Below are 44,475 nucleotides of genomic sequence, written 5' to 3' on the forward strand. Positions count from 1 at the left end.
ACGCCGAGCGCACACCCCAAGGTCAGTTCCACCGCCCGTTTGACCCGGTCACCGCCGGTGAGACCGAGGATGATCACACACGCCATCGGCGCGAAGAACGGCCGGGGGTGCTCCAGAACGGCAGAGGCGAACCAGAACGCCAGCCCCGCACCGATCGTTGACTGCAGGATGAACATGCCACGGGATCTCACACGGATGATCCGGTTGCGCAGCGAGGTGTCGATCTCATGGAGTCGGGCGATCGTGCCCAGCTTCTTCTTGGCCATGGCACCAACACTAGTGTCGGTGCCAGCCCCAGAGAGCACAAACACCCGGTGGCCTGGAGGGTATCCAGGACGCCGGGTGTCTGAGGTGTACGCGGGGTGTATGCCGGGTGGGACTACTTGGCGGTGGTCTTGCCCACGGAGTTGAGGTCCTGGCAGGACTCGATGACGCGCTCGGACATGGACTGCTCTGCCTTCTTCAGGTAGGAGCGTGGGTCGTAGGCCTTCTTGTTTCCGACCTCACCGTCGATCTTGAGCACACCGTCGTAGTTCTCGAACATGTGGGATGCGATCGGACGGGTGAAGGCGTACTGGGTGTCGGTGTCCACGTTCATCTTGATGACACCGTAACGCAGGGCCTCCTCGATCTTCTCCTTCTCGGAGCCGGAGCCACCGTGGAAGACGAAGTCGAACGGCAGGGCGTCATCGGACAGGCCGAGCTTCTTGCGGGCGACCTGCTGGCCCTCGAGGAGGATCTCCGGACGCAGCTTCACGTTGCCCGGCTTGTACACGCCGTGGACGTTGCCGAAGGTGGCGGCCAGCAGGTAACGGCCGTGCTCACCGGTGCCGATGGCGTCGATGGTCTTCTCGAAGTCCTCAGGGGTGGTGTAGAGGTTTGCGCCGGCCTTGGCCTCAACGCCGTCCTCCTCGCCACCGACGACACCGATCTCGATCTCGAGGATGATGTGGGCTGCCTTGGACTTGGCCAGCAGCTCCTGCGCGATGGAGAGGTTCTCATCGATCGGGACTGCGGAACCATCCCACATGTGGGACTGGAAGAGGGGCAGCTCGCCGCGGTCGACGCGCTCCTGGGAGATGGCCAGCAGTGGTCGGACGTACTCGTCGAGGACCTCCTTCTGGCAGTGGTCGGTGTGCAGGGCCACGTTAATGCCGTAGCTCTTGGCAGCCTCGTGGGCGAAGGCGGCCAGTGCGACAGCACCCTTGACCTTGTTCTTCACAGCCAGGCCGGAACCGAACTCAGCACCACCGGTGGAGAACTGGATGATGCCGTCGGACTCCGCCTCAGCGAAGCCCTTCAGCGCAGCGTTAATGGTTTCCGAGGACGTGCAGTTGATCGCAGGGAAGGCGAAGCCGCCCTCCTTGGCGCGATCGAGCATCTCGTTGTAGACCTCGGGAGTTGCGATTGGCATAGAAAGTCTCCTCCATAAGCTGACTGTCTGTTTCAGACATGGTCATTTCAGAATCGATGTGGCCCGGGATCCCCAGGCACCTGTGTGCACACCGCTGGACCACGGCGAGAATGTCCGGTTGTATCCGTCCGGACATCGCATGTGGTCTCAGCGACTGCCTGCCCCCAATTATGCCTGTCTCACGGGGTTTTTGCGCTGTGATCAGGGACTCCACCTGCAATGTCACCAAAATCCCAGCTCATATTAGATGTTCGCAGTGCAAACGGGGGGTGGTCCGGCCGTCAAGCGGCCCTCAGACAGCCCTGCCCGTGAATTCGGTGCGCTCACCGGCCATGAACTCCGCCACCTTCGCGGCGGCCTCCATAAGCATCCAACCGGACAATTGCACCGAGAGATCACGCTCATCCACCCGGACCACGCTGACGATCTCGTTGATCCCGGAGGACCCGATGCCGTAGTTCTGCGGCAACCGGGCATCGCTGGTCCAGTCGGTGGCGAACACCGGCAGGCCGTCAACCTCCAGGCGGTGGTTCCACACGCTCTCCGCGGATTCCAACACGAGACGGGCGGCCTTCTTCCGGGTCCGCCGGTTGGCATCCGAGTCATCGGGCAGCCGGACCGCCACCTGCGCCAGATAGCGCACCAGGATCCCCTTGAACAACCCACCGTCACCGTCACCGGTGTCCCAGTCGATGACACCGTGGGGGGTGGCCATGTGCCGGGAGATCGCATCCACCAGCGCACGGATGTGGATGATGTAGCGCATATATTCCTCGGCCTTTTCGGCCTCCCGCCAGGTCTCCACCTCCGTGGAGGACACCTCATGGCGTTCCCGCAGCTTCAGGGCGATCTCAAGACAGGCACCCAGGGCCACCCCCTGGCAGTAGGGGTGGATATTGCGGACCAGTTCGGGACCGTGCATGCGCATGCGCAGGCCGTCCATGACCAGGCCATCGACATCGATGAGGTTGTCGAAGATCCAGTCGGTGATCTGCATCGCCTGCTCCAGGCGGTCGGTGCGGGCCATCATGATCGCGGCCGGCCCGTTGGAGGGCACGTTGTAGAAGGTCTCCCCCGTCCGCCACGGCAGCACCCCGGTGAGGGAATCGATACCCGCGACGAGGTTGTCCTCCAGTGGTGTGAGCGCCTTGGGCGCACGGATCTTGCGCACCTTGCCCGCGCGACCCATCGCCAGTGCCAACCAGGCCTTGTCGTCGTAGTACTTGTTGGTGGTCAGCTTGCCCAGATTGCGCGTGGCGATACCCCGCATGGTGTAGCGGATGCGGTCCCGGCGCGCCTTGGTGGTGCGTCGCCGGGCGGCATCGATCAGGCAGTCAAGGTAATGGGCCTGCCACCAGTAGTGCCAGTGGACAAAGAGTTTTTCCTTGGTGTTGGCGGGCCAGGCCACATAGGCCAGGTTGGTTCTGGGCATGCCCCAGACGCGAGCGGCGTGGCGCTCGTTGATGGCTGACTCCGCGAGGTCGGCCCGGTGGACCCATTTGTCTAACACTTAATAGTTCTTACTCCGATGGTAATGCTGCTGGTGAAGCTCACACCATGAAGTATAACGAAATCCTAACGGAGTGGGATGGAAAAATTTAACACCGGCTCTACCAGGAGTTTTCCAGATCAGCATGTTGGCGGATCCAGGTGTGCATGGCGATACCGGCGGCCACCCCGGCATTAATCGACCGGGTGGATCCGAACTGCGCTATGGAACAGGTCATCAGAGCTCCCGCGCGGGCCTCATCCGTGACACCCGGCCCCTCCTGCCCGAACAGCAGCAGACACCGCTCGGGCAGCTGCGCGGTTTCCAGGGGCACGGATCCGGGGGTGTTGTCGATGGCCATCACCGTCAGATCATTGCGCAGCGCCCAGACCAGCAGCGAGTGCACATCGGGGTGATGTTCTAGGTGCTGGTAGCGGTCGGTGACCATGGCACCCCGGCGGTTCCACCGGCGTCGCCCCACAATGTGGACAGTGTCCACGGCAAAGGCGTTGGCCGTGCGCACGACCGTGCCGATGTTGGCATCGTTCTCAAAGTTCTCGATCGCCACATGCAGGGAGTGGCGCCGGGTGTCGATATCGGCGACGATGGCCTCGCGGGTCCAGTAACGATAGGCGTCAACCACATTGCGGCGATCACCGTTGGCCAGCAGATCCGGGTCGTAGTGCTCCTCGGTGGGCAGCGGCACCCCGGGGTACTCCTCCACCCAGGGGAGCTTGCCGACGCGCGACTCACCCCACTCGGTGGGCCCCGGCCCCTGCTCGGCGGTGTCCGGGTTATCCGAGGTCAAGGTCATCCAGTCCAAGCAGGTAACGGTAGGGCAGGCCCTCGGCGGCGATGACCTGGTCAGCACCGGTGGCACGGTCGACGACGGTGGCCACACCGACCACCTCGGCGCCGGCCTCACGCAGGGCGGCGACCGCGGTCAGCGGGGAATTGCCGGTGGTGGTGGTGTCCTCCACCACGAGGACCTTCTTGCCCACGATGTCCGGGCCCTCGATGCGACGCTGCATGCCGTGCTTCTTGGCTTCCTTGCGCACCACGAAGGCGTGGATGTCGCGGCCGTCGGCGTGCATGATGGCGGTGGCCACGGGATCGGCGCCGAGGGTCAGGCCGCCGACGGCCTCGTAGTCCCAGTCGGAGGTGGCGTCACGCAGCAACCGGCCGATGAGGCGGGAGGCCTTCGCGTGCAGCGTGGCGCGACGGACATCGATGTAGTAGTCGGCCTTCTGACCGGAGGAGAGAATGACCTCCCCGTGGACCACGGCGAGTTCCCTGATGAGTTCCGCGAGTTCGGCCTTGAGCCCGGCGTCGATTTGAGGTGCAGACATGAGGTGTCGGTCCCTTTCCCTGAAGGTGATGAGGCATGAGGAAGTTGTTGCCTTCAAGCATAGAACCCGGGGTGGACATCCTATGCGTCGCGGTCCTGATCCCGGTCGGTGTCCCCGAAGATGCTGGACCCGCCGCTGAGGTCCCGGAGCACGCGGGTGCCGTTGTACTGCTGCGGGTCCGGGGTGGGATGCCCGTTGGGGTGGCCATCGGCGATGGAGTCCACATTGTCGCCGCCGAGTGCGCGGGGCTCAACCACCCCACGGCTTTCCTGCACGCCCCTGACCGGCATCTGCAGTGGTTCCTCGGGCCGGATCACCAGGGGTTGGGCCAGGTCCACCTCATCTGCTGCCGGTTCCGGTGCGGGTGCATCCGGTGCCGGGGGTTTCGTCCGGGTCGGTTCGATCAGGGCCAGGTTCACAGCCTGATCCTCCGAGCGCGGTGGGAGGGTGAAGGAGGCGTCGGTGAGCAGGGCGAGGGGCCGGAGCATGTTCTCCCAGTCCTCCGCGGTGCTGCCCCTGACCGTTTCTGCCAGCACCCAGTCCGATTCGAACCACACGGCGCTGACCGCCTCGGGCATGGCCTCGAACGCCACCCGGACACGTTCATCCACGAAGCGCTGGGCGACGGTGGCCATGTTGGACAGCAGGGTGAACCCCGCGAAGGAATCCACCTCCACCAGGTCATCGGATTCATTGCGTTCCGGATCGGTGATCAGGGTGCTGCGCCGGGCGTCGATGACCACCTCGGAGGTGCGTCCGCGTCGCATTGCCATCACCGGCACACCCGCGAGGTCCACCAGGTGGGTTTCATATCCCTCGGCCATGCCGCTGGCCACGTCGCGGGCGACCGCACCGGTGGAGGCCGCGCCCCGGGACCACTCGTCGGTGAGGAAGGCATCCTCCCGGATGAAATCGAAACCGTGGCGTGAGGCCCACTGTTTGCGTTCCCGGCGCTGTCCCCCGGGTAGGGACTGCAGAAACGACTGCTTCTCGACGCCCGACCGTTCCTCCTCCCGCACCGGGACCGGTTCGGGTTCCGGCTCCGGTTCGGGCTCGGGCTCGGGTTCCGGATCGCTGATCTCCAGCTCGTCCTCGGTCACCTCGGGCACGGCCGCCAGACCGGCCTCGACCTCCACGTCGAGGTCACGGCTGTCATCGTCGTAGTGGACACCGGCCTTGTCCGGGACCGGTTCCGGTTCGGGAACCTCTGGTGTGGGGTCTTCCTCCGGGGACGGTTCCGACTCCTGGGGGGTGGGGGACGCTGGTGGGGTGGGGGCGTCGTCACGCGTCTTCTTCGACCGTGAATCCACGGTCCACAGAGCGATTCCGGCCGCCAGGATCACAGCGGCGATGAGCAGCACCAGAGTTTCCATCACAACTCACACCTTACTGGCAGCTCCCGGGTTCTACGCTGAACGCTCCACAGGGTTCTTCGGATTGGCGCTCCACTGGGACCACCCTCCGACATAATGCGCGGCACCGGGGAGACCTGCGTGCTCCATCGCCGCGAGCACCTGGGCGGAATGGTTGCCGGAACCGGAGTAGACGATGGCGCCCTCCCCGCCGGTCACTCCGACCGCTGCGAAAACCTCCCGCATCTGCTCCGGTGTTTTGAAGGTGAAGTCCTCGTTAAGCAGGCTGCGGGCCGGGACGTTGACCGCACCCGGGATGTGGCCGGCCTTGAGGTCCAGCAGCTCACGGCGGCCGGCGAAACGGTCGGGGTCACGGGCGTCGATAAGCAGGCCGGTGTGCGCCTTGACCTCGTCGATGGTGGCCGTGGGCATCTGCCCCGGGTTGGGGCGGATATTGCAGAAGTGCGGGAAATTTCCCGGGCCGCCGGCATGACCGAGGTTCTGGTCCTCCCACCGGCGGAAACCACCGTCGAGGATCCGCACATTGGGCACACCGGCCCAGCGCAGGATCCACCATGCCCTGGACGCGTACAGGCCACGCCCCTGGTCATAGACCACCACCTCACGGTCGGTGTTCAGGCCCCAGCGCCGGAATGCGCGGGCCAGCAGCGGCAGGGTGGGCAGCGGGTTGCGGCCATCGGTGGAACTGGGGATTCCCGACAGCTCCAGCGCTGGGTCACAGAACAGGGAGGTCGGGATGTGCTCGGAACGGAACAGGGTGAGTCCGGCACCTTCAATGGGTGCCCAGAAGGCGGCGAGAACGGTGGTTTTGTCACCGGAGCGGATCGATTCAGCTAATTCGGATGGGGAAATCGACACTGTCATGCCACCGAGCCTAGGCGTTGGCGGGGGTTGGTGCAGAGGCAGACGCGGTCGGGCCCGCGGGTAGCTCAGCTGCGCCATCCGCTGGTGAGAAACTCCGCCTCCTCATACATGCCGAGGCTGTGGAGATCGATCACCAGCTGGACCGGCGCGACGAAGTTGAGCGGCCCCTGGGTGTAATGGCCCGCCAGCTCAGTGGCCCCGGCGGGCACGAGGATGACATCCGCGGCGGCCGGCTCCGCCACCGGGGTACCGAAATCGAATGCGGTGTCCCCGCCCTCGTGCCACACCACGGTCGGTCCCTCCACCACCCGCCCCATGATGACGGTGGCGGTGGCGGCACCGGACAACGCCCAGCGGGTGTCCTGCACGGCGAAGAGATCAGGCAGCGCGGCAAGGTCACCGGGGTCGGTGGCGACGAACCTCGCACCGGGACGCCGGGTGATGCCCTGCACGATCCCGGCCTCGGCGACCAGGGTGAGCGGATCGGTGATATTCCAGCGTTCAAACCTGTCCAACCAGGCGACGATGCCGCTGTCCTCGGGATTCTCCGGCACGGAATCATCGATGAGGGTGCGCGCCGCGGCGGCCGCGAAGGGATCGGAGGCGGGCCCGGCGGTCACGGTGACATCCAACCCCAGTGCCAGGGCCACCTCCCGGAGAGTCGACAGGGTGGGTTCACTGGTACCGTCCTTGACCCGCTTCAGGGTGGAACGGGACACCCCGGATCGCCTGGATACCCGGGTCGGTTGCTCACCGGCGAGCGTGATCAGTTCGTCGATAGTCACGGATTTCCATGCTAGTCCGCGCCTTTTCCACCCCGGTCACGGGGCCTTCCCGGCTGCTTTACCCCGGCGTAGGATGACGCTATGCAACACTTCCACAAGGTTCTGGTCAACACCCTGATCTTCAATGTGGTGACCGGATTTCTCGCCTATTCCCTGTTGTTCTGGGTGTACCTGGAAACCCGGAATGTGGCGTTGGCCGGCATCCTCAACGCCGGTTATATGGGCGCGCTCGCCGTGACCTCGATCTTCTTCGGCAGCATTGTGGACCACAACCGCAAGAAGACCGTCATGATGGCCTCCTCGTGCCTGACCCTGGTCTTCTTCGCCCTCGCCGGTGTGGTGTGGGTGGTATGGATGGACACCGCCGCCATCAGCCTGGATTCACCCGCGCTGTGGGTGTTCAGCATCCTGATCCTCATCGGATCCATCGTGGAGCATCTGCGCAATATCGCCCTGTCCACCGTGGTCACCCTCCTGGTGTCGGAGGATCGGCGCGACAAGGCCAACGGCCTGGTCGGGGTGGTGCATGGCATGTCCTTCCTGGTCACCTCGATGATGGCGGGCATGGCGATCGGATTCTTCGGGATGGAGACCACCCTGTGGGTATGTCTGGTGCTGACGCTGCTGGCGGTGCTACATCTGATCACGGTGGAGATCCCAGAGCCGGAGATCGTGACGCAGCACGCTGATGCGACGGTTCCCATGGCACCCGCGCCGAGTGCCGACGGGGAGGTGTTCACCCCGACCCCGGTCCCGTCCGATCTACACACGGTGTCGCAGGGGCTGGACATCCGGGGTTCCCTGGCCATCATCAGGGGCGTGCCCGGACTGCTTGCGCTGATCCTGTTCACCTGCTTCAACAACCTGGTCGGTGGTGTCTACACCGCCCTCATGGACCCCTACGGCCTGGAGTTGTTCTCCCCACAGCTGTGGGGTGTGATGCTGGGTCTGACCGGCCTGGGGTTCATCATCGGTGGCATGGTCATCGCCCGGGTGGGCCTGGGATCCAATCCCGTACGCACCCTGTTACTGGTCAACGTCGGCATCGCCATCATCGGCATCGTCTTCACCATCCGGGAATGGGGATGGTTGTTCGTGGCCGGCATTTTTGTCTTCATGCTCATCACCCCGGCCGCCGAGGCCACCGAACAGACCATCCTCCAACGGGTGGTGCCGTTCCGGCAGCAGGGCCGCGTCTTCGGCCTGGCCATGGCCGTGGAGATGGGCGCCAATCCCCTGTCGGCGGTGATCGTCGCGGTGGTGGCCCAGGCCTACCTCATCCCCTGGATGGACGGCCCCGGCGCGGACAGCGCCCTCGGCGTGCTGCTCGGTGACGGGACCGCGCGTGGCATGGCCCTGATGTTTATGCTCTCCGGGGTGATCACCCTGATCGTGGTGCTGCTGGCCTTCGCTTCCCGACCGTACCGTCAGCTCAGTAGATATTACGCTCTGAGCAGCCAGGACATCGCGGGGCAGGCCACCACCGCTCAGTGATTGCGTAGGGCGTCGATGAGCTCATCCTTCTTCATTGTTGAGCGTCCGTGGATCTCCAGTTCGGCTGCGCGTGCGCGTAGTTCCTCCACCGTCCAGTCCTCATAGCTGCCCGCCTTGCCGCCCTTCTCCCCCACCTCCTCACGGGAGGTGTTCGCGGCGGCGTTGGCGATGCGGGCGGCCTTCTCCTTGCTCGCCCCTTCCTCACGCAGCTCCTCATAGAGCTCGCCGTCCTTCACGGATGGTCCGCCTGGGGTCTTGTCCGGGTTCTTATCCTGTGCCATGTCCCCCACGATACGAGCCATGCGGGGTGACCGCCACCACAATTGCCCCTCCCGGGAGGCGGGGCCCGGAAAGCGCATCCGCTAAAACAACCCGCGTGACCACCTCCGGTCCAGTATTCTCAACTCCTAGATAACGCGTACCTGTTGCTTGGAGTTTTCTACCTCGAGGACCGCCCATGAGACGCAGTGCCATCGCCGTCAGCACCGCCGCCCTGATGATCACCGGCGGGGTGCTGATGGCAGGCTGTGGGATCGATGCCGATGTGGCGGCCTCGACGGTTGCTGGCAAGTCACCGGCCCCGCAGGGCGCCACCACGTCGCCGACCGTGCCGATGGCCACACCAACCCCGGAGGAGGTCCCCGAGACCACCCTGGATCCCACGCCGGAACTCCCGGCGCCCAGCCCGGAGCTGGCGCAGGAACGGGTGCACGAATCAGGGGAGGAACCGGTGGAGGGGCCGGTCGATGAACTGGTGGAGCTTGCAGGCTATGTGCAACCGGGGAACCAGATCCTCAACCTCGACAACGGGTATGCCTGTTCCGCGGGGTGGTTCGCCGGTGTCGGGGATCGTCGGTTCGTCATCACCGCGGGGCACTGTGGTGCAGCGGGGGACCTGTTTGCGGCAGCGGATGGTGAGGGCAACTATCCCGTCATCGGGTCCATGGTGGAGTCCTATGTCAATGGTTCCGATGCCGGTATCTTCGGGGCGGATATCGGCCTGATCGAGCTGTATCCCACCACGATCGCCAACGCCGGCCTGCCCACCCACGGGGCAGTGGCCGGGTGGCAGGATATCGCCTGGTTGGAGGCCACCCGCCCGGAGATCTGCCGGGTGGGGTACCGCACAGGGTTATCCTGCGGTCCGTACTCCGGCCCGGGCCATGAGGGACAGTTCTACTACCAGGGCTCCACCAGCGCCGGTGACAGTGGTGGGCCCGTGTTCGCCCTCTACGGGGGCCAGCTGTGGGCGGTGGGTGTGACCTCCGCGCATGACTTCTCTCTCCCGGCTGCAGTGAGCATGTCCATCGGGAACTGGATGCCCGGGTGGGGGCTCACCCTCTACACCAACGGAAGCTGATCCCCCGGGGCAATGTGGACTACATCCTGATCCACCAAATCATCCAGGAGGACCCCCAGTCCGGGCACGGGTGAATCCGGGGCGATGTTCACCGCGAGCATCTCGGACAGGGGCTGATCCACCCGCAGCCCCAACGCCTCGAGGTGGGCGCGGACATGGTGGAGGGCCACCGGATCGACCAGCAGGCGGAGGGTGGAGTTGCCACCGGGGATGGCCACGGCCTGGAACTCCAGGATCTCGTCGACCGGGTCGGCTACGATGACGTCGCCAAGCGCGACCCCGGTGCACAGCGCCGGGATGGAGCAGACCAGCCAGTGGGGTCCGTCGAGCTTTTCGACGACCACCTCCTCCGACTCCACGCCACCGATCCCCAGGGGAATGCGGAGTTTCACCTGCTCGCCCACCGCACGTTCCTCCCTTGCTCTAGACCATCACGTCATCCGTACTGTACATTTCTTTAAAAATTCCGCTGATGGGCCTGATAGGAGCATGAGATGCACCGAAGAGCAACCACCCTCATTGTCGCCGGTGCCACCGCGATGATGGGGTTGACGACCCTGCCGACCGCGCAGGCGGCCACCACCACCATCGACAACGGCACGTGCACCTTCAACTACAGTGCGGCGGATCTGGAGAATATCCGGGCCGACCTGGTGACCACCCACCCCCATGCCATGGCCGTCTACAGCTGGGGGGAGGACGATATCGCCACCGTGGAGGAGATCCGGGCGGAGCTTCCCACACAGCTGGTACCTGCCCAGGCCTGGGCATATGCCTATCACGACTACCGGATGCGCTTCGGTGCGGAAACCGATGTGCTCCGGATCATCACCTCAGGACAGGGGTCGGACACACTCGCACCCACCCAGGAGGCGCTCTATCAGGAATTGCAGGATTCCCGCGATCCGGTCGGGGATTTCATCGACAGCATCCTTTACCCCGACCGGGGTTCCTACGGTCTCCTGTCGCCGGAGGAACAAGATGACCTGCGGGAGCAGGCTGAATCCACCCTGGAGCATGAGGCTCTGTTCGCCTCCTACTACAAGTACGAGGCGTTCCGGTGGGCACTGCACAAATCCTGTTTCCAGGAACGCCCCGGGGAGGTTGAGTACCTCCCCGGTGGGCTGACGTTCCGTGAGGTGTTTGACGCCAGCCCAGCCAAGCCGGACACCCCGCCGGTGGCAGGGGGATCCAGCGTCGGGTCATCCTAAGCGGCGCGCCCGCGGGAGTTACTGCTCCCTGGAGACATCCAGGTGCTGGCCTCCGTCGGCGACGTCGACAAGCACGCGGTCACCGTCGCGGATCTCACCGGCCAGCAGCTCCTTGGCCAGCTTGTCACCAATGGCCTGCTGGATGAGCCTGCGCAGCGGGCGGGCACCGTAGGCCGGATCATAACCGCGCTCGGCCAGCCACAGCTTCGCCGCATCCGAGACCCGCAGGGTGAGGCGACGACCCGACAGACGATCGGCCAACTGGTCGATCTGGATCTCGACGATGCTGGCCAGCTGCTCCTGTGACAGCGGGTCGAAGATCACGATGTCATCGAGCCTGTTGATGAACTCCGGCTTGAAGGCCATCTTCACCGCGTCCATCATCTGCTCCCGTGTGCCGCCGGCACCCAGGTTGGAGGTCAGGATCAGGATGGTGTTGCGGAAGTCCACCGTGCGACCCTGGCCGTCGGTGAGGCGACCGTCGTCAAGCACCTGCAGGAGGATGTCGAAGACGTCCGGGTGAGCCTTCTCCACCTCGTCGAACAGCACCGCCGTGTACGGGCGACGTCGCACCGCTTCGGTGAGCTGACCACCCTGGTCGTAGCCGACGTATCCCGGAGGGGCACCGACCAGACGTGCCACGGAGTGCTTCTCCGAGTACTCCGACATGTCGATGCGCACCATGGCACGTTCATCATCGAAGAGGAACTCGGAGACCGCCTTGGCCAGCTCCGTCTTACCCACACCGGTGGGTCCGAGGAAGAGGAAGGAACCGGTCGGACGGTTCGGATCCGCCACACCCGCACGGGAACGGCGCACCGCATCGGAGACCGCGGTGACCGCCTCGTGCTGGCCGACGACCCTCTTGCCCAGGACACGTTCCATGTGGAGCAGTTTCTCGGTCTCGCCCTGCATCATCTTGCCCGCAGGGATACCCGTCCACGCGGAGACGACCTCAGCGATGACATCCGGGGTGACCTCCTCGGTGAGCATGGAGTTGTCCGCACCGCCGATCTTGCCCTCTGCCTCGGCGATCTTCTTCTCCAACTCGGGGATGCGACCGTAACGCAGCTCAGCGACGCGGCCGTAATCACCCTCGCGCTCGGCGATGTCGGACTCGGAGCGCAGCGCCTCGAGTTCCTCCTTGGATTCGCGGACGTCATCGATGGCGGTCTTCTCATTCTGCCAGCGGGCTTTGAGCTCAGAGAGCTTCTCGCGCTCGTCGGCAAGCTCGGAACGCAGTCGCTCCAGACGCTCGCGGGAGGCGACGTCGGTCTCCTTGGTCAGGGCGACCTCCTCGATCTCGAGGCGTCGTACGATGCGCTCGAGCTCATCGATCTCCTGCGGTGAGGAGTCGATCTCCATGCGGAGGCGTGAGGCGGCCTCATCGACCAGATCGATGGCCTTGTCGGGGAGGAAACGACTGGTGATGTACCGGTTGGACAGCTCGGCGGCGGCCACCAGTGCGGAGTCCTGGATGCGGACACCGTGGTGGACCTCATAGCGTTCCTTGAGGCCACGCAGGATACCCACGGCATCCTCCACGCTCGGTTCACCGACGTAGACCTGCTGGAAACGACGTTCCAGGGCGGCGTCCTTCTCGATGTACTTGCGGTACTCGTTGAGGGTGGTGGCACCGACCAGGCGCAGCTCACCGCGGGCGAGCAGCGGCTTGATCATGTTGCCGGCATCCATGGCGGATTCACCGGAGGCACCCGCACCGACGATGGTGTGCAGCTCATCGATGAAGGTGACGATCTCACCGTTGGCGCCCTTGATCTCATCGAGGACAGCCTTGAGGCGCTCCTCGAATTCACCGCGGTACTTCGCACCGGCGACCATGGAGCCGAGATCCAGGCTGACCAGGGTCTTGCCCTTGAGGGATTCCGGAACGTCACCGGCGACGATGCGGCGGGCCAGGCCCTCCACGATCGCGGTCTTACCCACACCGGGTTCACCGATGAGGACCGGGTTGTTCTTGGTGCGGCGGCTGAGCACCTGGACTACACGACGGATCTCCTGGTCACGGCCGATCACCGGGTCGATCTTGCCCTCGCGGGCGAGTTTGGTCAGGTCGGTCGAGTACTTCTCCAGGGCCTGGAACTGCCCCTCCGGGTCCTGGGAGGTGACCTTCTGGGAACCACGGACGGACTGGAAGGCGGCCTTGATAGCATCATAGGTTGCTCCCCTGCCCGTGAGCAGGTCGGCGGCATCCGACTTGCCGCGTGCGATGCCCGCGAGGAGAACCTCGGTGGAGACATACTCATCACCGAGTTCACCGGCGAGTTCCTGGGATGCGGTCAGCGCATTGAGGGCATCACGGTTGAAGTTGGGGTTGGCCAGGTTGGAGCCGGAGGCCTTGGGGTAACCGTCGACCAGTTTCTGGGCCTCTGCCAGGACGGTCTTGGGATCAACGCCCGTGGCGGTCAGCACCGGGGCGGCAACGCCATCGGCCTGGTCCAGGATGGCCACCAGCAGGTGGGCCGGACGGATATCGGGGTTGCCGTTGGCGGAGGCCTGCTGCAGGGCTGCCTGCATGGCCTCGGAGGTTTTGGTAGTTGGATTGAATGAACTCATGTCGCAAAAATCCTTTCATCATTGCGCCAACCATGACCGGCTTCCCACCGGGACAGATCGTGTGAACCTTAAAAGGATCCACACAGGTCAGCGACCATTTTTTTGCTTACACCTATATCAACGCTTTCAAAGTTGAGTCTATTCCACTCAACTTAAGGAATGTGGTCATTATAAAGTTGAGCAGGCCAGGTTCAAGTTTAGCCACGAACCGGGATCCCGGCATCAGGGATCATCCCCAGTTTCCGCCCGCAGGGACCCCTAGCGGAGCACGCCCCATGGTGCTAGAATTGTTGATATGACAACAAACTATGAGGCGATCATCATCGGCGCCGGCCAGGCAGGTCTTGCCGCGGCCCATGAACTGGCCCGGCGCGGACTGGAACCAGGCCAGGATTTCCAGGTGCTCGACTCCAATGACGGCCCCGGCGGCGCGTGGCGACACCGCTGGGATTCCCTCACCCTGGGCAAGGCCCACGGCATCGCCGACCTACCGGGACTGCCCATGGACCACCCCGACCCCACCACACCCGCCTCCCAGCTGGTCACACAGTATTACGGTGCCTATGAGGAGACCTTCGATCTCCAGGTGGTCCGGCCGGTGAAGGTACGGTCGGTGTCCCCCACCGACCCGTCCGACCCCGCCTCCGCCCTGCTGGTGGAGGCGGAGGACGGTCGAACCTGGCAGACGCGGCATGTCCTCAATGCCACCGGCACGTGGACCAACCCCTATGTGCCCTATATCCCGGGTATCGATAAATTCACAGGCCGGCAGCTGCACACCGTCGGCTACACCCGCGCCTCCGATTTCGAGGGGCAGCGGGTGCTCGTGGTCGGCGGTGGCCTGAGCGCCGTGCAGTTCCTCCTGGAGATGGAAGGCATCGCCGACCTGACCTGGGCCACACGCCGGCCCCCGAACTTCACGGAGAAGAAATTCGACGACGGCTGGGGGCTTGCCGTGGAACGCGCGGTTAGGGAACGCACCCATTCCGGCAAGGCACCGGCCAGCGTCGTGCGCACAACGGGCATCCCCCAGTGGCCGGATTACATGGAAGGCGTGGAACGGGGTCTGATTGTCAGCCGGGGCATGTTCGACGAGATCACACCCACCGGCGTGGTGTTCGGCGAACCCACCACCAGCCTCGCCCACGGCCTGGGCCCCTCCGCCAACAACCGCCTCGCGGTCCCCGCCAGCTGGGACCCCTACCCCGCCGGTACCGAGCTGGAGGTGGACGTGATCTTCTGGAACACCGGTTTCCGCCCAGCACTGCGCCACCTCGCCCCCATAAAACTGCGCGGCGATCGCGGCATCCTCATGAACGACGAGGTCTCCCCCGCCGCCGACGACCGCGTCCTGCTGGTCGGCTATGGATCCACCGCCTCCACCGTGGGCGCCACCCGCGCCGGGCGGATCGCCGGTCGGGTGGCGGCCAGGAGGCTGGGCCTGATGGGGCGGCGTTGAGCGCGCCGCGCGCCCCCAACGATAATTGTTGACACATCAATTAAGTAGTGGAAAGGTACCTGTCATGAAGGCATTCGGATTCTTGAGTTTCGGCCATTATCAGATCGGCCAGGAGCGCAGCATGCTTCACCAGGCCCTGGAACTGGCCAAGGAGGCAGATGCGATCGGTGTCAACGGCGCCTACTTCCGCGTCCACCACTTCGCACCACAGGGCGCGGCCCCCATGCCCCTGCTCGGCGCGATCATCGGTGCCACGAAGAACATCGAGGTGGGCACCGGCGTCATCGACATGCGGTATGAAAACCCCCTACACCTGGCAGAGGAGGCCGCAGCACTGAACCTGCTCGCCGACGGCAGAGTGGCCCTCGGCGTGTCCCGGGGATCACCCGAACCCGCTGAGAAGGGCTGGGAGGCCTTCGGGTACGCCACCGGCGAGGATGACCCCAAGGGTGCGGGCATGGCCCGGGAGAAGTTCCAGAATTTCATGGCAGCCATCGACGGTTATGGCATGGCCGTGGCCGCCGAGGACCAGTACCCACGCCTGTACCGCCCCGGCACCCCGCTGCCGATCTTCCCGCATGACCCACAGCTGCGGAAATCCATCTGGTGGGGTGCGGGTTCCCACAACACCGCCATCCAGGCGGCGAAGGATGGGGTGAACCTGATGAGTTCCACCCTGGTCTCCGAGGCCACCGGCCAGAGCCTGGCCGATCTGCAGTTCGACCAGATCCAGAACTACCGCGCCGCCTGGAAGGAGGCCGGCCACGACTGGACCCCGCGCGTGTCCGTCTCCCGTTCGGTCTTCCCCATCCTCACCGACCGCGACCGTGAACTCTTCGGCCTGCAGGGGCAGGGCGGGGATCAGATCGGCATCATCGATGACACCCACACCACCTTCGGCCGCACCTACGCCGGCACCCCGGATGAGCTCATCGACCAGCTCAAACAGGACAAGGCCGTCATGGATGCCGACACCCTCATGCTCACCGTGCCGAACCAGATGGGCGTGGAACTCAATGCCTCCATCCTGCGCAACTTCGCCGAGCACGTCGCACCCGCCCTCGGGTGGGAGCCCAACACCCAGGGCCGGGTGACTGGTTACGAGTTCTAACCCCCAGTTGGCAGGCGTGCCGGTCCGCCGCCCCAGCAGCGAAAAAGGGCACAATGGACAACGTGACACCCCGACCGATGCGCCCTGTTACCTCCCTCATTGAGGACAACCCGGACGTTTTCCTCGCAACAGTGATGTCCAGGCTGTCCACACTCGATCCCCTGGCATACACCTGCATTCCGCATGTGGATGATCAGACCCACATCAGCATCACGGAACTGCTGGCCGCGATGTTGGACGGTGTCGGGGACGAGGGCGCGGTCGATCCCGGGACGGTGGAGTATTTCCGCGATCTCGCCCGGGACTACCGGCGTTTCGGTTTCACCCCGCAGACCTTCACCACCCTCGGTGAGTCCCTCCGCCTGGCACTGCGCGAGGTGGGTGAGGATCTGCCGTTCGAGACGGAACTATTCGCCGAACGCGCCATCACCGCCACCACATCCGAGATGGCCGCCGCCGCCCAGGAGTCCATCGATGCCGGTATCCCCGCCGCCACCGACGCGACGGTGGTGCAGGTGGAACGACGCAGTCGGCGCTTCATCGTCGTGCGCCTGGAGGCCGATGGCCCCTTGAGTTATTTCCCCGGCCAGTACCTGCCGGTCACCGCGGGGTATCTGCAGAATTCCTGGCGTTTCCTCTGCCCGTCGATCCCGGCGAATGAATGGGGCCAGGTGGAATTCCACATCCAGACCGGCGATGACGAGGCCCTGCGCCTGCTCGCCGGTTCCCAACCGGGTGACCGGTGGTCCATCGGGCTGGGGCAGGGCGAGTTCGGTCAGCGTCTCTTCGGGGCCGGTTCCGCGCTTGTCGACGCCTCCCCCGGCGCGGTCACCGGCGACGGTGAGCCCGGGGACGACGGTGACCACGGGGATGGGGGCGGCGTCGATAAGCAGGACGACCTGCTGTTCATCGCCTACGGCACCGGGCTGGCGCCGCTGCGGGCGATGATGTTCGAGCTGATGACCCGCACGTATCCCCCGCGCCTGCACTTCTTCGTCGGTGCGGAATACCCCGGTGAGCTGTATGAACTGATGGGGCTGTGGAATTTCGCGGCGACCTGCCCATGGCTGTCGGTGGTGCCGGTGACCACCAACGCCGAGGACGCCTGGTGGGTGCAGGCCACCGAGGCCTCACAACCGCCCCGGGGCCTGCACCTGACCCAGGTGGGGCAGATGGCGGAGATTGTCACCAGCGTCGGCTCGTGGGCGGACCGGGATGTCCTCATCGCGGGGCCCGAGCAGATGGCGCGGGATATCCGGCGCGCCCTGATCAGGCGTGGCACCCCGCGCGACCGGATCGAGCACCTGGAGTTCTAGCTACAGGACCGGGATGGAATCCCTGATGTCCTGAAGGTTGGACAGGTCGATGTCTGCGATGATGGTTGTCGGTTCATAGCCCGCGGTGTCCGTGACCACCCCGGTGGGATCAACCACCATGGAATGACCGATCCCGGCGGGGCCCTTACGTTTCTCGGTGGGGCGGGCCTGGTCGCACATGAGGATCCACGAGGTGGAATCCAGGGCGCGGGCGCGGGTGAGCACCTGCAGCTGATCCAGTTTGCCGTCCCCGTCCTGCCAGGAGGTGGGCACCACGATCACCTGGGCCCCGGCGCGCGCCAGGTCCTGGAACTGGATGGGGAACCTGAGGTCATAACAGATGGCCACGCCGACCTTCACGCCGTCGAGGTCGAATACATGTGATTCGGTTCCCGGTTTGACGGTGTCGGATTCGCGGTAGCCGAAAGCGTCATAGGTATTGATCTTGTGATAACCCTCGTGCAGTCCGTTGCCGGTGATCAAGGCGGTGTTGTGCACCCGGTGGAGGGTCTTGCCGTCCTGTTCCACGGTGTCGGCCGGGGTGAACATCCCCACCACGATCACTACCCCGAGGTCCTCAGCCAGCTGCTGCACACCCGTGGCGAAAACACCCGTGTGCAGGTCTTCCGCCTGCTCATCGAGGCGCCCGGTGCCGAAGGCCTGAGAGGTGGCCTCGGGGTAGATGAGCAGACGTGCTCCCTTCGCTGCGGCGTCGGTGGCGGTGGTTCTGACGAGCTCCAGGTTGGCCATCTTATCGCCACCGGAGGTGATCTGTATCAAAGCGATGCGCATAATCCACAGCCTAGGTGCGCGGCGCTGATTGTTCACAGGTTCGATGCACCCATTCTTGTCATTTACCTCGTGCGGCCCTTGACTGAGTGGCATGTTCATGACGACAGATTTCCCCGAGCACCTTGCCGCCACCACCCGTGACCTGCTCTTCCCACCCCTCACCCCGACCGGAGGTACGAGCCGGACCGAGAGTGCCCTGCGCGCCGCCGATGCGGGCTGGCGGGCCCTGCTTTACGACGCCGAACACACCCTCGCCTCCTCCCTGCACTCCATGGACACCCTGGCGCGGTCCTTCTGCCACCTCGATGACGCCCTGGCTGCCGACCTGGGGAGGCACCTGTGACCTTGGCATTGAAGAGCCACGAGCTGGAGGAGCTGGCCGGCGTGCTCGAGGAGATCGGGCGGGCACTGGGTGGGCAGTCGGAGGAGCGGTCCCTGCGGTGGAATGACCTGCTCAATTTCACCGATTCGGAGGCCCTGGTCCTGGGGATCCGGAGGTTGCACGCCCACAACACCACCATCACCGACACCGTCGACCAGATCAGCTCGGTGGCCAGGTTCCTGCTCAGTGCCGCGGGACTGGCCCGGGTCCTGGAGCAACATCTGTGGGTGGTGGAACGCTGGGCGGGCATCGCCCCGGAGGCCATCGCCACCCTGCGGTATCTCACCATGATGGGTGATCTCCTGGACTTCATGTGCGCCCGCCAGATCGGGGCCCTGTGCACCCCGACCGCGGCCCCACCGGTGCAGGCACTCGGGGATGTCGCGGACCTGCCCGCCACCGCGATCCACGAATTCCACCATATGAACGCTCCACCCCTGATCCGGGAGCTTGTCGACGCTAACCCCGATCTCATGCTCCTCGAAGTGGGCGACGGCACCTTCGCCGCCGCCTTCGGTGACATTGATGAGTCGGCTGCGGTAACCACCATGGTCGCCGGGGTGGGATCCTCCGATCCCGTCCACTGGCAGGGCAACCTCGACCGGGCACGCCGGATCCACCAGGCCACCGGAGCCGCCACCATCCTGTGGTCCGGGTACACGGCACCCCCGGGCATCCCGCACGCGATCTCCGGGCGCAGCGCCGAGGTGGCGGGACGTGAACTCCGGACCTTTCAGGAGGCGCTGGCCACCCGACGCCCGGATCAACGACGGGTGGGCCTGGGTTATAGCTACGGTTCCGTGGTGGTGGGCACAGCTGCATCGGAGAGCCCGGATGGTTTCGATGCCGTGATCCTGGTGGGAAGTCCCGGCGCAGGTGTGGGGCATGCCCGCGATATCCACGCCGATGTGTATGCCGTCACTGGCACTCGGGATCCCATCGGCCTGGCCACCACCATGGTCAACGGGGTCCACGGCAGGGATCCGACCTCCCCCTGGTTCGGCTCCGAGGTGTGGGAATCTGATGTGTCCCATTCCGGGTACTGGGATGACCCGGGGTTCCTCGACCGGGTCAGGGACGTGGTGGACAGCAAGGCTGAACAGGGCTGATGCCGCACCCCCTTGGTGTGGGGGTGCGGCATCATATTGGGGTGTCTAGAACAGGCTTAGAACAGGCCGGTCGGGTTCGGATCGTAGGAGACCAGGAGGTTCTTGGTCTGTTGGTAGTGAGCCAGCATCATCAGGTGGTTTTCACGACCGATGCCGGATTCCTTATAGCCACCGAAGGCAGAGTGCGCCGGGTAGTTGTGGTACTGGTTCACCCAGACACGACCTGCCTGGATAGCGCGGCCGGCACGGTAGACGGTGTTCTGGTCACGGGTCCACACGCCGGCGCCGAGACCGTAGTTGGTGTCGTTGGCGGTCTGGATGGCCTCATCGAAATCGGAGAAGGTGGCCACGGAGAGCACCGGTCCGAAGATCTCCTCACGGAAGATCCGCATGTCATTGGTGCCACGGAACACGGTCGGCTCGATGTAGTAACCGTTGTCCAGACCGTCGATCTTGTTGATCTTGCCGCCGGTGAGGGTTTCCGCCCCCTCGTCGGGGCCGATCTTGAGGTAGCTGGAGATCTTGTCCATCTGCTCCTGGGAGGCCTGAGCACCCATCATGGTTTCAGTATCCAGCGGGTTGCCCAGCTTGATGTTCTTGACGCGTTCCACGCCGAGCTCAAGGAACTCATCCGCGATGGACTCATGGACAAGTGCGCGGGAAGGACAGGTACAGACCTCACCCTGGTTCAGGGCGAACATGGCAAAGCCTTCGACGGCCTTCTGGAGGAATGCATCGTCCTCAGACATCACGTCCTTGAAGAAGATGGATGGGGACTTGCCACCGAGCTCCAGTGTCACCGGGATTATCTTGTCGGAAGCAGCCTTGTTGATGATCTTGCCCACCTGGGTGGAACCGGTGAAGGCGATCTTGCCGATACGGTCAGAGCTGGACAGTGCGCTACCTGCATCCTCACCGAGACCATTGACGATGTTGAGCACACCATCTGGAAGGAGGTCTCCGATGATGTTCATCAGGTAGAGGATGGACGCCGGGGTCTGCTCTGCGGGCTTCATCACGATGGCATTACCTGCGGCAAGTGCCGGGGCGATCTTCCAAGTAGCCATGAGGATGGGGAAGTTCCAGGGGATGATCTGGCCGACAACGCCGATGGGCTCATTGAAATGGTAGGCAACGGTGTTGTGGTCGATCTGGGAGGAACGGTCCTCCTGTGCACGGATGGCACCGGCAAAATAACGGAAGTGGTCAATGGCCAATGGGATATCAGCGGCAAGCGTCTCACGGACAGCCTTGCCGTTCTCCCAGGTTTCCGCGACAGCGATCTCCTCGAGGTGCTCCTCCATACGGTCCGCAATACGGTGCAGGATCAATGCGCGCTCAGCAACAGAAGTCTGGCCCCATGCAGGAGCTGCCGCGTGGGCCGCATCCAGGGCTGCTTCGATGTCAGCTGCAGTGGAACGCGCGACCTCACAGAAAACCTCGCCGGTGACCGGCGTGATGTTCTCCATGTACTGGCCCTCCACCGGTGGTACCCACTGCCCACCGATGTAGTTGTCATACCGCTTCTTGTAGTTGACGATCGAGCCTTCGGTCCCCGGGTTGGCATAGACGGTCATGGTGTCTCCTTCGCTAGGAAAATCGCAGACCAGGCGACCACAGAGCGCGCCACGGATCACGGCTGGGAACGGCAGTAGGGATGAGCGTAGGGCTACCGTCCCCCACCATGGGTCCGTATTGTGCGTCAGGTGACACCTGATCAACCTTTGTGACAGCGGGCACATAATCCCGCATTGTTGCCACCATAACGCCCGGCCGGTTCCGGCGCTACCACCGTGCCCACCCCCACCCCCTCGCGCCCTCCATCCCCGCAGCCAGGAATACGGTAGAAAAAGTGCGTGACCACCCCCGCAGGTCGCCTATGGAGATGATCGGCACGGCGAAGAAGACCACAGACAACAGGGCGGTGCATGATCACCATGCACCACCCTGTTTTTATGTGGAACCGCCCCGCTAGGAGTTGCGCCCCTTGCGTCGTTCCCACATCACGAGCGCTGTGGACCGGGGCACATGAACCAGTTCACCGCGGGGGCGACCTCCACCGCGGCGGAGTTCGCCCGTGAGCGACTCGTTCTCCGCCTTGAGATTGCGGAGGGAGTCCCTCAGCCGACGGTTCTCCTCGCCGAGTTCGATGATGGCCTTGATTCCGGCCAGGTTGACCCCGTCCTCCTGGCTGAGCCGCTGGATCTTGCGCAGGAGTTCCACATCATCCCGGGTGTATCTGCGGCCCCCGCCCCGGGTGCGGCGTGGGGTGACCAGCCCCATCCGGTCATAGGTGCGCAGCGTCTGGGCATGCATGCCGGCGAGTTCAGCGGCAACGGAAATGACATAGACCTCGCCGCTGAACCCCGTGTGCTCGGAACCGTTCTGTGGTTCCTGACCGTTGGCGTGGTCCTGGTGCTTGCTGGTGGTAGACATTGTTCTCGTCGCCTTCTCCTACTGTCCCCGCATCGCCTCCCGGATGTGGTGATCCTCGACGGATACCTCCCATCCGGGTGGCGGTCTAGCGGTTATTCCCCGCCCAGTTGGCACGGGGGTCGAAACCTGACTTCTTCTCTGCCTCCGCATAGGCGCGCAGCGCCTCGGCTGCCTCATCATCGAGGGTGGGTGGGACGGTGACCTGCACGGTGACCATCAGATCACCCTTGGTGGTGCGGGTTTCCACACCACGACCCCGCACGCGCAGGGTGCGTCCATCCGGGGTGCCCGGCGCGAGCTTGAGTTTGACCGGTTTGTCCAGGGTGGGCACAGAGATCGCCCCACCCAGGGCCAGCTCCGAGAAACTCACCGGCACGGTGACATGGACGTTGTTCCCCTCGCGCTCGAACACGGGATCCTCCTTGACGTGGACACGGACAAAGAGGTCACCGGCGGGTTTGCCGTTGGGGCCCGCCTCACCCTGCCCTGCCAGACGGACCTTCTGGCCGTCCTCGACACCGGCCGGGATGCGGACCGTGATGGACCTGGTGCGGCGCACGGTGCCCCGTCCGCGGCAGTCGGCACACGGATCGGTGATGACTTCACCGGTGCCACCGCAGTTGGTGCAGGGTGCGGAGAAACCGAAGGCGCCCTTGTTCTCCGAGGTGAAACCGGAGCCGTTGCACTGCCCACATTTGGAGGGCTGGCCCGAGGCGGAGCCGGAACCGTGGCAGGTGTTGCAGGGTGCCTCACCGGTCAGTTCCACCGGGATGGTGGTGCCCTTAGCGGCCTCCTGGAATTCGAGGGTGATGTCGGTTTCTACATCCGCCCCCCGCGTCGGCCGAGCTGACTGGCGAGGACTACCGCCGCGGTTGAAAATGCCACCGAAGATATCGCCCAGACCGCTGTCCGCAGAAAATCCTCCACCTTGTCCGGCTCCTCCGAAGAGGTCGGACGCATCGAAGCCCTGCGTCGAGCGAAACCCGCCGGGGAAGCCGGCACCCCCGCTTCCGAATCCACCGCGGATCCCACCGGATGCGAGCAGTTTCTTCAGGTCATCGTATTCCTTGCGTTTGGCCTCATCGCCAACCACGTCGTAGGCCTCGGCGGCCTTCTTGAAGCGGTCCTCGGCGACCTGGTCCCCGGGGTTCTTGTCCGGGTGGTTCTCGCGGGCGAGTTTGCGGTAGGCCTTCTTGATGTCGTCGGCACTGGCGTTCTTGGAGACACCCAGGTCCGCGTAATAGTCTTTATTTGCCCATTCTGCATTATTCACTGGGCATCTCCTCCCCTCAGTTCATGATGTGTGAGGTTCTCAAATCGTGTTATTCACAAGTTCATTAACGTGCTGTTTATTAAAGTATTCCATCCCACGGGCGGTGTCCGCCCAGTGATGGGAAAGGGCGCGGGGCCTTTCCAGACACCGCGCCCCATGTTGGAGGAACCACCCGGCGGGGTGGTGCCACGCTTTTCGACGAACCACTGTCCGCCTCCCACACCGTCTCCGGTGCGGGTGACCTACTTCTCCGGGTCGGCGATGATGACCATCGCGTTGCGGATCAGCTTGTCGTTGAAGCGGTACCCCTTGCGGAGAACCGTTCCAATGACCTTGGTGTCACCCTCGGAGAGATCCTGAACTGCCTCGTGGATCTCCGGGTCGAAGGCGTCACCGGGTGCACCGAAGACCTCAACCTTCATGCTGGTGAGGGTGTTACGGAACTTGTCCGCGAACGCCTTCAGCGGCCCTTCTGCCAGGTCGCCGTGCTGCTCTGCCAGGTCCAGATCGTCGAGGATCGGGAGGAGCTGGCTGATCACGCCGGACTTGGCGGTGTCGATGATCCCGGCGCGTTCCCGGTCGGTACGGCGACGGTAGTTCGCGTACTCGGCGGTGACGCGCTGGAGATCCTCCGTGCGCTCGGCCAGCTGTGCCTCGATGGTGGGCAGGTCGTCGGTGGCCTCGGGGGTGTCCGCGACACCGAGCTCGGCATCGATGTCGTCGAGGACTGCCTCGATGTCACCTTCGAGATCCGCCTCGAGGGTGGGATCCCGTCCGTCCTCGCGGGCGTCGACAACGGGATCCGGCTCGGTGGTCAGCAGGTCATCGTCCTCGTTGCCGCCCTGGGTGCGCTCGGCCTCCTCGATGAGGTTTTCGACCTCGTCGGGGTGGATGCCCTCGTTGTCGGTGGCCTCCGGGTCACCCGGGTTGTCGGGGAGCTTGTAGGAATCGGTCATTACTTGTCGCCGTCCTTCTTCTCCTCGGAGACGTCCTCATCCACGACCTCAGCGTCGACGACGTTGTCGTCTGCAGCACCCTCGGCACCTGCGTCGGCCTGGGTGGCGCCTGCGGTGGCCTCAGCCTCGTAGATGGCCTTGCCCATCTCCTGGGACTCGGTGTTGAGCTTGTCGACGGCGGTCTTGATGGCGTCGATGTCCTCACCCTTGAGTGCTTCCTCAACACCCTTGGCGGCCTCCTCGACCTTGCCCTTGAGCTCCTCGGAGATCTTGTCGTCGTTCTCCTCGACGAACTTGCGGGTCTGGTAGACCAGGGATTCCGCGTTGTTGCGGATCTCCTGCTCCTCGCGGCGCTTCTTGTCCTCCTCGGCGTGAGCCTCGGCGTCCTTGACCATGCGGTCGATCTCCTCCTGGGACAGGCCGGAGCCGTCCTGGATGGTGATGGTGTTCTCCTTGCCGGTGCCCTTGTCCTTGGCGGTGACGTGGACGATGCCGTTGGCGTCGATGTCGAAGGTGACCTCGATCTGTGGCACGCCACGCGGTGCCGGTGCGATGCCACCGAGCTCGAAGGAGCCGAGCAGCTTGTTGGCACTGGCGATCTCACGCTCACCCTGGAAGACCTGGATCTGCACGGAGGGCTGGTTATCCTCGGCGGTGGTGAAGGTCTCGGAACGCTTGGTCGGGATGGTGGTGTTGCGCTCGATGAGCTTGGTCATCACGCCGCCCTTGGTCTCGATGCCGAGGGAAAGCGGGGTGACGTCGAGAAGCAGCACGTCCTTGACCTCGCCGCGCAGAACGCCGGCCTGCAGGGCGGCGCCGACAGCGACGACCTCATCCGGGTTGACACCCTTGTTCGGCTCGCGGCCACCGGTGAGCTCCTTGACCAGTTCGGTCACGGCAGGCATACGGGTGGAGCCACCGACCAGGACAACGTGGTCGATCTCGGAGACGGAAACACCGGCATCCTTGATGACCTGGTTGAACGGGGTCTTGGTGCGGTCGAGCAGGTCCTGGGTGATGCGCTGGAATTCTGCGCGGGAGAGGTTCTCGTCCAGGAACAGTGGGTTCTTGTCCGCATCAACGGTGATGTACGGCAGGTTGATGTTGGCGTTCTGGGAGGCGGACAGTTCGATCTTGGCCTTCTCGGCTGCCTCGCGCAGACGCTGCAGGGCCATCTTGTCCTTGGTCAGGTCGATGCCGTTGGAGGACTGGAACTTCTCGACCAGCCAGTCAACAACGCGCTGATCCCAGTCATCGCCACCGAGCTCGTTGTCACCGGAGGTTGCACGAACCTCGACGACACCGTCACCGATCTCGAGGAGGGAGACGTCGAAGGTACCACCACCGAGGTCGAAGACCAGGATGGTCTGCTCCTGCTCGCCCTTCTCCAGTCCGTAGGCCAGAGCAGCAGCGGTTGGCTCGTTAACGATGCGCAGAACGTTCAGACCTGCGATCTGGCCGGCCTCCTTGGTGGCCTGGCGCTGGGAGTCCTCGAAGTATGCGGGAACGGTGATCACGGCATCGGTGACCTCCTCGCCCAGGTAGGCCTCAGCGTCGCGCTTCAGCTTCATCAGGGTACGCGCGGAGATTTCCTGCGAGGTGTAGTTCTTGTCGTCGATGGCCACGGACCAGTCGGAGCCGATGTGGCGCTTGACGGAGCGGATGGTGCGGTCGACGTTGGTGACAGCCTGGTTCTTGGCGGACTGGCCAACCAGAACCTCGCCGTTCTTGGCGAATGCCACCACGGACGGGGTGGTGCGGGAGCCTTCGGAGTTTGCGATAACTACCGGCTCGCCACCTTCAAGTACTGATACCACAGAGTTGGTGGTACCCAGGTCGATTCCTACTGCACGTCCCATGTCATTTCCTCCTGTTGTTTCGGTTTATCTTTCGGTGGTTGACTGCACTCAGCTCAACTTACGGGCACCAGCCTAACAGACGCCCTTGAGTGGATCACACTCAACCTTACACCTTCTGCAACGAGCTTAACTCCAAAGTTATTCCCTGTCGACTCAACTTTGCCCATTTTCGCTGGTATTCAGGGTTAAACGGGGGAGAACCCTGAGCCGACACGTATCAATTCCGGGTGTTGTGTTCGCTCAGGGCTGACATCCAGGGCCCTCATCTGCCTATGGGAGGGTCGTGGTGGCGGTGATGTTCCAGGCTGCCTGGGCGGTACCCGGGCTGGTTCCGGCGAGCAACCAGTTGTTGTCATTCATCCAGACCTTGGCGCACAGTTCGACGGGCTCACCGGGCCGCCCGATGGTGGTCGGCTGCTCCAGATCGAAGGGGGATGAGGTCTGCCCGCGCAGCGCCCCGGAGCCAATGGGTTGCGCACCACTGGTCCCGTTCGCGTCACAGGCGGACGGGCTCAGGTAGAGCTCACCGCGAAGTGCCTGGGCAAAGGCTGTATCAGGCAGCCCGGTTTCGGACACGTTGGCTGAGGAGGGGGCGTTTGTGCCCGCGCCGGGCCTTACCCACAGTGGGGAGTAGACAGCATTGGCCTCCCCCACCTTCAATGCCATCTGCTCAGGCCCGAACTCCAGGGTGGCCGAATCCACCCAGTTCATGCCATCGGTAGAACCCTCCAGGTTCAACATCGGCTGAACCGTGGTCCGGAACTCAGCCACCGCGGCGTGGGTGGCAGCCCGCTGCGCCTGCGTGACGACGAACGGCACCACCACCACTGCCACCAGCCCCGCCAGGATGCACAGCAATGCCGCCATCCGACGTCGGGATGCCAGGAAATTACCCATCGCCATCACCGACCGGATCGTCCTGGGGCGTGACGGTGACAGTCGGGGTGGGAGTGGCCGATGGAGTCGGGGTTGCCGAGGTCGTGGGGGCGACGGTGGTGGGCGTTATCGAGGTCGTGGGGATCACGTCAGGGAGAGGTGATGCGACACCGTCGACGATCGGCCGGATCTGGGCGACGGCGCCGTCGACAAGCACGACCTCCACGACCGGGACCGGTTCGCCGGCCGTGGACGCGTCGAAAAGCTTCCAGTTGGTTCCCACCACGCCGCCGGAGGCGGCGATCTCGTCGAGGACGGCCTCGAGTGTGAGGCGGTCCAGCGCATCGAGTTCACGGGTGGCCAACAGGTGGTACTCCCAGCCCTGCCAGGTCAGGAAGTCCTCGGTGGTGAACCCGGAGGTCTGCGGGCTCCCCGTCGCGGAGGTGACCGGCGCTACCCTATTAAGCTGGGGCGCCGCCCGCATCAGCCACAACGGCTGCTCACCATTCATGGCGAATCTACATTCGGAACGGAAGGTGACATCGTGCCAACCGGAATCATGGGAAATCAATCCCAGCAATCCCCCAAGCCCGCGGCCCTCCACCCGGAACCCCAAATCGACCTGCGAATATGCACTGCGCTCGTCGGGGGACACACCCCAGCTGGGTTTCACCTCCACAAAGACGGTACCCTGCCCAAATAACAGCGAGCCCAGCGAAATATCGTGTGAGTATGTGTGTCCATTTTCCACGTTGGACAGGTCGACTTCTGTCGCATTGGAGATGATTCCGAGAGTGCTACTTCCTCCGTACTTTACGATTCCAGCAGGTGGGGTAGCTACCGCCCGAGCAACACCGTCGTCGTCCATATAGCACTGGGTTTCTGTGACAATGGACGACTCGGTACTGGCACCCACAGCCGGGACATCAAGCTCCAGCCCAAGCAGCGAGGCCTTCATAAAGAGGTCATAATCACCGTCGGTGGTCGACGCCCCTGCGATACCCCCTGGTTTAAAGCATGCCTCCGACTCATCTATGACCCCATCGGAGATCCCGCCATAGACACAGGTGTCGGTTGAATATTGCCACTCAGCACCGTTCAGCTTATCCGGCCCCCCGGTCCACGATCGGGTCTGCAGGCCAGTGGGAGTGTCGATCTCAAGGACGTGGTCTTCGACGTTGGTATCAAGACTGGTGTGCGCCCACCGCGTCGTCACTTCCGGGGAGGGGAACTCCGCGTCGAAGGTGACCGAATCGGTGGCCGGGATCAGGGTTGGTTGGTCACTGCCCTCCTGTGCACCAACCACCACGCTGACCACACCCCAGGACAACGCCACGGCGACAAGGGTGATCAGGGCGATCAGCACGGCTGGCAGGAAAAGCGATCGTCGTTCCTGGAACATCTACCCCACCACCCTCTCGGTGACGTGGAAGTTCCACTCGACAGCACCGGTGGAGTAATTCCCCACACCCAGGTCGGCGGTGTCCAGGAGGGTCGCCTCGATGCACACTGCCTGGGCGGCACCGGATCCGGAATCATCACCGGGCGGAAGCTTGAGGGTCTGCGTGGAGGGGGTGAGCTCCCCCAGCACACCGCTCTGCAGCACCTGCCCGTGGATGGAGCACGCACCGGTGGCGACCTCAATATCCAGGTACTCATTGAGGTCTGTCTGTTCCACCGTCGGGGCGAGCACCTGCACCTCCCCGGAGGTGGCTGTGGCCATGCGGAACCACAGTTCCGTCTCCACCGGCTCCCCGGGTACCAGACCACCGAAGGGGATGCCGAAATTGAGCGTCACTGCATCATCTGCACCTCCGGAACCGCTCTGCTCCCGGAACTCCCCATCCGCGGCGGAGGCGCTTTCCACCGTGAACCCAGTGGAGGTGAAGGTGCCGAAGATGGTATCTGAATCCGACCACAGCGCCAGCGTGGTGACAGCACCGAACCCCAGCACCACGGCGGATGCCAGTACTGCCCGGAGTTGTCGTTTCTGTGCCACTGTTATTCAGACCATTTCTGCTTGTCCTGCCATCTGCGCCCGGAATTATCCCGGTCACTGAACGGCATCGAATCTCCAGGTGACGGCACTACTTTCCGCCAGGCCCTCCCCGTAGTCACCGGACAGGGTCACCTCGAGACAGTATGACTGACTGGCCTCCACCCCGAGGGTGAATTCCTCCCCGGTGTTGACGGCTGTACCCCCTGCCACCGCAGTCGCGTCACAGGCAGGCGCGGCGGTGCGCACGAGTTGGTAGGTGAGGTCGGTGCCCAGGGTCAGTGCCCCCTGCTCAGCAACGGAGTAGGTGATGTAGGCCGGGATCGTTCCGATGTTCTTCAGGTGGTATCCGGTATAGACGGCGGTTCCCGGGACCAGGTTGTCGGAACCGGCGAAGGTCAGTTCAAGAGGGGTGTCGGTATTACTGGTCCAGGTCACACCATCAGCTGAACCGAGGATGCCGAAACTACCCGCCTGGAAGGAGCCCTCGAAGGTCTGGACATCACTCCAGGCGGCCAGGGTCACCACAGCACCGAGGCCGAGCACAGCGCCACCCGCCGCGAGTGCCCGCAGCCGACGCGATATCTGCCCCATGGCCCTACCTACCTGTTGATCTGACGTGGAAAATCCTCCCAGAGCGACCGATATCCACACCTGTTTTTAAGTTTTCTCCGGTTCATTCCTCAGTAATTAATAATATAAGATCAGCATTGTGAAATAAACCCCCTGACGCACACTTAGGGCATTTGACCTGCACAAATCAAGCTTTCGTGCGCGGAATCACACGTTCTCCCCCTCCGGACGGCGTGGCCAGAAGGCCCAGGTGACCAATCCCGCCACCACGACCGTTACCAACCCCAGAGTCCGGGGATCCGCCAGCCGGGCGACCGCGTGTCCCCATCCGGGTTGCGACCAGAACAATAATTTCACCTCGTCCACGTGATACGGGAACGGGTCCGGTTGATTGTTCGCGTCACCCTTCATCTCGATGATGCGCCCCTCAGGAGAGTTCGCCGGATCGGGTTCATTCGACACCACCCGGTGGGTGACCGGCAGCTGACCGGGCCGGTCCACCATGACCACATCCCCCACCTCCGCCTCGGAAGCAGGAATCGTCCTGACCAGCGCCACGGAACCGGCGGGGATCTCCGGGGACATGGACCCGGTCTTGAACAGCATGATGTTGATGCCGAAGAAGTAGGCGGCGATCACCGCCACCACGCACACCACACCGAACACGGCCAGCAGGGTCAACAGCGCCTCGCCGAGCCAGGCGAGCACACGCCTCACGCGTCCGGGCGCGCGCCCACCGTCGCCCTTCCTGTGCTTTGCGACGCCCACCCCACTCCTCCCACCAGCCACCCATGTCAGCATTCCCGTCCAGACTAACAACCCGTTTCCCGGTAACCTTGCTGTCCATAGGACACGACCACGTCCACCACTAGTAGTTGGAGCATTGATGAACGATAATTCCGACATCCCCCCGCAAGCCCCGGATCAGGAGCAGGACATTCCACCGCAGCTCCACGGGTCGGGTAAGGACATGTCCGAGAAGCTCTCCGAGGCTGTCGAGGGCGACCTCGAGAAGTTCGACTCAGTCGACTCCTCCCAGACGATCGACCGCGCCGCCGTGATCGGTCGCGACGGACGGTGGGCTGCGGGGTGGGCCCTGCGTTTCATCGTCTTCGTCATCGCGGGCTGGATCCTGTGGCGGGGGCTGGCGGTTATCTGGGCCGGTCTGTTGCCCATCCTGCTTGCACTGCTGGTGTGTACGGTCCTGTGGCCGGTGACCAAGTTCCTCCGTGACCACAAGTGGCCGCCCGCCCTCGCGGCGATCGCCACCATCCTCGGGTTCTTCCTCTTCATCGGTGGCATCTTCACCGCGATCGCCCCGAGTGTGGTCAGCCAGTCGCAACAGGTCTGGGAGCGGGCCTACGAGGGTGTCCAGTCCCTGCTCGACCAGTTGCAGAACGGCCCGTTGAACCTGGACCTGGGGCGTGTCGACGAGTTCGTCAACGACGCCACCCAGTGGGTCCAGGACCAGGCGTCCAATATCGCCTCGGGTGTATTCACCGGTGTCTCCGCGGCAACCACCGTCGTGGTCACCATCGTGGTGATGTTCGTCCTGACGTTCTTCTTCCTCAAGGACGGGGTGAACTTCCTGCCCTGGCTGCGTAAGTACACCGGCGACAACGCCGGTTGGCACCTCACCGAGGTGCTGACCCGGTCGTGGAACACCCTGGCCGGCTTCATCCGCACCCAGGCGCTGGTCTCGCTTGTCGACGCCGTCCTCATCGGCATCGGCCTGGTCGTCCTCCAGGTCCCCCTCGCACTGGCGCTCGCGGTGATCACCTTCTTCGGTGGTTTCATCCCGATCATCGGCGCCTTCACCGCCGGTGCCCTGGCCGTGATCATCGCGCTGGTGACCAACGGTCTGACCAATGCGCTGCTGGTGCTCGCCCTGATCGTTCTGGTGCAGCAGCTGGAGGGCAATGTCCTCCAGCCATTCCTGCAGGGCAAGGCCATGCAGCTGCACGCAGCCATCGTGCTGCTGTCCGTCACCATCGGTTCCACCCTGTTTGGCATCCTGGGTGCCTTCCTCGCCGTACCGGTGGCCGCCGTGGTCGCCGTGTGGTTCCGCTACCACGCGGAACTGGTCTCGCTGCGCTCCGGTGAGATCACCGTTGATGACATCAAGATTCAGACCAAGCGTTCCGCCAGCAAGACCGGCTCCACCTCCACGGAGGCCTTCCAGGCGGTCCGTGAACGCCTGGCCAATGTCGGTCGCCGCAAGACGCCCTCGGACCGTTCAGGTTCCGCGCCCGTGAAGGACTAATTTTCCCGCCTTAAGTGAGGAAGCCGTGGGTGAGCAGGGCGTCGTAAAGCTCCCTCGCCCCGGTGTCGACCGCCTCGAACCAGGTGGTTGCGGCGGTCTCGTCGGCTTGATCGCTGACCTGCTTGAGCAGGGTGACCGGGATGCCGAAGCTGTCGGCGACCGCCACCACCGCGGCGCCCTCCATATCGCAGAGATCCGCGTTTCTGCCGAGCCGGTCGCGGGTGGTGGTGTCACTGATGAAGGCGTCGCCCGTGGCCAGGCGCACCGCGGGCAGCCGACCGGTGACCGGGAGGATACGCCCGTTGGGATGCGGGCGGCCCATCATCTGTGAGATGAGGTCACTGGAGAAATCGTGCTGGTAGACGTGGTTGACCTCGAAGACACCACTGATGCCATCCCGCAATGCCCCGGCCGTTCCGATGTTGATGATCTGGTCGGGAAGCTGCCCGCGCCCGGCCAGTTCCCGGGTGAGCCGGATCGCGCAGCTCAGGGTGCCCACGCCGGTGATCAACAGATCGGTGCCGGCGGGCAGGTGGGCGGCTTCTTCACGGGTGGCTGAGACAAAGAGTGTTGTGGTCACTGTTTCACCCTAACCGACCCAATCGCAGCGGCCCCCCACTCCCAAATACTTGACACGTCAACTTATGCTATGATAGGAGACATCACATAATCAGGAAGTATTTTTAGGAAGGATTTATCAAATGGCTTATCAAACCGTCAACCCCTATACCGGCGAAACCGTCAAGGCCTTCGACGATGCCACCCCGGAACAGATCGAGACCGCCATCGCAGGTGCCCACGAGGCATTCCTGTCCTGGAGGAATCAGCCTGTGGAGGAGCGTGCAGCACTGCTCGGCCGCGCAGCCCAGCAGCTGCGGGACAATTCCCGCCGTTATGCCGAGATCCTCACCCTGGAGATGGGCAAGCTCATCGGCGAGGCCGAGGCCGAGGTGGAACTGTCCGCCAACATCCTCGAGTACTATTCCAAGTTCGGCCCGGAGCACCTCACTCCCCGTTACCTGCGTGCCGAGGGCTTCGGCGACACCGATGTGGCACTGGTGAATGAACCACTGGGTGTCCTCTACGCGATCGAACCGTGGAATTTCCCCTTCTACCAGGTCATCCGCATCTCCGCACCGCAGCTGATGGCGGGTAACACCATCGTGCTGAAGCACGCGGCGAATGTCCCACAGTCAGCCCTGGCCATGGTCCAGCTCTACCTGGATGCCGGTGCACCCGAGGGTCTGCTGACCAATATCTTCGCCAACCACGATGCCACCGACCGCATCCTGGCGGATGCCCGCATCAAGGGTGTCGCACTGACGGGTTCCGAGCGGGCAGGTTCTGTGGTCGCGGCCACCGCTGCCAAGAACCTGAAGAAGTCCACCCTGGAACTCGGTGGCGCGGATGCCTTCGTGGTGTTGGAGGATGCCGATATTGAAAAGGCCGCCCGCTGGGCTGCGTTCGGTCGCCACTGGAACGCCGGCCAGGTGTGTGTCTCCTCCAAGCGCCTCATCGTGGTGGATGAGGTCGCCGATAAATTCCTGGAGGAATACACCAAGCATGTGGCAGAGCTGGTTGCCGGTGATCCCATGGATCCTGCGACCACCCTCGCACCGCTGTCCTCACAGAAGGCCGCCGATGACCTGGCAGCCCAGGTGGAGATGGCCCGCGAGGAGGGCGTCACTGTCGAGGCCATCGGCGCCGAGGTGCCGGAGCAGGGCGCTTTCTTCCGCCCGACCCTGCTGACCAACATCCCCGATGATTCCAAGACCGCCCACACCGAGTTCTTCGGCCCGGTCACCCAGTTCTACCGCGCGAAGGACGAGGACGATGCCGTCCGCCTGGCCAACAACACCCCGTATGGCCTCGGTGGATCGGTGTTCTCCGAGGACATCGAGCGTGCCCGCAAGGTGGCGCGCCGCATCGACACCGGCATGGTCTACATCAACCAGCCCACCGGCGTGAAGGCGGACATCCCCTTCGGTGGCGTGAAGAATTCCGGTTACGGCCACGAGCTGATCGATCTGGGTATCAAGGAGTTCGTCAACCAGAAGGTCGTTGTCGTCTCGGATATCGACGGCAGCTTCTAACCCCTGTAGCTCCCCATGGAGGGCGCCGACCACCAATGACGGTGGTCGGCGCTTTTCTCATTCTGTTACGTCTCCTCCACCGTGAACTCCGGCAGCACGTCCCGGATCAGGTCATCCAGCACATCCTCCACCGGGCGGGTGCCGCGCTTGAGCCCCAGGATCACGTGATCCACACCCATGGCCTCCAGTTCCCGCAGGATCATCACCAGCCGCCGTGCGCCGACGCGCCACCCGAATTTGATCGCTCCCGCCGGGGCGTGCGCGTCGGCGTGCAGATCCAGCGACATCGACATGGCGAAGGGTTTGGTGTTGCCCTCCTCGCGCCACCCCGCGATATAGGTGCGCTGTGTCTCCAGGGGTCGCTGATAGGTCACGTGTGCATCGGCGTGTTCACGGTGCCAGGCCATGGATTGCAGGCAGGACCCCACGGTGAGCAGTGGCGGACGCACCGCCACCGGCTTAGGAATCACATCCCCGCCCCACATCCGTCCACCCGACCACCGGATGCCCCGCTTCTCCGTGGTCCACGCCTGCTGCATCACATCGAGATGTTCGCGGAACACCTCATCGCGGGCCCCGCTGTCCACGCCGAACGCCGGATATTCACTCGTGCGGTCCCCGGTGGCCACCCCGAACAGGAAGCGGCCACCGGTGAGGTGGTCGATGCTGGCCGCCTGTTTGGCCAGGTGGAGCGGGTGGCGCAGCGGGGCGACCACCGCAGCGGTCCCCAGCGCCAGGGAGCTTGTCGACGCCCCCAGATACCCCAGGTACGACACCGGATCCCAGGCCTGCCCCACATCCCCGAAATCAGGATCACGGAGCGGGATATCACGGAGCCACACCGCGGCGAACCCGGCGGCCTCCACACGTTGTATCAAACTGATCTGGCGGGGAATGTCCACATCAGGACGCTCGGGATCGCCGGAATCCAGTGGTAAGGCCAATCCGAGGGTCATCCGGTTGCCGGGAAACACTCTGCTGAACCCCGGCAGGGAGGTCACCGGTGTGGTGGACAGGGAGAAGGGATCCATGTCCCCCACCATAGAGAATCAGCGGTTGCGCACCTTGAGGGGCTTCTCGGTGGACTCCGGTTCGGCCGTGAGAGGGGTGCGGTCCCCGACGGCGTCAGCCGCTGCCTCCGCGGCGAGTGCCTCGGCCAGGTTGGTGCGGTAGCGACGGATACCAATGATGGTGAAGGTGACACCGATCAGGACGATCGCCAGCTGCACGATCCAGTCGGAACCGAACTCCACACCCAGGGCGTTCCAGACCTTCGGGGCATTCAAGGCCACGATGGCGGTGCCCACGAAGCCACCCAGCACGGTGGCATTGACCCGGCTGATCATCCACGCGGCGATGGGAGCTGCGATCGCGCCGCCGATCAGGAGCGCCACCACGGCTGCGAGATTATCCACCAGATCGGACCAGAGCCCGATGATGAATCCGAGGGTGGCTGCCACCGAGACCAGGAACTCCGCGGTGTTGACGGTACCGACGATCTTGCGGGGTTCGGTGCGTCCCAGGGTCATCAGGGTGGAGGTGGTCACCGGTCCCCAGCCGCCGCCACCGGAGGCGTCGACAAAGCCACCGATGATGCCCAGACCGCCGAGGAAACCGGCGGAGTGCGGTCGCTCCGAGAAGGTCCGGCGCACCCGCCCCTTGCTGAACCGCCACACCAGGTTGATGCCGATCAGCGCCAGGATCGCCGAGGTGACCGGTGCGGCGGCCTCCATGGAGAGATTGGACAGGAAGGTCGCACCGGCGAAGGCACCGATGGCACCGGGGGCTCCGAGGCGGAGCACCACCTTCCAGTCCACATTGCCGAATTTCCAGTGGCTGATGCCGGAGACCAGGGTGGTGCCCACCTCGGCGGTGTGGACCACCGCGGAGGCCTGCGCCGGGCCCAGGCCGGCGAGCATGATGAGGATGGTGGTGGAGGTGACACCGAAACCCATGCCGAGGCCGCCGTCGACAAGCTGGGCCGCCAGGCCTGCGATTGCGATCAGGATGAGTGTCTGCATGTGTGTCCTTTATGGGCGGTGAGAAAAGCAGGAGGTCAGGCTCGGGATTCTGTGAGCAGCTCGCTGAGGGCTGCGCGGTAACGGGCGGCCACCAGGGGTGCCAGTGAGGTGGTCAGGGGTGCGGAGTGGGTGATCCGGGCGCCGGTGGCGGTGGCGATGTTGTCCACCTGGTCGAGGACCCGGTCCAGCAGGAGTCCCTCGGTGACAAACAGCGGGAGGATGTGGACATCGCTGTGTCCGCGGGCGGCTTCGATCACCGCCGCGCCGCCGAAACCGACACCGGGACCGCTGGTGGCGTAGACCACCTCGGCGGAGTAACCGGAGCACTGCGCCACGGCCTCAGCCAGGCCCTCCACCGCGGCGTTGGCCGCGGCATCGGAGCTGCCCACGGCGTAGAGGATGATGTGGGTACCCACCGGGAGTGAAGGGGGCAGGACGTCGCAAAGCACACCGGCGACGTCCGCGGAGGTTCCCAGGTGGGGGCCGACCAGGAGGGTGACCCCGTGGCGCTGCTGCGCATCACGGACGGCCTCCGGCACATCGATCTTGTTGTGGAAGGCATCGGTGAACAGCAAAGGAACCAGAGCCGCCCTGGTCACACCCTGTTCCGCGAGCTGACCGACGACCTCATCGAGGGAGGGGTCGGCGAGTTCCAGGTGTGCCTCCACGGCATCGACCTGCAGCATCCGGCCGGTTGCCGCGGTGAGCGCGGTGATTCCGGCGGCGGCCGAGGGTTTGCGGGAACCGTGGGACAGGGTGATCAGGGGGATCATGGTGCTTTTCCTAACTGGGCTGTTCTAGATGTCCCAGGTGTCACGCAGGCGGTGGCCGACGAGGCCGGCCGCCAGGGTGTCACCCGAGCTCTGGTCGATGAGGAGGAAGGAGCCCACCGCGCCACGGGCGGCGTAGTCCTCCACGGGCAGTTCGGAGGCGACATCGATGCGCACATGCGCGATGTCGTTGAGGCCGTAGGACTCCGGTGCCTCATCGTCGTTGCGGCCGTCGATGTCCAGGACACGCTCGACGGCGGCGATGCGGCCGCGTTCCAGGGAGGTGCCATACCGGACCTTGACCGGGGCACCCGGGCGCAGGTCACGGTCGGTGAGGCCGACGACGGTGGCGTTGAAGCTGCGGACAGCCTCGGGGCGGTCCTCACCGGCGATGAGCTCGCCACGGATCAGGTCGATCTCGTGCGCCAGGCGCAGGACCACCGCATCACCAACGGCCGCGGACTGCTGGGGGCCGTCCGCGGAGTCAATGTGGGTGACCTCGGTGGTGCGCCCCTCCGGCAGGTAGACGGTATCCCCCACCGCGATGGAACCGGCGGCGATGGTGCCGGCGTAACCGCGGTAGTCGGTGGCGTGCTCGCGGATGACGGTCTGGATCGGGAAGCGGAAGCCCAGGTCGTTGGCACGGCCGCGGGACACCTCGACGGTTTCGAGGATCTCCAGCACGGTCGGACCGGTGTACCAGTCCATGTTGGTGGAACGCTCGGCGACATTGTCACCCTTGAGCGCAGAGATCGGCACCACACGGGCATCCTCGATGCGCAGCGCGGTGGCCAGCTCGGCGAAGTCCTTCTCGATTCCCTGGAAGATCTCCTGGGAGTAATCCACCAGGTCGATCTTGTTCACCGCCAGGATCACAGTCTTCACACCGAGCAGCGCGGCCACCGAGAGGTGACGACGGGTCTGCTCGACCACACCGTGGCGGGAATCCACCAGCAGCACAACCACCTGGGAGGTGGACACACCGGTGACGGTGTTGCGGGTGTACTGCACATGGCCCGGGGTGTCAGCCAGGATGAAGGTGCGCTTGTCGGTGGCGAAGTAACGGTAGGCCACATCGATGGTGATGCCCTGTTCACGTTCGGCGCGCAGTCCGTCGACCAGCAGGGACAGGTCCAGGCCCTCGAAACCGCGGTCGGCGGAGGTGCGCTCCACCGAGGCCAGGGTGTCGGCGAGCACGGACTTGGTGTCATGGAGCAGACGACCGACGAAGGTGGACTTACCATCATCAACGGAGCCGGCGGTGCACAGACGCAGGGTCTCGCGCTGGGCGATCTTGGCGGCGGCGGTCTGGGTTGCCTGTGTGGCTGCTGTATCGGCGGTTTCGGGGTTCAGGGTGGGGGCGGTCATCAGAAGTAGCCTTCCTTCTTACGGTCTTCCATGGCGGATTCGCTGAGTCGGTCGTCGGCGCGGGTGGCGCCACGCTCGGTGAGGGTGGAGGTGGAGATCTCCTCGATCACATCGTCGATGGTGCGTGCCTCGGACAGCACGGCACCGGTGCAGGACATGTCACCGACGGTGCGGTAGCGCACCGTCTTGGTCACGATCTCCTCACCCTTCTTCGGGCCACCCCACTCGCCGGGGGTCAGCCACATGCCATCGCGCTCGAAGACCTCACGCTGGTGGGAGAAGTAGATGGGGGGCAGTTCGATGCCGCGGGCACCGATGTACTCCCAGATATCCGCCTCGGTCCAGTTGGAGATCGGGAAGACACGGATGTTCTCACCCGGCAGGTGGCCACCGTTGTAGAGGGTCCACAGTTCGGGGCGCTGGCGGCGGGGATCCCAGCCACCGAAGGAGTCACGCACGGAGAACACGCGCTCCTTGGCGCGGGCGCGTTCCTCATCGCGGCGGGCACCACCGAGCACGGCGTCATAACCCTGTTCGGCGATGGTCTCCACGAGGGGGACGGTCTGCAGTGGGTTGCGGGTGCCGTCGGAGCGTTCCTGCAGGTCACCGCGGTCGATCCAGTCCTGGACCTTGGCCACACGCAGGCGGGCACCGGTGCGTTCGACCAGGCGATCGCGGAAGTCCAGGACCTCGGGGAAGTTGTGGCCGGTGTCCACGTGCAGCAGCTCGAACGGGACGGTGGCCGGTGCGAAGGCGCGGCGGGCGAGTTCATAGACCACGACGGAATCCTTGCCGCCGGAGAACAGCAGGCCGATCTTATCGAACTGACCGGCCACCTCGCGCAGGATGTGGATGGATTCGTTCTCGAGGTCTTTCAGGTGTGGGGAGAGTTCGGTCTGGGTGGCTGGTGAGGTAACTGTGGTCATGAGTGAAGTCCGCATTCTGTCTTGGCGTTTCCGGCCCAGCGGCCGGCACGGGGGTCCTGTCCCTCTGCGACAGGCAGGGTGCAGGTGGCGCAACCGATGGATGGGTATCCCTGGTGCGTGAGGGGGTGATCGATGAGGTTGTTGTCGGTGATGAACCGATTGGTCTCCTCCAGTGACCAGGTGATGATCGGGGAGATCTTCAACCGGCCGGTGGCATCCAGCGACAGCGCCGGAGCCTGGGCGCGGGTGGGTCCATCGGAGCGTCGCAGGCCGGTGATCCATCCCGCATACGGCGAGAGGCTGGCCGCGAGGGGCTCCACCTTGCGCATCCGGCAGCACGCCGTCGGGTTGCTGCGGTACAGGTTCTTTCCATAGAGCGAATCCTGCTCCTCACGCTGGAGGATCGGCAGCGCGGTGACCAGCGTCTGGCTGTAGCGTTCATCCACCTGGCGGGCCACCTCGAGGGTCTCCTCGAAGTGGTACCCGGTGTCCAGGAAGAGGAAATCCGCCTGCGGCAGGTGACGCGCGGCCAGCTCAGCCAGCACAGTGTTCTCCATGCTCAGCGTGACCGCGACGCGCCCCGGCACGTGCTCGGCCGCCCACTCCAGGATGGTGGCGGCGTCCGCGTGGTACAGCTCGTCGGCGTGCTTGTCGACGAGCTCCCGGTTGCGGTGCGCGACGTCCTCGGGGAGGGGTGCGGTGGCCCGTGGGCCCTCCGGGGAGACCTCCGGGTCATGGGTGGGACCGGTGTTCTTCAGGGCATTGATGGCGTTGATGGCAGCGAAGCTCATTGGTGTGTGTCTCCTCCTTCGGGTAGTTGGTGGCCGTGTCGGGCCAGGGATTCCTTCAGTGCCTGCGATGTCGATTTCGCGGCGGCCGGCCGGACGACGGGATCGTCCTGGCCGTGGTACTTCACCTCGAACACGCGGGTGCAGTCCGCGCACAACCAGGCGAACTCGGTCTCCTCATTGGGGAAGAGAACCTCACCGGCGCAGTAGGGGCAGAACAGCGGATGGTTACGGTTGGGGTTCGGCTTGCGGCGCAAACTCAACTCAGATCCTCCTCCGCGGCGCGCTGGACCCACTCGCGGAACTGCTCATCCGCGGTGCGCTGCTCCTTGAACTTGGTGACCACGCGGGTGACGTACTCCCCGACCTCATCGGCGATGACCTTGTGGCCCTTGAGCTTGCGACCGAAGTTGGGGTCCAGGTTCATCGAACCGCCGAGGTGGACCTGGAAGCCCTCCACGCGGTTGCCGTCGGCGTCGGTGACGGTCTGGCCCTTGAAGCCGATGTCGGCGACCTGGGTGCGGGCACAGGAGTTCGGGCAGCCGTTCAGCGCGATCTTGATGGGCACGTCGAGGTCGCCGATGCGTTCCTCCAGCTCGTCGACAAGCTCAATGGCCCGCGACTTGGTGGTGGCGTGCGCCAGCTTGCAGAACTCCAGGCCGGTGCAGGAGATGATGCCGCGGCGGAACTCCGACGGGGAGGAGTACAGACCGACCTCATCCAGGTCGCGGGCAACCTCGGTGAGCTTCTCGCGCTCGATGTCGAGGAAGAGCAGCTCCTTATCCGCGGTGGTGCGGATGCGGCTGATGCCGTGCTTCTCGGCGACATCGGCGATGGCGATGAGCTGCTCACCGGTGGTGTGACCCACGGTCGGCTTCACACCGAGGTAGAACTTCCCATCCTTCTGCGGATGGATGCCGATGTGGTCGCGGTAACCCGGGTTGGTGGTGATCTCAGGTCCGTCGATGAGCGTGCGCTCCAGGTACTCGGTCTCGAGCACTTCACGGAACTTCTCGATCCCCCACTGCGCAACCAGGAACTTCAGACGCGCACGGTTACGGAGACGACGGAAACCGTAGTCACGGAAGATACCCGCGACACCGGCCCAGACCTCGGGCACCTCATCGATCGGGATCCACGCACCCAACGGCTGCGCGAGCATCGGGTTGGTGGACAGGCCACCACCGACGAAGCACTCGAAACCGACACCGTGCTCCGGGTGGATGGACGGCACGAAGGAGACATCCTGGATCTCGTGGGTGACATCCTGGCGGGCGTTACCGGTGATCGCGGACTTGAACTTACGGGGCAGGTTATGAAATTCCTCGCGGTTGAGGTAGCGCTCGCGGATGGCGTCGATGGCGGGGGTGGCGTCGATAAGCTCCTCGGCGGCGACACCCGCAACGGGTGAGCCGAGGATGACGCGGGGAACGTCACCGCAACCGAGCATGGTGGTCAGGCCGACCGACTCGAGCTTCTCCCAGATGGTGGGCACATCCTCGATGCGGATCCAGTGCAGCTGGATGTTCTGGCGGTCCGTGAAATCGGCGGTGGACCGGGCATAATCGCGGGAGATCTCACCGACCACGCGCAGGCGCTCCGGGGAGGCGAGGCCGCCGTCGAAACGCACGCGCATCATGAAGAACTCATCCTGCAGCTCAGCGTCAGGGACCTGGCCGGTCAGCTCACCGCCGAGGTCCTGTTTGCGCTGGGTATAGATGCCGAGCCACTTGAAACGCGGGGCGATGTCATCCGGGTGGATGGAGGAGAAACCCTGCTTGGAGTAGATGTCAATCACCCGCTGCTTCACCTCGAAGGCGGGCTCATCCTGCTTGACTTCCTCAGCGTGGTTGAGCGGCGTGGTGCCGTCGATCTTCCACTGCCCCTCGGGCTTCGGCTTGCGTGCCGGGCGGGCCGGGCGGGCCGGCTTCTCCGGTGCCTGCTCTGGCGCGGTTGTTGGCGACATGGTGTTCCTTGCTCCTGACAACGTGGTGCCCCACCGATCCTGTGGAGGCTGGTTCAACTTCTCTATCTGTCAGTGAATGAAGCTATACGTACCGATCTGTCTACAACAACCCTTAAATTCAGAATGTGACATGGATTCCACTTGAAAAATCAGGTTTAAGTGGATTTAGCTGGCTTTTTAAGGGTAGCTATGGTGTGAATATATTAGACAGACTTGTCTACTTTTTTTAGACTTGATGAATTTAATAGCGGAAACACTTTGCAGATCTGGGACGTCCTGCTACTTTTACAGACCAAGCGGTCTAGAAACTTGTCTGTTTGAGCAGACAGAGTGGTCGGATCCTGCTGACCCCGCCACCGCATGACAATCCCTCAGAACACGCCCCCGCACCCTCGGGCACGAAAGGTTTCAAGCAGATGACCACCCCACTGCGCGTCGCCGTCATCGGTGCCGGCCCCGCCGGCATCTACGCCTCCGATCTCCTCATCCGTAATGAGGAGCACGAGATCCACGTCGACCTCTTCGAGCAGATGCCCGCCCCCTTCGGACTCATCCGTTACGGTGTCGCACCGGACCACCCACGCATCAAGGGAATCGTGAAGTCCCTGCACAACGTGCTGGACAAGCCACGCCTGCGCCTCCTGGGCAACATCACCATCGGCCGCGACATCACCGTCGACGAGCTGCGCGACTACTACGACGCCGTGGTGTTCTCCACCGGCGCTGTCCGCGACCGTGACCTCAACATCCCCGGTGTTGACGCAGAGGGTTCCTTCGGTGGCGCCGACTTCGTCGGTTTCTACGACGGCAACCCACGTTTCCCCCGCGACTGGGACCTGTCCGCACGGTCTGTCGCCGTGATCGGCGTGGGCAACGTCGGCCTGGATGTCGCCCGCATCCTGGCCAAGACCGGTGATGAACTCAAGGTCACCGAAATCCCCGACAATGTCTACGAGAACCTGAAGAAGAACCAGGCCGAGGAGGTCCACATCTTCGGCCGCCGTGGCCCCGCCCAGGTGAAGTTCACCCCGCAGGAGCTCAAGGAACTCGACCACTCCGACACCATCAACGTGGTTGTCGACCCCGAGGACATCGACTACGACGCCGCCTCCGAGGACGCCCGCCGCTCCTCCAAGTCCCAGGACCTCGTCTGCCAGATCCTCGAGCAGTACGCCATCCGCGAGCCGAAGGACGCCCCCCACACTCTGCAGATCCACCTCTTTGAAAACCCCGTGGAGATCCTGGAGAAGGACGGCCGCGTCGTGGGCCTGCGCACCGAACGCACCGAACTCGACGGCAACGGTGGTGTCAACGGCACCGGCAAATTCACCGAATGGCCAGTCCAGGCGGTCTACCGCACCGTCGGTTACAAGTCCGACGCCATCGAGGGCGTGCCTTTCGACGACCAGAAGCACGTCATCCCCAACGATGGTGGCCATGTCCTCCAGGCACCCGGCGCCGACCCTGTCCCGGGCCTCTACGCCACCGGCTGGATCAAGCGCGGACCGATCGGTCTGATCGGCAACACCAAATCCGACGCCAAGGAAACCACCGACATGCTCGTCGCCGACGCCGCAGCCGGCAAGCTCGCTGCGCCGAAATACCCCGACCGCGACGCAATCGTCGAGCTTCTCGACGACCGCGACATCCCCTACACCACCTGGGAAGGCTGGTACCGCCTCGACGCCGCCGAGCGTGCACTCGGCGAGGCCGAAGACCGCGAGCGCAAGAAGATCGTCGACTGGGAGGAAATGGTCCAGCACGCCCGCGAAGTGCCGGTGGTTGTCTAACGGACTCGGGCCGTTTGGGGCTGGGTTTTCTTTCAGGTGTGGATCTGTTGGCCTGTGAGCACGAGGCTGCACTCATGCCAACAAACAGGCCCCGAGAGGGGTGTGCCGGGCGGGATTTCAGCCCAGCTGTTGGTCTGTGAGCACAAGGTTGCACTCAGGACAACAACTAGGGTTCGAGAGGGGTGTGCCGGGCGCGATTTCAGCCCAGCTGTTGGCCTGTGAGCACAAGGTTGCACTCAGGACAACAACTAGGGTTCGAGAGGGGTGTGCCGGGCGGGATTTCAGCCCAGCTGTTGGTCTGTGAGCGCAAGGTTGCACTCATGCCAACAACCAGGCCCCAAAAAGGTCATCCCGGGCGGGATTTCAGCCCAGCTGTTGGCCTGTGAGCACAAGGTTGCACTCAGGACAACAACTAGGGTTCGAGAGGGGTGTGCCG

42 protein-coding genes (1 of these 42 cut by a window edge) are annotated in these 44,475 nt (G+C 64.1%); 11 read left to right on the top strand and 31 right to left on the bottom strand.

Going from position 1 to position 44,475, the window contains the following annotated elements; genetic code table 11:
- The 8 genes from H9627_RS07350 to H9627_RS07385 all read right to left on the bottom strand — a co-directional run.
- Positions 1-266, bottom strand: partial view of an FUSC family protein gene (locus tag H9627_RS07350; RefSeq protein WP_191733359.1) — the 5' portion only. 916 nt of this gene lie to the left of the window's left edge; the window shows 266 of its 1,182 coding nt (coding positions 1-266); it begins with the start codon at positions 264-266; its stop codon lies off the left edge, out of view.
- A 113-nt stretch (positions 267-379) separates the two neighbouring features.
- Entirely contained in the window at positions 380-1,414 is a 1,035-nt protein-coding gene (gene fbaA, locus H9627_RS07355) for a class II fructose-bisphosphate aldolase (RefSeq protein ID WP_191733360.1), read from the bottom strand.
- Positions 1,415-1,706: 292 nt separating this feature from the next.
- Positions 1,707-2,924: a glycoside hydrolase family 76 protein gene (locus H9627_RS07360; RefSeq protein ID WP_191733361.1), complete on the bottom strand. Its 1,218-nt coding sequence runs from the start codon at positions 2,922-2,924 to the stop codon at positions 1,707-1,709.
- A gap of 100 nt (positions 2,925-3,024) precedes the next feature.
- The gene (locus H9627_RS07365; RefSeq protein WP_191733465.1) at positions 3,025-3,717 is read right to left on the bottom strand and encodes a TrmH family RNA methyltransferase; all 693 of its coding nucleotides are present in this window, start codon (positions 3,715-3,717) and stop codon (positions 3,025-3,027) included.
- Positions 3,698-4,252, bottom strand: coding sequence for an orotate phosphoribosyltransferase (pyrE, locus tag H9627_RS07370; RefSeq protein WP_191733362.1), 555 nt, complete (start codon positions 4,250-4,252; stop codon positions 3,698-3,700). The genes H9627_RS07365 and pyrE overlap by 20 nt, the downstream gene beginning before the upstream one ends.
- A gap of 80 nt (positions 4,253-4,332) precedes the next feature.
- The gene (locus tag H9627_RS07375; protein WP_191733466.1) at positions 4,333-5,625 is read right to left on the bottom strand and encodes a type III secretion system chaperone family protein; all 1,293 of its coding nucleotides are present in this window, start codon (positions 5,623-5,625) and stop codon (positions 4,333-4,335) included.
- Between the two features lie 33 nt (positions 5,626-5,658).
- Positions 5,659-6,489 carry a sulfurtransferase gene (locus H9627_RS07380; protein ID WP_191733363.1) on the bottom strand — a complete coding sequence of 277 codons (831 nt, stop codon included), beginning with the start codon at positions 6,487-6,489 and terminating at the stop codon, positions 5,659-5,661.
- Between the two features lie 65 nt (positions 6,490-6,554).
- Positions 6,555-7,274, bottom strand: a complete 720-nt coding sequence (locus tag H9627_RS07385; RefSeq protein WP_191733364.1) for a helix-turn-helix domain-containing protein — start codon at positions 7,272-7,274, stop codon at positions 6,555-6,557.
- An 81-nt stretch (positions 7,275-7,355) separates the two neighbouring features.
- Between H9627_RS07385 and H9627_RS07390 the strand changes: the two genes are divergently transcribed.
- Positions 7,356-8,768: an MFS transporter gene (locus H9627_RS07390; RefSeq protein ID WP_191733365.1), complete on the top strand. Its 1,413-nt coding sequence runs from the start codon at positions 7,356-7,358 to the stop codon at positions 8,766-8,768.
- Here the strand turns inward: H9627_RS07390 and H9627_RS07395 are convergent.
- Entirely contained in the window at positions 8,762-9,049 is a 288-nt protein-coding gene (locus tag H9627_RS07395; RefSeq protein ID WP_191733366.1) for a DUF7218 family protein, read from the bottom strand. The genes H9627_RS07390 and H9627_RS07395 overlap by 7 nt on opposite strands.
- 176 nt (positions 9,050-9,225) lie before the next feature.
- Here H9627_RS07395 and H9627_RS07400 point away from each other — a divergent pair, with 176 nt between their 5' ends.
- Positions 9,226-10,128, top strand: a complete 903-nt coding sequence (locus H9627_RS07400; protein ID WP_191733367.1) for a chymotrypsin family serine protease — start codon at positions 9,226-9,228, stop codon at positions 10,126-10,128.
- Here H9627_RS07400 and H9627_RS07405 read toward each other — a convergent pair.
- Complete coding sequence (locus H9627_RS07405) at positions 10,110-10,532, bottom strand: DUF4265 domain-containing protein (protein WP_191733368.1); 423 nt, start codon at positions 10,530-10,532, stop codon at positions 10,110-10,112. The two genes, H9627_RS07400 and H9627_RS07405, sit on opposite strands and share 19 nt — an antisense overlap.
- Positions 10,533-10,622: 90 nt before the next feature.
- Here H9627_RS07405 and H9627_RS07410 point away from each other — a divergent pair, with 90 nt between their 5' ends.
- A complete protein-coding gene (locus H9627_RS07410; protein ID WP_191733369.1) occupies positions 10,623-11,339 on the top strand; it encodes a hypothetical protein in 717 nt (238 codons plus the stop codon).
- An 18-nt stretch (positions 11,340-11,357) separates the two neighbouring features.
- Here H9627_RS07410 and clpB read toward each other — a convergent pair whose 3' ends face one another.
- Positions 11,358-13,916, bottom strand: a complete 2,559-nt coding sequence (gene clpB, locus H9627_RS07415; RefSeq protein WP_191733370.1) for an ATP-dependent chaperone ClpB — start codon at positions 13,914-13,916, stop codon at positions 11,358-11,360.
- Positions 13,917-14,211: 295 nt separating this feature from the next.
- Between clpB and H9627_RS07420 the strand changes: the two genes are divergently transcribed.
- The 3 genes from H9627_RS07420 (at position 14,212) to H9627_RS07430 (ending at position 17,802) form a co-directional block, all read left to right on the top strand.
- Positions 14,212-15,375 carry an NAD(P)-binding domain-containing protein gene (locus H9627_RS07420; RefSeq protein ID WP_191733371.1) on the top strand — a complete coding sequence of 388 codons (1,164 nt, stop codon included), beginning with the start codon at positions 14,212-14,214 and terminating at the stop codon, positions 15,373-15,375.
- 64 nt (positions 15,376-15,439) lie between these two features.
- Complete coding sequence (locus tag H9627_RS07425; RefSeq protein WP_191733372.1) at positions 15,440-16,486, top strand: LLM class flavin-dependent oxidoreductase; 1,047 nt, start codon at positions 15,440-15,442, stop codon at positions 16,484-16,486.
- Positions 16,487-16,539: 53 nt separating this feature from the next.
- Positions 16,540-17,802, top strand: coding sequence for a 2-polyprenylphenol hydroxylase (locus H9627_RS07430; protein WP_225213586.1), 1,263 nt, complete (start codon positions 16,540-16,542; stop codon positions 17,800-17,802).
- Here H9627_RS07430 and H9627_RS07435 read toward each other — a convergent pair whose 3' ends face one another.
- Complete coding sequence (locus H9627_RS07435) at positions 17,803-18,594, bottom strand: carbon-nitrogen hydrolase family protein (protein ID WP_191733373.1); 792 nt, start codon at positions 18,592-18,594, stop codon at positions 17,803-17,805.
- Between the two features lie 91 nt (positions 18,595-18,685).
- Here H9627_RS07435 and H9627_RS07440 point away from each other — a divergent pair, with 91 nt between their 5' ends.
- Together H9627_RS07440 and H9627_RS07445 are read left to right on the top strand one after the other, a co-directional pair.
- Positions 18,686-18,937, top strand: a complete 252-nt coding sequence (locus tag H9627_RS07440) for a hypothetical protein (RefSeq protein ID WP_191733374.1) — start codon at positions 18,686-18,688, stop codon at positions 18,935-18,937.
- On the top strand, positions 18,934-20,085 hold the full coding sequence (locus tag H9627_RS07445; RefSeq protein ID WP_191733375.1) for an alpha/beta hydrolase: 1,152 nt from the start codon (positions 18,934-18,936) through the stop codon (positions 20,083-20,085). The genes H9627_RS07440 and H9627_RS07445 overlap by 4 nt, the downstream gene beginning before the upstream one ends.
- Before the next feature lie 56 nt (positions 20,086-20,141).
- Here H9627_RS07445 and exaC read toward each other — a convergent pair whose 3' ends face one another.
- From exaC to H9627_RS07495, 10 genes are all read right to left on the bottom strand, one after another.
- Positions 20,142-21,662, bottom strand: a complete 1,521-nt coding sequence (exaC, locus tag H9627_RS07450; RefSeq protein WP_191733376.1) for an acetaldehyde dehydrogenase ExaC — start codon at positions 21,660-21,662, stop codon at positions 20,142-20,144.
- Positions 21,663-22,056: 394 nt separating this feature from the next.
- Entirely contained in the window at positions 22,057-22,401 is a 345-nt protein-coding gene (locus H9627_RS07455; protein WP_404826199.1) for a heat shock protein transcriptional repressor HspR, read from the bottom strand.
- A 205-nt stretch (positions 22,402-22,606) separates the two neighbouring features.
- Positions 22,607-23,794, bottom strand: a complete 1,188-nt coding sequence (dnaJ, locus tag H9627_RS07460) for a molecular chaperone DnaJ (RefSeq protein WP_191733377.1) — start codon at positions 23,792-23,794, stop codon at positions 22,607-22,609.
- Positions 23,795-24,036: 242 nt separating this feature from the next.
- Positions 24,037-24,750, bottom strand: a complete 714-nt coding sequence (gene grpE, locus H9627_RS07465; protein WP_191733378.1) for a nucleotide exchange factor GrpE — start codon at positions 24,748-24,750, stop codon at positions 24,037-24,039.
- The gene (dnaK, locus tag H9627_RS07470; RefSeq protein ID WP_191733379.1) at positions 24,750-26,609 is read right to left on the bottom strand and encodes a molecular chaperone DnaK; all 1,860 of its coding nucleotides are present in this window, start codon (positions 26,607-26,609) and stop codon (positions 24,750-24,752) included. The genes grpE and dnaK overlap by 1 nt, the downstream gene beginning before the upstream one ends.
- A 270-nt stretch (positions 26,610-26,879) precedes the next feature.
- A complete protein-coding gene (locus tag H9627_RS07475) occupies positions 26,880-27,506 on the bottom strand; it encodes a hypothetical protein (protein ID WP_225213588.1) in 627 nt (208 codons plus the stop codon).
- A complete protein-coding gene (locus H9627_RS07480) occupies positions 27,499-28,887 on the bottom strand; it encodes a hypothetical protein (protein WP_225213589.1) in 1,389 nt (462 codons plus the stop codon). Before H9627_RS07480 ends, H9627_RS07475 begins: the two co-directional genes overlap by 8 nt.
- Complete coding sequence (locus H9627_RS07485; protein WP_191733381.1) at positions 28,888-29,484, bottom strand: SipW-dependent-type signal peptide-containing protein; 597 nt, start codon at positions 29,482-29,484, stop codon at positions 28,888-28,890.
- Positions 29,485-29,538: 54 nt separating this feature from the next.
- On the bottom strand, positions 29,539-30,075 hold the full coding sequence (locus tag H9627_RS07490; RefSeq protein ID WP_225213590.1) for a SipW-dependent-type signal peptide-containing protein: 537 nt from the start codon (positions 30,073-30,075) through the stop codon (positions 29,539-29,541).
- A 186-nt stretch (positions 30,076-30,261) separates the two neighbouring features.
- Complete coding sequence (locus H9627_RS07495; RefSeq protein WP_225213591.1) at positions 30,262-30,855, bottom strand: signal peptidase I; 594 nt, start codon at positions 30,853-30,855, stop codon at positions 30,262-30,264.
- An 85-nt stretch (positions 30,856-30,940) separates the two neighbouring features.
- Here H9627_RS07495 and H9627_RS07500 point away from each other — a divergent pair, with 85 nt between their 5' ends.
- Positions 30,941-32,317, top strand: a complete 1,377-nt coding sequence (locus H9627_RS07500) for an AI-2E family transporter (RefSeq protein WP_404826197.1) — start codon at positions 30,941-30,943, stop codon at positions 32,315-32,317.
- Positions 32,318-32,327: 10 nt separating this feature from the next.
- On the opposite strand, the gene H9627_RS07505 is transcribed toward H9627_RS07500, so the two are convergent.
- Positions 32,328-32,897 carry a nucleosidase gene (locus H9627_RS07505; protein ID WP_191733382.1) on the bottom strand — a complete coding sequence of 190 codons (570 nt, stop codon included), beginning with the start codon at positions 32,895-32,897 and terminating at the stop codon, positions 32,328-32,330.
- Positions 32,898-33,018: 121 nt separating this feature from the next.
- Between H9627_RS07505 and H9627_RS07510 the strand changes: the two genes are divergently transcribed.
- A complete protein-coding gene (locus H9627_RS07510; RefSeq protein WP_191733383.1) occupies positions 33,019-34,410 on the top strand; it encodes an NAD-dependent succinate-semialdehyde dehydrogenase in 1,392 nt (463 codons plus the stop codon).
- A 65-nt stretch (positions 34,411-34,475) separates the two neighbouring features.
- Here H9627_RS07510 and H9627_RS07515 read toward each other — a convergent pair whose 3' ends face one another.
- The 8 genes from H9627_RS07515 to H9627_RS07550 are packed head-to-tail and all read right to left on the bottom strand — an operon-like array spanning position 34,476 to position 42,249.
- Positions 34,476-35,441, bottom strand: a complete 966-nt coding sequence (locus H9627_RS07515) for an LLM class oxidoreductase (RefSeq protein WP_225213592.1) — start codon at positions 35,439-35,441, stop codon at positions 34,476-34,478.
- An 18-nt stretch (positions 35,442-35,459) separates the two neighbouring features.
- Positions 35,460-36,431, bottom strand: a complete 972-nt coding sequence (locus H9627_RS07520; RefSeq protein ID WP_191733385.1) for a sulfite exporter TauE/SafE family protein — start codon at positions 36,429-36,431, stop codon at positions 35,460-35,462.
- Positions 36,432-36,466: 35 nt separating this feature from the next.
- Positions 36,467-37,204 carry a sirohydrochlorin chelatase gene (locus tag H9627_RS07525; protein WP_191733386.1) on the bottom strand — a complete coding sequence of 246 codons (738 nt, stop codon included), beginning with the start codon at positions 37,202-37,204 and terminating at the stop codon, positions 36,467-36,469.
- 24 nt (positions 37,205-37,228) lie between these two features.
- A complete protein-coding gene (locus H9627_RS07530) occupies positions 37,229-38,569 on the bottom strand; it encodes a sulfate adenylyltransferase subunit 1 (RefSeq protein WP_225213593.1) in 1,341 nt (446 codons plus the stop codon).
- Positions 38,569-39,495: a sulfate adenylyltransferase subunit CysD gene (gene cysD, locus H9627_RS07535; protein ID WP_191733387.1), complete on the bottom strand. Its 927-nt coding sequence runs from the start codon at positions 39,493-39,495 to the stop codon at positions 38,569-38,571. Before cysD ends, H9627_RS07530 begins: the two co-directional genes overlap by 1 nt.
- Positions 39,492-40,286 (bottom strand): phosphoadenylyl-sulfate reductase, encoded by a 795-nt coding sequence (locus tag H9627_RS07540; protein ID WP_191733388.1) that lies wholly within the window; start codon positions 40,284-40,286, stop codon positions 39,492-39,494. Before H9627_RS07540 ends, cysD begins: the two co-directional genes overlap by 4 nt.
- Positions 40,283-40,546, bottom strand: coding sequence for a hypothetical protein (locus H9627_RS07545; protein ID WP_191733389.1), 264 nt, complete (start codon positions 40,544-40,546; stop codon positions 40,283-40,285). The genes H9627_RS07540 and H9627_RS07545 overlap by 4 nt, the downstream gene beginning before the upstream one ends.
- Positions 40,543-42,249: a nitrite/sulfite reductase gene (locus tag H9627_RS07550; RefSeq protein ID WP_191733390.1), complete on the bottom strand. Its 1,707-nt coding sequence runs from the start codon at positions 42,247-42,249 to the stop codon at positions 40,543-40,545. The genes H9627_RS07545 and H9627_RS07550 overlap by 4 nt, the downstream gene beginning before the upstream one ends.
- A gap of 416 nt (positions 42,250-42,665) precedes the next feature.
- Here H9627_RS07550 and H9627_RS07555 point away from each other — a divergent pair, with 416 nt between their 5' ends.
- Complete coding sequence (locus H9627_RS07555) at positions 42,666-44,039, top strand: FAD-dependent oxidoreductase (protein WP_191733391.1); 1,374 nt, start codon at positions 42,666-42,668, stop codon at positions 44,037-44,039.
- Positions 44,040-44,475 lie beyond the last annotated feature (436 nt).

Origin of the sequence: Corynebacterium gallinarum (assembly GCF_014837045.1) — a bacterium.
Classification (GTDB): Bacteria; Actinomycetota; Actinomycetes; order Mycobacteriales; family Mycobacteriaceae; genus Corynebacterium; species Corynebacterium gallinarum.

Bases quoted from the DNA above. Each gene is read 5' to 3' on its own strand.
- fbaA (WP_191733360.1), bottom strand. From the start codon at position 1,414: ATGCCAATCGCAACTCCCGAGGTCTACAACGAGATGCTCGATCGCGCC.
- H9627_RS07365 (WP_191733465.1), bottom strand. From the start codon at position 3,717: ATGACCTTGACCTCGGATAACCCGGACACCGCCGAGCAGGGGCCGGGG.
- pyrE (WP_191733362.1), bottom strand. From the start codon at position 4,252: ATGTCTGCACCTCAAATCGACGCCGGGCTCAAGGCCGAACTCGCGGAA.
- H9627_RS07375 (WP_191733466.1), bottom strand. From the start codon at position 5,625: ATGGAAACTCTGGTGCTGCTCATCGCCGCTGTGATCCTGGCGGCCGGA.
- H9627_RS07380 (WP_191733363.1), bottom strand. From the start codon at position 6,489: ATGACAGTGTCGATTTCCCCATCCGAATTAGCTGAATCGATCCGCTCC.
- H9627_RS07390 (WP_191733365.1), top strand. From the start codon at position 7,356: ATGCAACACTTCCACAAGGTTCTGGTCAACACCCTGATCTTCAATGTG.
- H9627_RS07395 (WP_191733366.1), bottom strand. From the start codon at position 9,049: ATGGCACAGGATAAGAACCCGGACAAGACCCCAGGCGGACCATCCGTG.
- H9627_RS07400 (WP_191733367.1), top strand. From the start codon at position 9,226: ATGAGACGCAGTGCCATCGCCGTCAGCACCGCCGCCCTGATGATCACC.
- H9627_RS07410 (WP_191733369.1), top strand. From the start codon at position 10,623: ATGCACCGAAGAGCAACCACCCTCATTGTCGCCGGTGCCACCGCGATG.
- clpB (WP_191733370.1), bottom strand. From the start codon at position 13,916: ATGAGTTCATTCAATCCAACTACCAAAACCTCCGAGGCCATGCAGGCA.
- H9627_RS07420 (WP_191733371.1), top strand. From the start codon at position 14,212: ATGACAACAAACTATGAGGCGATCATCATCGGCGCCGGCCAGGCAGGT.
- H9627_RS07425 (WP_191733372.1), top strand. From the start codon at position 15,440: ATGAAGGCATTCGGATTCTTGAGTTTCGGCCATTATCAGATCGGCCAG.
- H9627_RS07430 (WP_225213586.1), top strand. From the start codon at position 16,540: ATGGACAACGTGACACCCCGACCGATGCGCCCTGTTACCTCCCTCATT.
- H9627_RS07435 (WP_191733373.1), bottom strand. From the start codon at position 18,594: ATGCGCATCGCTTTGATACAGATCACCTCCGGTGGCGATAAGATGGCC.
- H9627_RS07440 (WP_191733374.1), top strand. From the start codon at position 18,686: ATGTTCATGACGACAGATTTCCCCGAGCACCTTGCCGCCACCACCCGT.
- exaC (WP_191733376.1), bottom strand. From the start codon at position 21,662: ATGACCGTCTATGCCAACCCGGGGACCGAAGGCTCGATCGTCAACTAC.
- H9627_RS07455 (WP_404826199.1), bottom strand. From the start codon at position 22,401: ATGCATGCCCAGACGCTGCGCACCTATGACCGGATGGGGCTGGTCACC.
- grpE (WP_191733378.1), bottom strand. From the start codon at position 24,750: ATGACCGATTCCTACAAGCTCCCCGACAACCCGGGTGACCCGGAGGCC.
- dnaK (WP_191733379.1), bottom strand. From the start codon at position 26,609: ATGGGACGTGCAGTAGGAATCGACCTGGGTACCACCAACTCTGTGGTA.
- H9627_RS07475 (WP_225213588.1), bottom strand. From the start codon at position 27,506: ATGGGTAATTTCCTGGCATCCCGACGTCGGATGGCGGCATTGCTGTGC.
- H9627_RS07480 (WP_225213589.1), bottom strand. From the start codon at position 28,887: ATGTTCCAGGAACGACGATCGCTTTTCCTGCCAGCCGTGCTGATCGCC.
- H9627_RS07490 (WP_225213590.1), bottom strand. From the start codon at position 30,075: ATGGGGCAGATATCGCGTCGGCTGCGGGCACTCGCGGCGGGTGGCGCT.
- H9627_RS07495 (WP_225213591.1), bottom strand. From the start codon at position 30,855: ATGCTGACATGGGTGGCTGGTGGGAGGAGTGGGGTGGGCGTCGCAAAG.
- H9627_RS07500 (WP_404826197.1), top strand. From the start codon at position 30,941: ATGAACGATAATTCCGACATCCCCCCGCAAGCCCCGGATCAGGAGCAG.
- H9627_RS07510 (WP_191733383.1), top strand. From the start codon at position 33,019: ATGGCTTATCAAACCGTCAACCCCTATACCGGCGAAACCGTCAAGGCC.
- H9627_RS07515 (WP_225213592.1), bottom strand. From the start codon at position 35,441: ATGGATCCCTTCTCCCTGTCCACCACACCGGTGACCTCCCTGCCGGGG.
- H9627_RS07520 (WP_191733385.1), bottom strand. From the start codon at position 36,431: ATGCAGACACTCATCCTGATCGCAATCGCAGGCCTGGCGGCCCAGCTT.
- H9627_RS07525 (WP_191733386.1), bottom strand. From the start codon at position 37,204: ATGATCCCCCTGATCACCCTGTCCCACGGTTCCCGCAAACCCTCGGCC.
- H9627_RS07530 (WP_225213593.1), bottom strand. From the start codon at position 38,569: ATGACCGCCCCCACCCTGAACCCCGAAACCGCCGATACAGCAGCCACA.
- cysD (WP_191733387.1), bottom strand. From the start codon at position 39,495: ATGACCACAGTTACCTCACCAGCCACCCAGACCGAACTCTCCCCACAC.
- H9627_RS07540 (WP_191733388.1), bottom strand. From the start codon at position 40,286: ATGAGCTTCGCTGCCATCAACGCCATCAATGCCCTGAAGAACACCGGT.
- H9627_RS07550 (WP_191733390.1), bottom strand. From the start codon at position 42,249: ATGTCGCCAACAACCGCGCCAGAGCAGGCACCGGAGAAGCCGGCCCGC.
- H9627_RS07555 (WP_191733391.1), top strand. From the start codon at position 42,666: ATGACCACCCCACTGCGCGTCGCCGTCATCGGTGCCGGCCCCGCCGGC.